Source organism: Aliterella sp. E5.1, from assembly GCF_057473825.1.
In genome coordinates this window covers 1-43233 of record NZ_JBYCCV010000030.1, presented here as the reverse complement: position 1 = coordinate 43233, position 43233 = coordinate 1, and the positions used below count along the sequence as shown (strand labels likewise).

The window sequence follows — 43233 nt, the reverse complement described above, 5'->3', positions numbered from 1 at the left end:
GCAAGTCTTGCCAGTTACAACCATTTTTCAGTTGATAAAAGATGCCATCCAAGATTTCGCGCTTGCTCCAGTTAGAAGGTCTTGTTTGCTTCTTCGGCGGTAGGATCTTAGGTAGTAAAGGTTCTATTATTTTCCACTCTTCGTCGGTGAGGCTGCTCTGGTACGGCATGGCATCTGCATTATGTTTTTGCCTTAACGTTACTTCCTTCCAGGGAAAGATGTCAAATGGGTTCTATAGATAGTTTCTTGCGGCTGTTTGCTCTACGCTGCAAAGCACCACCTACAAATAGACTGCCAAGTGCGACTACACCTAATACAGAAGAAGGTTCGGGGACAGGAACATTAGCAGTAGTTAGATAACTAGGGCTAGATAAACCGCCACTACCAGGGGCAATAAAATTACCCAAAAAGTCTCCTGTTTCACCGTCAAACTCTTTAACACTATTGGTAGAAGAATCGACTACCAAGAGATTACCATCAGCACCAAAAGTTAAGTCTCTCGTACCAAAATTAAGCTCGCTGCTATAGGGAACGAATTCTTGCACAAGTCCAGTTGTTGTTTGCCTGAACACAGCGCCACTTAACTCGCTGGCATAAACGTCACCGTTTGAGCTAATTGCTAAACCAAAAGGTCTAGGACTTGCTGAAAAACCACCTATAGGTTCTCCTGTAGTTGGATTGTACTTGTTTACGCCACCCAAACCTTGACGGAAACCAAAAAAAGTAGCGTACAGGTCGCCGTTTGAGTCAAAGGCTACATCTTCGTAGGGAGACGGAGAACCAAAAGGGTCTTGGATTCCCTCTGCGACTTCACTAATGAAGTTGCCTGTTGTTCCTTCATACTTGATTACAGCACTACTTGCAGAACCATTAATGTTACTTTGAATCGTATTAGCAACGTAGAGGTTATTGTCTGGACCAAAGGTTAAGCCATTTGGGTGGTACAGCGTACCGCTACCAGGAACAACAAAGTCACTAATATAACTCCCCGTAGTGCCATCATATTTTTTGACACTGTTTGTACCTGCACTGCTAACGTACAGATTGCCATCAGGTCCCAAGGTTAAGCCTTGAGGACTCAATAGCCCGCCGCTACTAGAAGTAATAAAATCCCGGATATATGTGCCGCTCGTTTCGTCATACTGTTTGATGGAGTTGTCGTCACTACTACTGACAAGTAAAGCAGCTTCGACAGGTAAAATAGTTGAGCCAATTGCAGCAGAAATAGTCAACGCAATGGAAAATTTACCAAGGTTCCTGAGCATCTAGGGATTCCTAAAATTTGTGGTTAAGGTCTGTATGAACCAAACTAATTTCTGGACTGATGACGATGTACCCCTAGTAGCGACAGTATCACTTGTTGAATAATTTTGTCAATAATCTTGGAGGCAGATACACTTTACTAATTTCAATGGTGTAGCGCTTTGTAAATCATCAATTGTTATCAGCTTTACACCATAGAGATTCTGGCGATCGCAAGTTAAGTTGTAGCGATCGCAAAATTCAAACAATACCTAAAAAAAGCTAATCATCACTCACTGCTTTCTTGTTTCAACTTTGTTAGTCGGGTTTGATGGTTGTGGCTATCAAACATTAAACACAAACCAAAGTTGAATATTACTAAACTTGCTGTACCAATCCAAAACCAGCCGTCACCGCTAATTTTTCGGCTCAAAGCTTCGCCAAACAAGCTCAAACCCAAGCCAACGCAGAGCAAGCCGCCAACACCTTTAACTAACCACAAAAGTTTTTCTTGCTGCATATCCGATTAAAAAGAATACTGTTTAAAAACTTTAGTTTGTCCTTGTTTATCAAAAGATACTATTGCATAAGAGTCTTTTTTATTGCCCATTTCCATCCCTGGGGTACCTACAGGCATACCAGGGACGGCAATCCCTTTAATATCGGGCTTTTGTGCCAATAGCTGCTTAATATCGTCACTGGGAACGTGACCTTCTACAACGTATCCATCAATTATTGCCGTGTGACAAGAGGCTAAGTCATCGGTTACGCCATGTTCGTGCTTAAAAGCTATCATGTCAGCAGTGGGAACATTTTTCACTGAAAAGCCTTGAGCTTGCAAGTGCTTCATCCAACCACCGCAGCAAGTACACGCTGGATCTCGATATACTGTGGCTTCGGACAAGTTGGCAGCTTGCACAGTTGTGGTAGTTGCTAGTAAAGCTATAAAAGTAATCGCTACCCAAGCAACTAGCCGCCGAAAAATCAAATTAATACTCATAAATTAGCCAAAACGTCCTTGTACATAATCGCGAGTGCGGGATTCAGTAGCTTCAGAAAAGATTTGCGTTGTCGAACCAAATTCAACCATCTGTCCAACTCGGCTTTCGTCAGTGCTGAAAAATGCCGTGTAATCGGAGACACGAGTCGCTTGTTGCATATTGTGAGTGACAATGGCGATCGTTACTTCCTTGCGCAAATTCTTAATTAGTTCCTCAATTTTCATTGTAGCGATTGGATCGAGGGCAGAAGCAGGTTCGTCCATTAATAAAATTTTGGGTTTGACAGCCAAAGCACGAGCAATACAAAGGCGCTGTTGTTGTCCACCGGATAGCCCCAATGCTGACTTATTCAATTTATCTTTTACTTCATGCCACAAAGCCGCACTGGCGATCGCAGATTCGACAATTTCATCTAACTTGCTTTTGGTACAACGTCCAGCAATTCGCACTCCATAAGCAACATTGTCATAAATGCTCATCGGAAATGGATTGGGCTTTTGAAATACCATCCCGATTTGCTGCCGCAGACGATTCAAATTAACGCGACTTTCGTAAATATTCTGCCCAAAAAATTCTACTTGACCCTCAACTTTGATGGTACTACTCTCTAATTCGCTAATTCGATTGAGAGACTTGATAAATGTTGATTTGCCACAACCAGAAGGACCAATAATTGCGGTTATATGTCCTTGGTAGATATCCATTGACACAGATTCAAGCGCTTTAAGGTTGCCGTAATAAAAGTCTAAATTTTTGACGCGCAGAGCCGCAATTGTCGGAACGGAAGCGAGATGATTATTCATAAAAGCAAATATTATTAAGGGATACTTTAGCGCTCTCTAAAACGTTGGCGCGTAGACAGCCGAGACAGAATACTAATACACAAAACAAGCCCAACTAAAACGAGCGAAGCTGTCCAAGCAATTTGATTTTGAGTTACATCCGGCGATTGGGCATATTTATAAATTAGAGTTGATAAAGCTGGACTCGGTTCAAACAATCCCTGTGGCCAAATATCGCTAAATAAAGCCGTAAAAATTAAAGGTGCAGTTTCCCCCGCCGCCCGCGCTACTGCAAGCAAAATTCCTGTAGTTATGGCGGGAATTGCCGCCGCTACTGCAATTTTAAATGTAGTTTGCAAGCGGCTACCACCCAAAGCCGCCGAAGCAAGTCGTTGAGAATGCGGCACTAATTTGAGGGCTTGTTCGGTAGTCAAAGCAACAATTGGCAGCATAATTACCGATAGCGCAAAACCTCCAGCTACCGCCGAAAATTGGGTAACATGGTTGAGAATGAGTACGCCATAGGCAAACACCCCCGCAATAATTGAAGGCACGCCAGTTAAAATAGTAGTAACAAACCGGACAAAATTGGCGATCGCCGAAGTTTGACCAAATTCAGCCAAAAATATCCCGGTCATTATCCCCACAGGAATGCTAATTAGCGAAGCAATGCCGACCATTATTAGCGTGCCGACAATCGCATTACCAAAGCCGTTAGGATCTCCAGGTAATATTGGCGGTGGTGCGGGTAAAGCTGTAAATACTTCAGGCTTTAGATTTGGTAATCCTTGACGGAGAATTTCTAATAATATGGCAATTAGTGGGATTAGAGCTATACCAGTGAGGATAAATGCGATCGCGCTCATCCCATAGTTAAACATTGTCCGATAAGCAGACAAAGGTTTTTGTAGTTCTATAGATATATCTAATTTTTCGGGATAACTTGCAGACATATGTATTTTATTAATTACTTATTGTTGCTTGCTACCAATCAAGCGCACCATCAAAACCGCCGCCATATTGACAAGTAAAGTCACCACAAACAAAATTAACGCAAGGTACATGAGTGCGCCGACGTGTAAATCGTCTTGAGCTTCACCAAATTCATTTGCCATTACCGCCGGAATTGTATAACCCAAGTCGAGGATAGAGGCACTAATAACTGGCGAGTTGCCAATCACAAGAGTTACAGCCATTGTTTCCCCTAAAGCCCGTCCAAGGGCCAAAATTGCCGCTCCCACAATTCCCGAAGCCGCCGCCGGAATAATTACGCCAAAAATAGTTTCCCAACGTGTAGCGCCCAAAGACATTGAGCCACTCCGCAACTCTTTAGGAATTGCGAGTAAAACTTCGCGAGAAATTGCCGCCATTGTAGGCAAAATCATAATTGCCAAAATTAAACCCGCAACAAGCATTCCATAGCCCGCAGGTTGAGTGCTAAATAAAGGAAACCACCCAAAGTTTTGGTATAGCCACTGTTGAAAAGGATCGAGAAACGGAATTAAGACAAATATGCCCCAAAGACCAATAATTACACTGGGAATTGCCGCAATTAACTCAATTACAAAAGCTAGGGGGCTTCGGACTACGGGCGGTAAAAAGTTTTCGCTGGTAACTATAGCTACCGCAAGTCCTACTGGAAAAGCTAATAGTAATGCGATCGCGCTGCTTACTACAGTTCCATAAATATAAGGCAACGCGCCAAAAATAAGACCGCCTACGTCCCATTCTTGGCTCCACAAAAACCCTAACCCAAACTTGCCAATAGCAGGCAATGCCTTGTCAAAAATTATCCAACTCATCCAAAACAACAACAAAACCGTACAGCAGGCAAAAATCCACACTAGCCAAGTAAATCCTTTATCTAACCAATGATTTTTGCTGTCTATTGTTGTCAGATTGACGGCTTCATATTCAGAGCTTTGTTGCATAGCTAGTTAAGTAACTTTTATTACTTTACTCTACTAAAATTTACTTAGTGTAAATAATTATTGGGGCATCTCCATTGGAAATACCCCAACAATTATTGTAATCAACCAATGTCCCAAAAACTTAGGAGATTAGGGACCTTTAACACCGCTATTTACGCTCTGAACAACTCGATTTGACACACTTTGAGGAATTCTTGTATAACCAAGATTGTCATTCAATTTTTGACCATCAGTCATGATCCACTGTACCATCCGCTTGACGGCAGCAGCATCACCGGGCTGGGTATAGTTTTTATACACCATCAGCCAAGTTAAACCAGTAATTGGGTATCCATCTCCAGGATTACCTAACTTGCTAAATGTAACTCGGTGGTCGGGATTAAACTGGACCGCATTAAGGGCTTTATTTGCTTCCGCTAGAGTTGGTGCAACATAAGATCCTTTGCTATTTTGGACTAGCGCCGATTGGAGTTGGTTGTTTGCGGCAAAAGAAGCTTCTACATAGCCAATGCTATTTGGAGTTCGTTTGACAATTTGGGCAACACCAGGATTTCCCTTACCACTTACAGGCTTTCCGGGCCATTTTGGTGATTTGTTCTGACCTATTCTACCTTTAAAGTAGCTGTCCATTGAACTGAGGGCGTTGGTAAAAATATAGCTTGTCCCACTGCTATCAGCGCGTACAGCTAATCTAATTTGGCTATTTGGTAATTTTGCTCCAGGGTTATCGGCGGCAATTTTGGGGTCATTCCATTTGGTGATTTGACCGGAAAAAATTGCTGGAAGTACCTTGCGCGATAACTTTAAATTCGATACACCAGGTAAATTGTAAACTACTGCAACGGGACCTCCGGCTGTCGGAACGTACAATACCCCGTTCTTGACTTTGGCGGCTTCCGCGTCAGTCATAGCTGTATCGCTACCTGCAAAGTCAACGCTTCCCGCCGTTAACTGTTTGATTCCACCACCGCTACCAATACCTTGATAGTTGACTTGTACAGGCTGACTGCCTTTACGCAGTTCGCTAAAATAGCGCTGATATAGAGGTTCGGGAAAAGTAGCTCCAGCACCATTTAAAGTTACTGCTTTTTGGGCGAAAGATTCAACTACAGATCCTAATACTACAGCCGCAGCGATCGCTGAAGCTGTAAAAGCAAGCCTAAAAGGGGCTCTAGACAAAACCATATAATACAACCTCTATCAAAAGAATTATTTTTGTCACCCTGAATAAAATTACTACTATATCGGTTAAGCAATGGGGAGAAATAAGTTAATTTATGGTTAATTTTGGCTAAATTTTTGTTTAAATAGCTGCATTTGTTCGCTAGAAAACTTTTCTTATTAAGTTTTATTGATATAGTGAGCAATGAAATAACCCAAGAATGACTATTGTCGAAAAATATTTTTTTGAAGTTTTATCAAACATATTAAAGCGACAAAACGTAGCAAGCTAGATCGACTTATCAACTCCTAACCTTTGATTAATTCAAATTATGAGAATGTCCTATTCTCTCAAAGACCATTCATGGCAGCAACTACTTCGACCGATGCTGTTGCTTTCTATAGGCGTACATGGTTTGCTATTGTTCGCTCCCATGCCGATGCAAAAAGCGGAACTTAGTAAAAAAGAAGTAACTCAAGACCGAGTCAAAATTACCCAACTACCAACGGATTCTACGCCACCGAGTGTTATTAAAAAATCTTCTCAATCAACAATTATTCGCCAATATACTAAACCGATTATTAGTCAAAAACTTGTTAGTAAGCCGATAATTAAACCATCTCCAGAAGTAGAAATAAGCTCCAAAACTGCAAAACCAACTCCTCAAGCTCTAGCTGCTGTTCCTTCTGAATCTAGTGCTTTGCCAAATCCTAGTAACCTTAACGATCCTTTTAGTGATTTTCCCAAATATATAAATTCTCAACCAGGCTCTTTAGGTTTATTTAAAGCACCTATAGATCGAAATAGCCAACAAACTCAAGATGAAATTACCGTAGTAGCTGAATATTTTGACCGAGAACTAAAGGCGCGAGAATACAAAGTTGCCTTTGCCAAAAATGAAGCTGATGCAAAAGCTTTTGAATTAACAAAAGGCAATACAACTAAATTTCTTAACTTAATCGCTCATAAGGGCGGGACAGTTATTGTTTTAGCTTCAGAAATACTTAACCGAGAAAACATCAACGATGTAGCAAAAGTTAGTCCGCAAGAAGAAGCTTTTATTAGTGTTCTTGACCAAATAAATTTTGAAAATATCGATCAACCCGATCTTTATTTATCAGATCCCAGCTTATTTTATTCTAAGTTTGGTGCAGATAAAGATGGGTTTTATGAAGTTGAGCAAAAATCAAATACTGTAGGTACTATTCGGTTAATTCCCGATCAATTACCAGAGCAAGTAGTTAATACAATATTTATTCCTGCATTAAAAAGCAGTGGTTTTGAAGTTAATTCTCAAGGGGAATATGGTGGAGGAGTTGTTTATGAAGTTAAGCAAGAAACTTTTGTTACTTATCTCAATTTAGTACCAACAAGCGATCGCCAAGGCACAGTAGTTGTATCTTGGAGTAGTATGCCCGACTAATTAGAGTCAATTGCAAGGGAAACGCGATCGCCTCCTAAATCCCGCATTTTACCTAATACTTGTACTACTTGCTCGTAAGGCAATTTTTTGTCAGCTTGCAAAACTACTGCACCCTTAGGATTTGTTTGCAAATAAGCTTGCATCTGTTGACTTAGTTGTGCTTCGGTAACGGGAATACTAGCGATCGCAATTTGTCCTTGTCGAGTTAATTCCACAATCAAAGGGTCGGGTGTCTTTAGATCATTTGCTCCCGCCTTTGTACTAGGTAAATCAATATTTACCGAGCGCTGTTGTACTGTCAACGTCATCGAAATAATGATGAAGAAAGTTAAAATTGTCATCAATACGTCCATCATAGGAACCAGATTTATCTCTGGCATTTGGGACTTAGAAGCTCGGAATCTAGAATTTAATGGCATAAAGTGTTAATTACTATCTTGTTCCAACAATCGCTGCGACCTATGGTTAGATTGAGTCGGTTCGTACCATACTTGACGGTAGATTAGTTCTAAATCGCTACCTACTCTAGAAAAATAGTCCATTTGCTGCGACTGCAAGCTAACAAAAATGCGGAAAAAACATAAAGCAATAATGGCTACAATCATTCCCGCCGCCGTAGTTGTTAGTGCTTCACCGATTCCTGCCGCCGCTTGAGTTACATCACTACTACTACCACCACCGCCGATTTGTAGACTGCCAAAAGTAATAATTAAACCCGTTACCGTGCCTAATAGTCCGAGTAGAGGCGCGATCGCAATTACAGTTTCTAGCAGCTTATCTCCTTTTCGCATCTGCACAAATTCCCGATCGGCGGCGGCTTCCATGGCAAGATGGAAAGTTTCTGGGCTAGGTTGATGGAGTTTGAGCGGTGCTAATAGAAACCTGCCAATTGCCAAATTTTGCGATTGTTTAGCAATTTGTGCTGCCGTACCTAAATCTTTGGGAGCAGCTTTTAGGACATCATGCACAACTCGATCTTCTTGGCTAGTTAGCTGAAACCAAAACAGACCCCGCTCGAAAGCACAAGCAAAAGTAGCGATCGATAAACCTAGCAGAGGGTACATCACCGGACCCCCGGCTACAAACAAGTCATATACTCTAGACATAATTTAAGTAAAAACTAGCGCAATGCCAATACCTAGTGCTGATAGCAGATACCAGTTATTTATTACGATAAATTAAAAAGGTAAATTTTTCGTTAAGTCTATTTAAGTTGTGACAATAGAAAAGAACGCTTAAAAGTTATTAATTATTTTAACTATGGCAAGAGATTTACGGGGATTTATCAAACAGCTAGAAGAAAGAGGACAGCTAAAGCGAATTAGTGCTTTGGTCGATCCAGAGCTAGAAGTTGCCGAAATTTCTAACCGGATGTTGCAAAAAGGCGGCCCAGGGCTGTTATTTGAGAACGTTAAAGGTGCAGATTTTCCCGTAGCCATCAACTTGATGGGGACTGTAGAGCGAATTTGCTGGGCGATGAATATGCAACAGCCAGAGGAACTAGAAGACTTAGGCAAAAAGCTAGGAATGCTCCAACAACCCAAACCACCGAAGAAAATCGGACAAGCGGTGGAATTTGGCAAACTATTATTTGATGTACTCAAAGCAAAGCCAGGGCGAGACTTTTTCCCCGCGTGTCAGCAAGTAGTAATTCAAGGCGATGATGTAGATCTAAACCGACTACCGCTAATTCGTCCTTATGTAGGAGATGCGGGCAAAATTATTACTTTAGGTTTGGTAATTACAAAAGATTGCGAAACCGGAACGCCCAATGTAGGAGTTTATCGCCTGCAACTACAATCGCGCAATACAATGACCGTCCACTGGTTATCAGTACGGGGTGGGGCGAGACATTTGCGTAAAGCCGCCGAAAGAGGGAAAAAATTGGAAATTGCGATCGCTCTTGGTGTCGATCCGATGATGATCATGGCAGCCGCTACACCTATACCTGTAGATCTCTCTGAGTGGCTGTTTGCAGGGCTTTACGGTGGTTCTGGCGTAAATTTGGCAAAATGTAAAACTGTAGACTTAGAAGTGCCAGCAGACTCAGAATTTGTCTTAGAAGGGACGATTACACCAGGGGAAGTAATGCCCGATGGGCCTTTTGGCGATCATATGGGTTATTACGGCGGCGTGGAAGATTCGCCCTTAGTACGCTTTCACTGCATGACTCATCGGCAAAACCCAGTTTATTTGACCACTTTTAGCGGTCGTCCGCCCAAAGAAGAAGCAATGATGGCGATCGCACTCAACCGCATATATACGCCTATATTGCGGCAGCAAGTATCAGAAATTGTAGACTTTTTCTTGCCGATGGAAGCTCTTAGCTACAAAGCGGCGATTATTTCTATTGATAAAGCGTATCCTGGTCAAGCACGTCGTGCGGCTTTGGCTTTTTGGAGTGCCTTACCGCAATTTACTTACACTAAGTTTGTGATTGTAGTAGATAAAGATATCAATATCCGCGATCCGCGTCAGGTAGTTTGGGCGATTAGTTCTAAAGTAGATCCTACGCGCGATGTATTTATTCTCCCAAATACTCCTTTTGACACCCTAGACTTTGCCAGCGAAAAAATTGGTTTAGGCGGACGCATGGGGATTGATGCCACAACTAAAATCCCACCAGAAACCGACCACGATTGGGGTGCAGCCTTAGAATCTGACCCTGAGGTAGCAGCGATGGTAGAAAGACGTTGGGCGGAGTACGGTTTAGCCGACTTACAGTTAGGAGAAGTTGACCCCAATTTGTTTGGCTACGATATGCGCTAACGGGTATTACGCCAAGTAAAGATTGTTTGACACAGTTTTTGCCCAATATAGTTTTGACCGGAAGCGTAAGTTTGAGCGCGATCGCTATCCTACACCTATAGTTTTTTAGATAGCGATCGCGCCCATGACATTTGCCAATTAACTGGAATAGCAACTGTCCATACCAGGCGATGCAACATCCAACTGCTACAAAAAATGCCGCGATCACAATTAACAGTCGCTTCTTGCGTGTAGCATCAACAATCAAACCCATAGGAGTTTGAGCGACTAATCTAGCAATACTTGAAGCGGACATTGCCACGCCAATACTAGCTGGATTCCAGTGATGAGTCGCCAATAAATTGCTAGATAAGAACCTACTCCATCACGAACATCAGCCAAAAATACATTCACATAGTCAAGCGCTTGTAAACTTTTTCGCGGCGATGCCGCTAAAGGCCTGGGCATAAATTTGCTCATAATTCTTACTGAATTTGTTGATTTAAGCAGAAGTAATAATTAACGCTCAATGACCTTACTTTTGCATTTATTTCTTTAGCTCCCTCAGCAGCTATATTCCTTCTTTTTCTAATCAATACCAATAAATAATAATTTGCAGCGACGGCGCTTTTTGGACTTTACTATATCATCGCTATCTCTCTTAATACTTAGGTTTGTCCTAAGAAATCACTTTAATTTCTACTAGATATATTCCGTAAATTTCAATAATATTTTGAGCAGCCCATTCGATGAAAGTAAAATTAATTTCAATATATCTAATGCCAGCTTTTCCCTTGCATATAACATGAAACAATAGGTTGTTTGCAGTTAGATTCAACATATTGTAAGGATGTATACTGCGACTCTAAGGATTTTGCTAAATAGTAGCCTACCCTGTTTAAACTTATCTTGTTCGCAATCCAATTTGCAGAATCTAAAATGTTGTAGCTAGTAATATTAAGATATACGCATAGTTATAAGCTTGCGGGGTCTTATAGGCAAGAGTTATTAATGCAGTGTATATTGTGGTGTTGATGTTGTAAGACGACCGATTTGGAGATACTCAACTTCCGTTTGTATTTATCTTTAGTGTCAGTATACCTAAAGTAATAAATAGTATAAGTATTTAATTATACTAAGTTGCGCTCCGACATAGCAGCAGGGTTCCTGGGGTATAGCCACTTTTCCTGAATTAAGGATGATTTTTTAGAACGCAACTTGGTATTAGTTTATTAAATAACTTGATGACTAAATATTAAAGAATCTAAATTAGAGCGAATTTATATGATCGGCAACAGAGATTTTTTATAGCTGTAGCGATATGATTTCAGTTTGATAAGTTAAGTACAAAAGACAGAACCCTGAACCCTAAACCAAAAATTTTAATAGAGGCAATCGTTAATGAAAGTACTGGTTACGGGAGTAGCTGGATTTATTGGCTATCACTTAGCAGAGCGTTTATTAGCAGAGGGGATAAGTGTCTGCGGCATCGACAATCTCAACAATTACTACGATGTTAATTTAAAAAAAAATAGACTAGCTCAACTCTATCCTCACACTGGCTTTAATTTTCAGCTACTCGACTTATTCGATCGCCAAAGTATGGATAGCTTGTTTCAAGAGCAAAAGTTTGATTGTGTTGTCAATTTAGCGGCGCAAGCAGGGGTGCGCTATTCCATTGAAAATCCCTTTGCTTATGTAGATAGCAACCTTGTGGGCTTTGTCAACTTACTAGAAGCTTGCCGTCAGCAACAAACAAAACATTTAGTGTTTGCTTCCTCAAGTTCAGTCTACGGTGCTAATAGCAAAGTCCCCTTTGCTACTAGCGATAACGTCGATCGTCCAGTGTCACTGTATGCTGCAACCAAAAAGGCGAACGAATTGATTGCTCACACCTACAGTCATTTGTATAGTTTGCCCATAACCGGACTGCGCTTTTTTACAGTTTACGGCCCTTGGGGTAGACCGGATATGGCTTACTTTAAATTTGTCAAAGCGATCGCCCAAGGTAAACCAATTGATGTTTACAATTTCGGCAAAATGAAGCGCGATTTTACTTATATTGATGATGTAGTTGAAGGCATAGTGCGAGTTATGTCCAAGCCTCCTCAAGCTAACCTAGAGGCAGCTACAAGCAGTGCTGCCTACAAAATTTACAATATTGGCAACAACAAGCCAGTTGAGTTAATGCACTTTATCGAAGTAATTGAAAAGGCTATTGGTAAAGCAGCGATTAAGAATTTACTACCAATGCAACCTGGTGATGTTCCTTGTACCTATGCCGATGTAGACGATTTAATTAAAGATGTTGGATTTAAGCCTACTACATCAATTGAAGAAGGTCTTGGACGCTTTGTTGAGTGGTATCAGACTTACTATATTTCGTGAACTAAACGACGTAGTAATTTAGACTAAATACTTGCCCTTGTTAGTGATATTGCAGACAAGATTTCAGGTTAAGAGTTGGTTATCATGGGTCTAATCTAATAAACTGTCTGCTAGTATAAACAGAACTCATCGCATTATCTGTATTTATCAAGCCAGCACAGATAGATTTTCAGTCGCTCGTCGCCTGCATATAGTTCCTAATTTAGGAGATCTAGCAAAACAGAATAAAAATTACAAGCTAATAATTTTTGAATTGCTTAATAACTTATATGCCAACATTGCGATCGCTAATTTATATATCTAACGGCAATCTACCATCTAAAATGGCTCACACTATTCAAGTAGCTAAGATGGGGCAAGCTTTGTCTCAAAAACTGAAGCATTTTGAATTAGTGACAGGTGGAGATATCAAGTCAGCTTTTCAGGGGATGAATGCAGAATTTCAAAGTTGGTATGGCTTACATAGTAAATATAAATTGGTACGCATACCACTGCATACCAAAGTAAATTATCCTTTTTCACTAGGTTATCAAAATCAAACTTTTTTTAAGTTAGCTTCTCTATATACCTGCCTAAAAGCTCCTTCCTTGGTGTACACGCGCGATGATAGAAGTGCGGAAATGTTGTTAGATATTGGTATACCTGTGCTTTGGGAACAGCATCACCCGATCAAAAAAGAGTCTCCCTATTGCAAGTTGCTACATGACAAAAACTTAGTTGGATTTGTTACTATATCGCCAAAAATAGCTGAAGCTTATCTCGGACTAGGTCTTAATCCCCAAAAATCTTTAATTGCTCACAGCGCTGTAGATTCTCAAAGTTTTCTTCCATACCAAGCAAAAGAATTTGCTCGCCAAAAACTTTCCCTGCATCAAGACAAAAAGATTATTCTCTATTCAGGACATTTATATGATTACAAAGGAGTGCCAACAATTCTAGAAACTGCTCTTTTGCTGCCAGAATACACATTTGTTTTGGTAGGAGGATGGGAAGATGATATTAAAAGAGTGAGAGAAACTTGTAAGAGTAAAAATATAAATAATGTAAAAATTATTGGTCATGTATCGCAGACCGCGTTAGCTTCATATCTATACGCCGCAGATATTTTACTTCTACCTACTAGCAAATCATGGGAACAAGCTGAAAGTACAAGCCCCCTAAAACTCTTTGAATATATGGTGGTGAAAAGACCAATTGTTGCTTCAGCGTTGTCAAACATAATGACAGTCTTGCGCGATGGGGAAAATGCGCTTTTGGCAGAACCTGACGAACCTCTTGCTTTTAAACAAGCTATAGAGAAGTTACTTGTAAATCCAGCCTTAGTAGATTCTCTTACTGAGCAAGCTTTTCAAGAAGTGCAGCATTTTACTTGGAATAATCGAGCCGAAAAAGTTTTGCAGTTTGCAGCAGAAAGATTACAACAAATGGATAAAGGTACAAATAACCCTGGGGCAAACTTGATTAAATATATTCAAGAAAGCTCCAAAAGATTGACTAAGAAAATATTGTGATAGCGAAGATACATTTGGAAAATTACATACCCTACTAGGTGTTGTACGCAGATGAAAATTGCTTTTGTAACTCATTACGATTTGCTAAAAAAGGGGACTTGGTCTACTAACTTGGTAGGACACTATGGGACAAGTTATTATATGGCTCAAGCTCTAAAAGAGCGATGCGAATCGCTTGATTACGTCGGCCCTCTAGAAGATAAGTATTCATTTATATCTAAACTAGAATTTCATATACATAGAATCTTAAATATAAAAACATATCATGATTGGGCATCTCCATCCATAAACAAAAACTACGCCCAACAAATTGCTAATAAAGTCTCAAAAACCAATCCCGACCTTGTTATCTGTCCGCACATGAATGCGATCGCATATCTAAAATGCAAGCAGCCTGTTGTCCTGTGGACAGACTCTCTTTATGAAGGAACTATGAGTACGTTTCCTGATGGTAAGCCTAGTCAAACCTCTGTTAGACATTTAAAGACGTTAGATAGGCTAGCAATGGAAAATTGCCGCTTAGTCATATTTTCGTCTGAGTGGGCTGCTCAACTAGCAATGAAAACTTATGATGTTGACCCTGCTAAAATCAAAGTCGTCCCCACAGGAGCTAATTTAGAATGTCGTAGAACAAAAAATGATATCGATGACATTATTCGTTCTAAATCATCAAAAGTATGCAAATTGCTGTTCTGCGGTGTTAATTGGGTACGAAAAGGTGGAGATATTGCTCTTGAAGTAGCCAAACAATTAAATGATTCTGGCATAACTGAACTTACAATAGTTGGTTGCCAGCCTGAGACAAGCGAGTCTTTGCCTCATTTTGTTAAAGTGCTTGGGTTTATCAATCGTTCAACTCAGGAGGGAGAAAAGTTGATAGAAAAATTGTTTCAAGAATCGCATTTTCTAATTCTACCTTCGCGGACAGATTTTACGCCAGCAGTTATTAGAGAAGCAAGTTCGTTTGGCTTACCGTGTATCTCAACAAACGTTGGCGGTATTCCTACTCTAATTGAAGATGGTTGCAACGGTAAGGTTTTTGATGTTGATGCTAGTCCTAATGAATATTGCGCTTATATTTCTGAGTTGATTGCTGATTATTCTAAATATGTAGCTTTATCTTTTTCTTCGTTCCAAGAGTATGAATCGCGCTTAAATTGGGCTGCTGCTGGAGAAGCTGCTATGAAGCACTTATCTAAGCTACTCTAGCTGATTTGAATTCAGTTTGGGTTACTGAAAAATTGTCTATTCTCAGGTTAAGCCACTCTAGACATAGGCTCTCCTAAAAAGTGGTTGATACCTATCGCATTAACTTATTAAGACAATACTTGATGTATTTTGACAGTAGGTCTTTACGCAAATTGTTAAACAAAAATGCAACATTAATCAAAATATAATAACTTTTAGCCATGACTAAGCTAATTATTCAAATTCCTTGCTACAACGAGGAAGCAACTCTAGGCATTACACTTACTGCGCTTCCACGTAACCTCCCTGGAATAAGTGATATAGAATGGCTAATTATTAATGATGGTAGTTCTGATAAAACGGTAGAAGTCGCCCTGTCTTTTGGGGTAGACCATATAGTTACTCTCAACTACAATCAAGGTCTAGCCAAAGCTTTTATGGCAGGGTTAGAAGCTAGTTTATTGGCTGGGGCAGATATTATTGTTAATACAGATGCAGATAATCAATATTGTGCTGATGATATTCCGAAACTAATTGAACCAATCTTAGCAGGTAGGGCAGAAATTGTTATTGGTACACGCCCTATTAGTAAAATTAAACATTTTTCACCAATAAAAAAGTTTTTGCAAAAACTAGGAAGTTGGGCGGTGCGCGTTGCTAGTAATACAGATATTCCCGATGCTCCTAGTGGGTTTCGGGCAATTAGCCGAGAAGCTGCAATTCAACTTAATGTATTTAATGAATACACCTATACTTTAGAAACAATTATTCAAGCAGGTCAAAGAGGAATAAAAATTACATCAGTACCAATTAGGACTAATAAATACTTAAGACCTTCACGATTAGTTAAAAGTATTCCTACTTACGTTCAGCGATCGCTATTTACTATTCTACGAATTTTCATGACTTATAAACCTCTCCGGTTTTTTACGATTCTGGGGAGCATACCTTTTACTCTTGGTTTATTCTTGGGAGTCCGTTGGCTGTTAATATTTTTAAGCGGGACTGAACGCACCCATATACCTAGTTTAATTTTGACGGCAATCCTAATTCTGATTGGCGTGCAATTATGGATATTTGGCTTAATTGCCGATTTAATGGCAGTTAACCGCAAAATGTTAGAAGAAATTCAATTAAGAGTGCGGCGACAAGAAATAGAAGCTCAAAGCCAGAAAGAAAAAATACTACTATAATTTGCCATAAAAATAAGCATTGTATTTAGCTAAAACTTCTGAGTAATTTAAATTATCTGAGCTTATCCATGCATGAATAAAGACCTATTTGCTCGCGGGGCGATTTCCCAAATTCCCAAAATTTTAACGTTACTAGATCGAAACGTCCACAGCCCTACTTATGGCTGCTTTGACCGCAATTTTTGGCACTACAAAATCATTGATTTTCCTAGCGGAATGGCGCAAGAGTTTGTCTTGCCCCTGGCATTGGCATACGATACTAATTTGTCAGACAACCCCTTTTATCGCCAACCTGTAATTCCCCAATGGGTAGAAGCTGGTATTTTGTACGCTGCTAGTAGCGCTCACAAAGATGGCTCTTGCGACGATTATTTTCCTTACGAACGTGCTGGGGGAGCGGCAGCTTTTTCTTTACTTGCTTGTATTGATAGCTACAACTTATTAGGATTCAATAGCAAAATTGCTCTACGTTTTTTTGACAAACGAGCAGATTGGTTAGCACATCACAATGAAAGCGGTAGACTTACCAACCACCAAGCTTTAATTGTCCTCTGCTTAGAACTTTTGTCCAACCTCTTGCAGACATCGAAGTGGGATCGAGCCAAAGTGCAGCGCTTAGAACAGGTATTGTCTTGGCAAAATCCTGAAGGTTGGTTTCAAGAGTACGAAGGCTGCGATCCTGGCTATCATACGCTGACTGTTTCTTGTTTAGCGCGAATTTATCAGTTAAAACCGGATATCAGAATTAAAGAAGCACTAATTAAAGCCGTTGACTTGGCTGCTCACTTCGTACATCCTGATGGTTCCTACGGAGGAGAATATACTAGCCGCAATACTTATAACTTTTTTCCTCACGGATTTGAATTAGTTGGGCAGTGGATGCCAAAAGCCCTAGAAATTAACGATCGCTTTTTAGCTGGACTTGCCAAGGGTTTAGCACCATGCTACAGCGACGACCATATTATCGGACATCATACTTGGAATTATCTTTTAGCATGGAGAGACTTTGTTTGCGATCGCCCTTTACCTTTAGCCCGTCCTACTGGTCGAATTTGGCTGAAGGAAGCAAAAATTCTCATCGACCGCCGCGACGATACTGAACTTTATATAGCTTTAAATAAAGGTGGAGTATTTAAACTATTTCGCCACAATCAATTAATAGCTGCTGATACGCAATTTTCCCTAGAAGTGCTTGCTGGGAAGAAACGAAAAAATGCAGTAGGTCACTTGGTTAGCGACTATCAAATCCGCTTAGATAAAGATGAAATTTCGATAGGCGGTCAACTTGGTTGGGCAAAACAAAAGCAAATGACCCCGCTTAACTTGCTAATATTGCGAGTTGTTATGCTAACTGTGGGGCGTTTCTTTCCTAACTTAATTCGCAAGCTATTGCAAAAAGTCTTGATTGTCGGCAAAAGTAGCGCTCCTTACCACTTTCACCGTCAACTGCGCTTTTTAAACGGACAGTGGCAGATTAGCGATCAATTGCAAGCAAGGGATTGGCAAAATATTACTGCGGCTGGAATTGGCTGCGACCAAACTTCTATCTATGTTGTCATGAGTCGGACTTTCCAGCAGGGTCAGTTGCAATCTTGGCTAGATCTTACGCCGGAAATCCGCAAACTCTCGTCGGGTGAATCACTCAAATTGGAGCGCTACTACTAACATGAAGCGACTAATTTCCATCGCTGTTAGCACGATGATTTTGGTAATCATTTATGCAAAAATTGATTTTCCGGGGCTAATAGCAGTCTTTCAAAATAGCGACTTCTGGTGGATGGCGATTAGTTTGGGTATGGTAGTACCCCTAACTTTGCTTACCTCGTGGCGGCTGCAACACCTAATGCCAGCCAAATCGACTTTAGGCTTTGGTGAAGCTAATCGGCTAATCTTGGCTGCTAGTACCCTCAATATGGTGCTGCCCTCGAAGATGGGCGACATTGCTAAAGCTTATTTCATGAAGCAGCGAGGACACTTAGACGGCTCATTATCGCTGTCTTTAGTAGTATTTGAGAAGGCTTGCGATATGCTTTCTCTGCTGTTGTGGTGTGTGTTTGGGTTGATATTTTATCCTGACAAAAACTGGTTGTTTTGGATAATGACAGGCGGTGTAGCTTTTGGGCTGGTTACTGGATTGCTGCTGTTAGGTTCTCGCCAATTTGCTCAAGTATTTTTTGTTATTGGTAATAAGATTGCACAAAAAAAACTTAAACCCAAGGTCAGGAAACTGAGTTCTGCTTGGGAGGAGATGCATAACTATTTCTGGCAAGACAAAGTTCAACTACTAAAAATTACAATTACTTCAATTTTTATTTGGTTCTTGCACTTATTGCAAATTTGGTTTTTTATCCTTGCTCTCAAAGCGTGGACTCCTTTGCTGGCAAATTTGGCATTGTCTCCCCTGGCAATTTTGGCTGGTTTGTTACCATTAACCTTTGCTGGGGTTGGGACTAGGGATGCAGCCTTAATTTTCTTTTATCAACCATACTTTGATACAACTACTGCGGCTGCTTTAGGACTATTGTGTACTTCTCGGTACTTGTTACCAGCCGTGGGAGGTTTGCCTTTTCTAGGCAAGTTTTTAGCAGTTACACGCAAAAGTGAAAACCTAACTCATAGCGCAAGTAAAGAGTAATGAACCTGACTCGCAGTTTACACCAAGTTTTAACTAAGGAAATTCGCCACACATCTAGCGCTCAGGTGCGTTTGTGGTTTAGTCTAAGTTTGCTTGTGACAGTAGGTTACGGTTTACTTACACTTAGGCAAGTCTTTAGCAGTCAGTATATTATTCACGATGACGTGCGATCGCACGTATTTTGGATGCGACGGTTTTTAGACTCAAGCTTATTCCCACAAGACCTAATTTCTGATTATTTTCAATCTGTTGCCCCTGCTGGTTATTTCCACCTTTATCGCTTGGTAGCAGGTTGGGGGATTGACCCACTGTTATTTAACAAAGTTTTACCTTTATTTTTGGCACTCGTTACCAGTGCATACTGTTTTGGCGTTTGTATGGAAATATTTTCAGTACCAGCAGCAGGTTTTATCGCTACAGTATTTCTCAATCAAACAATGTGGCTTACCCCTGAAGTAACTTCAGGTACGCCTAGAGCTTTTTTCTATCCACTATTACTTGCTTTTTTATATTACTTGTTGCGGCGCTCTCTGTTTCCTTGTTTGGTTTCTCTAGTTTTACAAGGTCTTTTTTATCCACACTGTCTGTTAATTTCGGCGGGTGTTTTGATTCTGCAACTATTTCGCCTAGAAAACTGGCGACCTCGCTTTGCTTTGGAAAGGAGCAATCTTTTGTTTTGTACGGCTGGATTAGGAACCATTGTAATTATGCTGCTGCCTTATGCTTTGCAGGTTTCGAAGTATGGCCCAGTAGTCACCGCCGCCCAAGCTAGAGAGATACCAATTTTTCAAAGCACTGGTCGCAAACCATTTTTTTATGCAAACCCGATAAAGTTTTGGTTCTGTGCCGAACGTAGCAGCATCATACCCTACGAATGGTGTACGCATTTTCCACCGTTGCAGGTTTGGATAGCGTTGTTGCTACCAATATTACTAAAATTTGGCGGAGTCTTTCCCTTAACTAAACAAGTCTCCGATAAAATTGCGCTGCTACCGCAAGTTTTATTATCTTCTTTAAGTGTATTTTTTGCTGCCCACATTTTACTATTTAAGCTGCATCTCCCTAGCCGCTATAGCAAGCACAGCATCCGGATTTTGGCAGCCATAGCAGCCGGAATTGCTCTAATAATTATCTTAGATGCGGTATTTGTTTGGGCAAGACAACCATCTAAAATTCCTAGCAAAGTGCGGCAACTGTTGACTCTAGGGTTTGTATCTCTATTAACTGTCTTAGTCTTTTCATTTCCCTCTTTGGTCAAGTTCTCGGACACTGGCTATAAAACAGCTAATGCTCCTGAATTGTACGATTTCTTCGCTCAGCAACCAAAAGATGCTCTAATTGCTTCTTTTTCAGAAGAAGCTAATAACATACCCACATTTTCGCGGCGTTCTGTACTATTTAGTAGTGAAACTGCCGTTCCTTACCACTTAGGTTTTTACCGCCAAATTGAGCAACGTGCAGTTGACTTAATGCAAGCACAGTACAGTCAAGATTTGGCAGTTATGCAAGATTTGATCCAAAAATATGGCGTAGATTTTGTATTATTAGATCGCAGAGCCTTTACTCCTGAATACATTGAACAAGATAGCTGGATGAGAGGCATTGAACCTGCGGCAACAGCAGCAATAACCAAGTTAAAGCAAGGAACTGTACCAGCGCTATCAAAGGTAATAGATAGCTGTTCTGTGTTGCAGACTAAAGGTAGAAATAATAACGATCTGATTGTGTTGTCAGCAGATTGTCTCTTAAGTACAAAGCAAGTTAAAGATGTTCTCAACTAACTCAAGGTGACAGCGCGATTGGTGGTGAGTTAGTTCAATGCACAGGTTTCTAAAAAGTTAAACGCTATAGAATCAATCCAATTGCAGAAACGTTTGCAGCAGTACATTAGCTCCCTCAGTACACTGTTCTGGAGACGTGTATTCGTCTTCAGAATGGCTAAGTCCAGCAAAACTAGGCACAAAAATCATGCCCATATCAGTAAAGCGTCCAATTTCTTGAGCATCGTGTCCGGCGCGGCTGGGCAAGTAGCTGTAGCTTAATCCCAGTTGCTGACAAACTTGGGCGATCGCATCTTGAATTTTGGCGGCTGCTAAAGTAGGCATGACGTGCAAAGCTTGAGTCATGACAATTTCTGTTTGAGTTGCTGTAGCAATTTCGGCAAACTGCTGTCGCATCTGGGCAACTAGATTGTCTAAATGAGTTTGAGATAGATCCCGTAAGTCAATTTTTAGCTCAACTTTGCCAGGGACAACATTTACAGCATTCGGTGAAACGGAGAAATATCCGACTGTTGCTACTTGCTCCCCTGGGGTATTTCCTAGCTGATTTACAGCCAAGACTATTTGAGATGCTGCAACTAGCGCATCTTTATTTAGTCATCCCTACACGCTAGATAACAACGATATGCACTTTGCTACTACTCAAGGGTTCAACTGCGGCGATCAGTTTTTTACATATCTGCGCGATGCTTTTGATGTCTTGTACGCCGAGGGTGAAACTGCGCCTAAGATGATGAGTGTAGGGCTACACTGCCGCCTGACAGGTAGACCAGGACGAATAGCTGCTTTAGCTCGTTTTCTCGATTACGTACAGCAACGCGCTCGCGTTTGGCTTTGTCGCCGAATTGACATTGCCCACCACTGGCACGAACATCATATGCTATGAAAAAGGGAAAAGGTTAAAGGATTGAAAATTTTCTTTAACCTTGCAATTTATCGATAAAAATTTTTATGGCAAGTCAAATTTTGTTTATTGTTAAATTGTTTGTTGTCTCTACAATATTATCTGTTGCAATTAAATTTGCTCCCATAGCTATTCCTCTAACAACAACCAATGTCCTGATTGGAGTTCTATCACCTACTGTAGTGATGGCGATTGCATTTTTGTGGCGTTACGCAACTACTAATCAGCAAAAAATCAGCTAACCTCTTTTCAGATATAGGAGAAATCACCATAATCCGCTAATCTAGCTGCATTAAGATATCAAACCCAACTTATTGATAGGAGTTACAGCAGAGTGAATATCGGTCAATGGATCGGTTTAATCGCCTTAGTTATCTCTCTGTATATACTGTGGCAGATTCGTCAACTGCTTTTATTAGTATTTACTGCGATCGTGATTGCTACGGCTTTAAATAGATTAGCTCGACGCTTGCAAAAATCCGGTGTATCGCGGGGCTTTGCCATCCTACTATCTGTAGGAATTTTGCTCACTGTACTAACTGGCTTTTTTTGGTTGATCGTGCCAGCTTTTACAGGTCAGTTTCAACAATTAGCAGAGTTGTTTCCCAAAGGACTTGCTAGATCGGAATTTTGGGTTGCTCAACTTGAAAGGTTCGTACCGCCGCAATTTACTCCTTATTTGCCGGATGTTGATGGATTAATTAGACAAGTTCAGCCCTTAGCAAACCAGCTTTTCCAAAGATTTTTTACTTTCTTTTCTAGCTCCTTTGGCTTTGTCATTGACTTTTTGCTAGTCCTAATTTTGACTTTAATGTTCCTTAGCGATCCGCAACCTTATCGCCAAGCCTTTATTTGTTTGTTTCCTTCTTTCTATCGGCGACGAGTAAATACAATTTTAGACCGTTGTGAAGTAGCTTTGCGCGGCTGGCTAATCGGTATTTTGTTTAATATGTTTGTCATCGCTTCCTTAAGTGGGATTGGTTTGGTAATTTTGGGCATCCCCTTACCACTGGCTCAAGCCGCGTTAGCAGGAATTTTGACGTTCATACCCAATGTGGGACCAGCTTTGAGTGTAATTCCCCCCATGGCGATCGCCTTATTAGACGCACCTTGGAAATCTTTAGCAGTCTTAGGGTTGTATATTGGCATCCAGCAGCTAGAAACCAACTTTTTGCCTCCCTACGTGATGCCACAAAAATTTTCGTTGCTCCCCGCCGTTACGTTGCTCTCTCAAGTCTTTTTTGCAACTTTCTTCGGGTTTTTGGGTTTATTGTTAGCTTTGCCTTTAACGGTAGTTGCTCAAGTATGGATTCAGGAAGTATTGATTACCGATGTACTAGATAAATGGGGTAAGGATGCCAAGGACGACGTTGGACCTCAACCAAGCCCTGAAACTTTAGAAAATCCCGCAAACCCCCAACCAACCCAGGTACAAACAACGATTATTGTCCAGAAACCAGATGAAGACGATCGCCGAAATCAACGACAAAATTAGCCGCAAATGTGCAGTGGTATGGACGGTAGAGGAATTAAAAGCACAAGTTGCCAATTCTAGTGTTGCTCAAGTGGCTAAAGAGGTAGATGTAATTACTACCGGAACTTTTGAGCCAATGGAGTCTTCCGGCGCAATTATTAATTTGGGACATACCGATCCGCCCATCAAAATTCGTCGTTGCTGGATAGATAACGTCCCTGTCTACTCAGGTTTTGGAGCCGTAGACTTGTATTTGGGGGCTACTCAAGCAATGGAATCTCAAGATGGAGAAGAATTGCGCGATCGCGGCGGCGGTCATGTCATCTCTGACTTGATTGCTGGCTTACCCGTACAAGTAAAAGCTTTGGGACAGGTGACAGATTGCTATCCTCGCGCCTCTTTTGAAACCACGATCACTCGCGAAACTATTAACCAATTTTACTTATTCAATCCGCGCAATCTATACCAAAACTTTATCGTCGGAGTTAATGGCGGCGATCGCCCGTTATTCACTTATTTAGGACCTCTGCAACCACGTTTGAGTAATGCCGTCTACTCTAACCCCGGCGCAATTTCCCCTTTGCTTAACGATCCAGACTTGCAATTAATTGGGATTGGCACAAAAATCTTTTTAGGCGGCGGCGTTGGTTACGTGGCTTGGGAAGGTACGCAGCATTTCCCTTTACAAAAACGCTTGCCCAATCGCACGCCCGTAGGACCTGCGGCTACTTTAGCCTTGATTGGCGATGCCAAACAAATGAACAGTCGTTGGGTACGCGGTTGTTATTTCAAAAGTTACGGACCTTCCTTAATGTTAGGCGTAGGCATACCTTTACCTGCATTGAATGAGGAAGTAGTCGCTCGTTGTGCCGTCCAGGACAAAGATTTGGTAGCGCCAATTGTAGACTTTTCTATTCCCCGGCGCGTCCGTCCTACTTTTGGGCTGGTGAGTTATGCTCAACTAAAATCTGGGCGCATCGTGATTGAGGGTAAGGCAGTGCGTACCGCCCCTCTTGCCAGTATGTTTTTGTCCAGACAAGTCGCCTTAGAGTTGAAACAATGGATTGAAGCAGGACAGTTTACCCTCACTGAACCTGTAGCACCCATTCCTAGCGATCGCGCTTTTTTGCCTCAAGATCGCTGGACAGAGTTTTAGTTAGGTTTTTACTGCGGTGGATTTTGGCGCTTGATTGGCTTCGGCGTAGGCGATCGCGCTGGCTGTTTGATTGGGGGCGCAACGTTGGTTTTTCGTACGGGTTGCGGTGGCTCAAAAGTCCGGCGAGTGCTGCCACTAGGTGCGTCACGTCTCTTTTTCAATTTTGGTTTCGATACTGGCAAAGCCGCGATTACTTCTCCCTTCGCCAATACCAAAGTTTCGGCTTTTCTTTCTACTTGCAAATCCCAAAACTGTCCTACAGCTTTAGTTGCCAAATCGCCGAGAATTTTTAGCTTAAAGTATTTAGGTTTATCTGCTTCTGAACGAGCAACTTGCTTGATTTTGACAATAAAATGTCCCTCGGCAGGAGATTGAAAAATCACTTCGCCGCGCACGGAGAAATAGTTAGCCACGACTTGCTCTTGCACTTCAGAAACGTTAACAGGTGTTTCTGGAGTCAGGCGATCGCCTTCTGGGTGTTTGGTTAATTTTTCTGGCTCCCACACGCCTACAATTTGCAGGTGCAGGTTATCTTCTTTTTGCCCAGTGCGGGGATAAACTACCCATAAATGTTCTTGGGCTAAATCTATGTGATTTTTGAGCAAACTAATAATTCGCCCTAGTAATACGGCACTAACGTTAGTGCCATCTTCTGTTAGCAGGATACCTTGAGTAAATTGTTCGCTACTTGCAATATAACGACCGCGAACTAAGCCAATGGCTCTGTACTGCATTGGTTCGCTAGGAGGTGGAATCGGTTGCAGTCGTTGCCAATCTAATTCGTTGGCATCGGTAGAGGCAGCACCAGAAGACGGATTTTGAACCTCTATTGCTGGCATATTTGTTGGCTGTTGGTATGGAACAGAATTTGATTCGGACGAATTGTGAGAGGAATTCATAAAAACTCCTGGGGGCGGAGACTTATCCCTTTCTAGGATTTGCGTTGGGGGTATTACACTTTAACTAGAAATTGGGACAAGTTAAAGGAATAACCTCATTGTTTGCCCTTTTTCTGGTAACTTTTACTCAGCAACTATAACAAAAACAATTTTGCTATAGTTATACTAATTTCAAGCAACTATTGCTAGTACGGGGCGTAGCTCAGGCTCTCAATAGTAAAACATAGTGTGGGCAGCATAGCATAGCTATAGGGTATAGATCTCGCTAGAGGCACTACAAAATAAAATGCAAAGTTTTATGGAGAAAAGCCCTACTGCTTTGCTTATTGTGGGCAAATGATTCTATTTTGATCGAGGATAATACTATACATTCAAGGCAGTTTTGTGTCTCAACCCCGCAATCGCTGGTTAATTAATATTATTTTGGTGGTAGCAGCTATTGCTTTGGTAGGAGGTTCTATGCTTCCTCTACTAACAAGTACCATTGAGCAAAGTCAGCCGCCGACAAGTGCAGCTTCACCCGCCGGGCAAACTGCGCTCACAGCCCAAAAATCGCAATTGGAAGATCAAGTACGGGGTTTTGAGTTAGTTTTGCAGCGCGAACCAGAAAATCAGACGGCTTTACAGGGATTAGTCGATGCCCGAATTAAGTTAGGGGATGTTAAAGGCGCAATTCCAGCCATTGAAAAATTGGCAGCCTTAAATCCTACTCAACCGCAGTATACGCTTCTACTTGCCCAAGCAAAGGTAAGAGCAGGGGATATTGAAGGAGGTCAAAATGCCTATCGTTCAATTTTGAAAACAAAACCTGGCGATAACTTAGCCTTACAAGGATTAGTGCTAACTCTATTGCAGCAGCAACGCCCGAATGAAGCTATTAGCTTGTTGCAAGATACTTTGACAAAGGTAGATAAAGCCCCTGGAAGCAGCGTGGATGTAACTTCCGTGCAGTTGCTTCTAGGAGAAGTTTACGCCAACCAAAAACGCTACGACGAGGCGATCGCAACTTACGATCGCGCGATCGCCAAAGATCCACAAGATGTCCGTCCTTTCTTAGCTAAAGGTAGCGTCCTCGCCGTCCAAAAACGTTACGATGATGCGATTTCTCTCTACGATCGCGCAATTGGCGTAGATAGCAAAGATTTCCGTCCGGTACTTGCCAAAGCCAGCGTTTTGAGAGAGCAAGGCAAAAATGACCAAGCCAAACCTCTATTTGAAACTGCTACCGCCTTAGCACCTCCAGAATACAAGGCGCAAATTCAGCAACTAGCCCAAGCAAGTCCCACACTTTCGCCTACAGCATCCCCTTCGCCGACTAAAACGCCCTAATTATCTAGGGCGTATTCAAGAATATGCCCTACATTATTTCTAACAAACTCAAGACACCAAATACTAAAAATAGACCGCCACCAGCAAAAGTAAGCGTCCGCTCAGAAATTTGCCCCGCCAGCATTCGCCCGCCAATAACCGCGATCGCCGTACAAATAGCGTGACCGATAATTGCTCCCATCGTCACGCCTAGAGCATTATTTGCCGCCGACAGAGCAATAGTAGCAATTTGGGTGCGATCGCCCCATTCGGCAATAAAAGTTAGGACAAAAGCTTCTGTATAAATTGCTGCGGCTACTTGTTTTTTAGATAATTTCAATTCTGCTTTTTCTACGGCTTCTGTTGCTTCTTTGACGACTTCTACATCGCAAGAATCTGGGGGCATTTGACTTGCTGCGTACAGTAGCTTCACCCCAAAACCAATAAACAAAATAATTTCGCCATAGCGGACGTAATCAGGGGGCAATAACGAGGCAACTTGCCCTACTAGCACAGAAATTATCGTCATTGCAGCTAAAGCGGCAAGTACCCCAGTAAATACTATTTTTCTGGAGTGACGCATAGCCAAAATTACGGCGATAAAAAAGGTTTTATCTCCTAGCTCAGAAACTGTAATTAGAGACAAACCTTTACTAAAAGCAGTTAGCACCTCGCCCTCGCTCCTCAAAAGTTACATTACTTCTTTGAGCTTGATAAAGGCGCACATCGCACTCCACCAAGCCCACATTTTGCTGTGAACTAGGTGAAAGTCTCGCTGCCAAATTGCTGAAATTAGTTACTAATTCCTAACTTGTCATGGGAACCAGGCAGTTATTGCCAGTATGTTGATTTCCATGGACTGGCAAAATAATTACCAGTAGCTACTCCCCTTCATTGTTGTCCAAATTATACCTATGCCGTTGCTCAAAATACAAGATAAATGTTTTGGTGAAAAATTATCTCACCCAAAATTAGAGGTTTTACCGTCAGTATTTGCGTTCTTTTGGCTCAAACATCGTAATAGTGACCGAGCGATATTGAATATCAATGCCTGCGGGGGAGTAGTAAGCCATTGTATGCCTGAGAAAATTCTCATCATCTCGCTCGGTATAATCTTCACGACAATGAGCGCCCCGGCTTTCAGTGCGACTCAAAGCCGAAGTTAAAATTATCTGTCCTACAACGAGTAAACTCTGCAATTCCAACGCTTCCACAAGTTCGGAGTTCCAGCAATCTCCCTTATCGTCTAAATATATTTCTTGGTATTGCTGTTGAATTTGCTGCAACTGTTGCAAGCCTTGACGCATCGATTCGTCGGTACGAAAAACGCCGCAATACTCAGTCATACAATCTTGAAAAGCTTGGCGAACTTGAGCAATGCGATATTTTCCTGGCTGGGCGATTAATTGCTGCATTTGTTGCGCCGCCGCTTGAACATAATGCTGCTCGTCTACAATGGGTAATTTACGATTTTGGACAAACTCGGCGATCGCTTTTCCGGTTCTACGTCCATATACCACACACTCTAATAGCGAATTACTCCCCAATCGATTTGCGCCGTGTACCGATACGCAAGCCGATTCTCCTGCCGCAAAAAAGCGATCGATAAATCCATCTCCACTACTGCGGACTTTGCCATCGGTATTTACCGGAATCCCACCCATAGAATAATGAATTGTCGGACGTACTGGGATAGGTTCGCGCACGGCATCAATGCCGACTAATCTATGGGCTTCTTCCCAACAAAAAGGAATCCGACTCATAATTTTTTCTTCCCCAATGTGCCGCAAATCGAGGTACACAAACTTGCCACCTGCGCTGCCATCTGAGTTAATACCGCGATGAGCGGCAATTTCACGCGCGATCGCCCGCGAAGTAATATCGCGGGGGGCAAGTTCCATGCGACTAGGGGCATAAGTATTCATAAAGCGATCGCCGTGGGCGTTAATTAAATACGCACCTTCGCCCCGCACCGCTTCAGAAATTAGTACGCCCACCGGATAAAGCCCCGTAGGATGAAATTGCACAAATTCCATGTCTTCAAGAGGTAAACCCGCTTGAGCCGTCATTGCCAGCCCGTCACCCGTTGAAGCGTAGTCGTTTGAGGTGGTATTGTAAGCCCGTCCATAGCCCCCAGTGGCAAACATTACTGCTTTGGCGCGGACGACTTCAATATGACCATCTAAAATGCGGTACATAACTACGCCTTTTGCTTCCTCATCTTCTACAATTAGCTTCATTACATACCACTCATCGTAGATATGTACGCCGTAGCGTCTTAGATTGCTGACTAATTCGTGTAAGATAGCGTGACCTGTTTTATCTGCCGCGTAGCAGGTACGGTTGTGGGAATGTCCGCCGAAAGCTCTTTGAGCGATGCGTCCATCGTCAAGGCGGGAAAACATTACTCCCATGTGTTCTAGATCGATTACTACTTCTGGCGCTTCGCGGGTGAGAATTTCTACCGCATCTTGATCGGCTAAGTAGTCAGAACCTTTTACTGTATCGAAAGCGTGGGCTTCCCAACTATCGCCAGCATCTACGTTTTTTAAGGTTGCGGCAATGCCCCCTTGGGCAGCTACAGAGTGGGAGCGAATGGGGTGAGTTTTGGCAACAACTGCGATGTTTAACTTCGGATCTGTACGAGCAATCTCAACGGCTGCACGGCATCCAGCCAATCCACCACCAATAATAATTACGTCGTGTTCTAGCATAAATTAAAACAAATAGTTATTCTTTTATCTTGACGCAATAAAAAATCCTCACCACAAGGCAAGGAAATTTTTAAGCTTTGGAGCGATCGCTTATAGTTTTAAAATCTGTTTTTTGCCATGTATATGCATAAGAGAGGGAGTAGCTCCCAAAAAGCGTCTCTTGTTCCAGTTTACGGTTCTATGACTTGTCGCTACCCGAATTTAGATTCTTTACTTTCGGAAATTTCGCCGATTCAAGAATCTAAAAACTCATAAAGCTGAAATTTTACCAAGCCAAAGGCTCTGTTGGTTGCTGTTGGTTTTTCGCTTCTTTAATATCTAGTAAATCTCTCGCTTGATTTGTAACCGCTAACACTAGGCGCTCAAGTGTTATCACGGTGCAACAGCCGGAAGCTTTACTACTTTTTGGATATTCTTTAAAAGCGTGTCTCTAGTTCCAACAACATCACTAAGTCTTCAAGCAATATAAAAAACTTTCTACAATAATGCATCCAATTTGCGCTCGGTGACGTAATAGGGTTAGTCCAAATCAGTAGAATTATTGCTGACTAATGAGTAGCAGCAATAATTCTACTTAATCAACACTCGGTAATTCCTGCAATGAACCCAACTAAACTTAGTTTAATCGTTACTGCAATAGGTGTATCCGCCCTTAGTGTATTCGCTAGCACCCAGGCTCAAGCTGTTAGTCTACTTGGCTTAACTGAAGATAATACTCTAGTTAGTTTTGACTCGGATTCGCCTAGCTTTACCAGTAGTGTAAGAGTAACTGGTTCCGATCTAGTGGGCACTTTAATAGGCATCGACTATCGTCCAGCGAATGGTCAGCTATACGGTGTTGCCAATGATAATAATCTTTTCACCATTAATCCCCAAACTGGTGTTGCTACTCGTGTAAGTACCCTCAATACTCCATTTACAGCCGGAGGCTTCTCAGGAGTGGATTTCAATCCCGCCGCCGACCGTCTGCGAGTCAATGGCACTAACGATCAAAATTTCCGGATTAATGTGGATAATGGTGCAACTACTGTTGACGGAACCTTAGCCTATATTGCCTCAGATCCTAACGCTGGTACTAGCCCTACTATTACTGCTGCTGCCTACCTTAACAGCTTTGCAGGACCACCCGCAAGTATAGCGCCCCGGACAACTCAATTGTTTGGGATTGACTCTAATCTTGATGTATTGGCTTTACAAAACCCACCCAACGAAGGTGGGTTAGCAACAGTAGGCTCCCTTGGCGTTGATTTCGGCTCCGTTGGAGGATTTGATATTTTTTCTCCACGTGATGGTGTAAATACTGCCTACGCTGCCTTCGGGTCGCTTAGTGACGACACTTTAGCTGCTGCTCTATACTCAATTAATTTGAATACTGGTGCTGCTACCTCACTAGGTCAAATTGGTGAAGGTGCTGGCTCCAATTTAATCGGTCTTGCGGCTAAACCTGTACCTGAACCTTCTTCTATTTTGGGTTCGCTGGCTCTGGGTGCTTTAGGTACATTTTCTCTGTTGAAGCGCAAGCAGCATAATATTAAGGCTTAGTTAACGCTAGTACGGTCAAATAGATAACCAGTATCTGCTATCAACTTTCTGGTGACGGCTATGCCTTTACTAAAAAACATAGCCGTTTTTTGATGTTGCATATTTTTTGGTGGCGTTGCAAAAAGGGATTAAGCCGAGATAGCTGTGAAAAAGTGCCACTTATGTGTAGGGAATAGCTCCACTGTAAAACTACGGACTTGAAATTTAGTTGACTGAACATAAGCAAGTAAAATTACGGATTTCCGAGCCAGTTAACCTAGCTTAGTATGAGACGAACCGTGTACCTTTTTCGAGTTTTGTAGTTTATAAGTTCTGCATAGCAAGCATTTGAGGATAAATACCACCCTTTTAGCTCGACAACGGAGCAACTAGAAAAAAGTGCGATTGGGGTAAGCAAATCCCTTGCACCAGACCAACGATTGGGAAGTACCAACAGGTAACCCAATGAATACGTAATATTTTAGGAGACATCAAAATGAACGAAGGGAAGTTATCTTCCACCTCACGGCGGAATCTGCTCAAATGGGGTCTTGTTAGTCTTGGCACATTAGCATTAACTACCGTACCAACAGTAGTAACAGCGCAGCCCAGAAGCAGGATTAAAACTTTAATGTTTAATGCTGATGACATCGGGATTCTCAACTTTGCTTTATTACTAGAAGAACTAGAAGCCGCATTTTATGCAGGTGTTGTGAAGTCTAGAAAGATTAGTGATAGCAAAGAACTCGAATACATGAGAACTTTAGGCGCTCAAGAAGCTGCTCATGTCAAGTTCTTGCGCGAAGTTTTAGGAAAAGATGCTTTATTTAAGACCTCAGACTTGAGCTTTAATAGTCCTGGGTTAGCTGCCGTAATGACTGACCGCAACACCATACTCAATACGGCTGTCGCCTTAGAAGATGTGGGTGTACACGCTTACAATGGCGCAGGTACAAGCTTAACAAATCCGACTTACCTCCTAGCTGCTGGTTCAATTGTATCTGTGGAAGCTCGTCACACCGCAGGCGTGCGAGCGCTTTTAGGGCGTTCAACTACGGAACTTGATAGTGAGCGCTCGGTGAGTGATGCTGACTTGGTAGCATCACTTAATCCCGTTAAAGGACGTGCTTACGATGAGTTGTACACGCCTAAACAAATTGTGGAGATTGTCGGCTCTTTGAAAATATTAAACAATCCCATCAACGGGGCGCTTGTCGTTTAATTCAAAGAGCAAGTAAACTTGAAAATTTCTTTCAAACTTAGCAGCACAGCGAACAATTTAAAACTATGCACAAACCTCTCTCCAACTTTATCAGACTCCCTTTTGGCGGCTATTTGCAGCGAGTTATCCACCCCTGGAGCAAATTACTGATTTTGCCATTATTGCTACTATTAGTATTTGCTACTTCAATTCCCTCAGCTTATGCTCAAAGCGCGGTACTGACACCCAGGCAAGTTGTAGAATATGCCCTAACTTTAGAAAAGCTAGAGAGTGATTTTTATACGAAAGCGATCGCTGCGGCTCAAAGTGGTGGTTTAGTAAACGCTCCACGAATAGCTAAAGACGTAATCCAAGCCTATGGTGCAGATGAAGCCCAGCACGTAACTGACCTTTCTGCCGTACTATCCTCTCTAGGAGGCGACCCAGAAGCAATTGCTATTCCCGCTAACCCTAATTACAGCGCTATCTTGAAACGAGATCCTTTTGCTAATCCCCAAGATTTTCTCCTAGCAGGGCAATATGTTGAGGATTTAGGAGTAGCTGCTTATAAAGGGCAAGTGCAGAACTTGTTAGCGGCGGGGGAAGCGGGTAAACCTGTCTTGGCTGCTGCTTTAGCAATTCATAGTGTAGAAGCTCGTCATGCTGCGGGCATCCGCAGTTTACGTCAAAGCCTCCTTGGCGCTGATGTGCGACCCTGGATTAGAAACGCAAGTGAAGTAATTTATCAAGAGAACCGCAGTAATTCGCCGATTCCATTCAACTTGGATGCTTTCGATGGTTATGCTACAAGAGACGAGGTACTAGCACTGGTAGCTCCTATTCTAACAACAAGTCAGCCCTCTACTAATAGGGATAATCCAACTCGTCCAGTTAGAGCATTGTGGTAATGCTCAAAATTTAGGTAGTCCTGAACTATCCCCTCCTCGCCCACCAGGGCGGGGTGGTTTATTTATTTTTCTTGCTATTGGAAATGCCTGAAACACGGTAAGAGAGGTATTAATATTTTTTCTTATTTGAAGTGTTTGCTGGTTTCATTTCCCTACGCTTCTTCTCTCCGGTGAATTGTGAACGCCAACAGTATCAGGAACAGAACAGAAACTTACGTTAAGTCTCACAATCTTACGATCAAGATTGGCGCTCCTGCGTGTTTGGCAGGAGCAGCAGCATCTTCCATAGTTACAGCAAGGGCTGTAACTACGTCTTCGGTACGATAAGCTTTAGGAACGGTAATCTGCTTAGAAACATTCCCCTTACCATCAACCTTGAATACTTCTGTCAAAATTGCGTTTTTGTTGTCCGTTGTGAAGGGCGCACCTGGCTTTAACACTGTCCATAGCACGTAAACTTTACCTGATGGCAACGGGGGTAAATTCTCAACCTTTAGTGTAGCTTCTAACTTATTGGGGTTCACTGCTACAGTAGCTGACGAGAGACTTTCATTTTTTGCTCGCAGCGAGTAAGTCAAAAATTCATCCTGTCGGCTTTGGGCTTGGATAACCTGTAAACTTCGCCACAAATGATAGTTGCTAATGCCCAAAGCAACTATCAGCACGGCGGCGGCTGCCCCTATTGTCCAAACAGATAAAAAAGGACGGGCTAACTTCGTGACCGGGCGGGAACTATTTCTTGGAATAGCTTGATGTGCTTCCATAATTGCCGAGCGCAAATGACTTGGCGGACTCACTTCTGGGGGAGCGTAAGATATCTCCAATACTTGTTGCATTTGTGCTACTTCTTGGGCAATTGCCGAATTAGTTGCTAGGAGTTGCTCAAACTCCTCTGCTTCTTTGGAACTAAGATCGCCGAGGACGTACCCAGCAACTAATAACTGTAACTGTTCTGAAAGCATCGACTAAACCATAGGTAGTATTATCCAATGTAATTTCTGAGGATTTGACGCAGTTTGAGCAGACCTCGCCTAGCTCTAGCTTTCACTGTACCGAGAGGAATTTGCAGTTGCTTGGCAATTTCTGATTGGCTCAGACCATCATAATAAGCCATCTGGAGAATTTGCTGCTGATGGTCGGACAATTGGGCGAGGGCATCTCTTACCTCTTGAGACTGTTCGCTGCGGGATACTTGTTCAAAAGGAGCCTCCGTAGCAGTTTGTTGCTGGTTATCTTTCCATTGTCCCAGAACCTTGCGGGTGTTGTTGCGCGAACGCACTCGGTCAATAGCTCGCGAACGGGTCAAAATTGCTAGGAACGTTCTCAGCGACCCTCTAGTTGGTTCGTAGGAGGACGATCTAGCAATACTTAGAAAAACATCCTGGGTCAAGTCTTCTGCCTCTTGAGAATTGCCAAGAATTTTGAGGGCTATCCCATAAACTAATCCAGCATGACGGTCGTAAATAATGCCGAAAGCATCATCCCGACCAGATTTCAGCGCTAGGTATAGTTCAATATCTGTCTGTCCAGATAAAAAGCGATCGCCATTGGTGGGTTGCTCAGAAGGCATTTTACCTAGTAAAGAAAAGTGCTTTAGGAGTTGATTGTATGATTAATCTCCTATAACTCAAGGTAAAGAAATGAAAATTTTTTACTGTTTTTTAACGAGTGCTGATTTTAAGCAACCAATTAACTTTGTAAAACTTGCGATCCGATTTCTAGCTCAGTAGAGAATTGAGCCAGGAGCCGTAAGAGATAATTTCATCTCTTTGGATAAGACCCTCGGCTCAATTTTCTAAAGTATTTTATGCAGTTTCAAATACTAAAGCGAATGCTAGGTACTGTCCCACTGCTATGTTTGACAGGGTTTTTGTTTAGTTCTAAATATGGCTATTTATTGTCAGAAGTAAGAGAAACAGCAACTCCAATTAAATTACCTTCCCGGAAGTTGCCCATCATTTTAGCTGCTCCGGTTGATAAATCTACTGTATACAAAGATTTGCCAGCCGCAATAAATCCAACATTCTCTCCTTGACTATTGGTAACAATATCAAATCCTGCTACTGGAGGTAGGTTGAATCTTAACGCTCCTACCGCAGTCAATCTACCATCATTAGGAGGAGCTTGGCTTACTAAGGTATCGGAATCATAGTCTAGATTAAAAAGCATAGTGGCAGTAGCTCCTTTTCTAGAATTAGTATATGCAGAAGCGGTAACACCTAAATCTTGAGCAGGGTCGTAGTTGAGAAGTGTATCAACAGTAACCATTCCTGTATCAACATTAATTCTATAGTTCTGACCGTTACTTGCTACTACTCGTAGACGATCGACAACTGGGTTAAAATCTATACCCGATTGAAATCCACCACTAAAACTGACTGATAAATTACTAACAAAAGTAGCGACACCGTTGTCGCTATTGACTGTATATATCTTGTCTGTATCTGTAAGGGCATAAAGCATCCCGTTAGCAGGGCGGTAATCTATGCCTAAAACATTTCCATCTAATTTGGTAATGTTTATAGTTTGGTTAGAACGACGCGAACGAGAATTAGAATTAGAACCATACTTTACTAGGGTATTATTGCTAGTTAACCCAACTATTTTGTACACTTCTGCACTCTTAGCTGGAGTACCAATAAAAGTTTGTAGACAAGCCGACAAAGATATTGCTACCGTGATTTTGGTCAACTGATTAAGTTTCATTCGCCCTCCAATGGACTTGTTTTTTAGTGATGAGTGAGTTACTGCTACTGATCAATCAGCGCGTTCAATTGGCTTGAATGACTCTAGTACGTGACTAACTACAAATTGGATGCACTATCTCTAAAAAATCTTTGCTGTTTTTTCCTAGTAGCTTCATGGGCGAAATGAGCAACCGTAGGGTAGCGACAAGTGATGGAACCGTAAACTGAACAAGAGACGCTTTTTGGGAGCTACTACTCTTCTTTTATGTATATACATGGCAAAAAACAGATTTTAAAACTATAACAGTTCTACCGAAGCCCTTATCTCCAATGGCTGAAATTCGCGCTCTGATAAATATTACAGCCTTAATCCAGTTTCTTGTTCCATTGCTTGTTGCTACCCTTAATTAACTCGTTGCTTCTACTGGGCGCTGATTTGATACATTTCCAGGCATCGGCTCGTACTGAGTTTGGGCATCTACAGCAATTAGTTCAATGTGATTGAACAATGTCGTGACAAACGCAAACAGCAAAAAGGGCAGAGACAGCAATATAATTAGTCCCACGGTAGCTAGGGCGTAGTAAGGTCTTCTTGCTCCCATTAGCGCCATTGCTGAAGCTAAACTGAGAGTAATAGTAATCAACCAAACAATAATTTGACCGTAGATATCACCAAAGGTTAGAGTGCAGGCTAGACGATACTTGCGTAATTTATCCATAATATTTCCTCAAGGACTGTCTTAAATTTTTAGATTAAGCATCTACTTGTGTTTTAGACAATTTTTAAGGGTTTTTGAGAATTTCGCAACAGTAATTTACAGTTCTTACTATATTTTTCAGTTTTGGCGCGATCGCACAGTTCTCTTTTGCAAAAGGCAATAAACTACGTTTATCTACTGTTTTGTTCTAAAAAACAAATCGCTCAATAAATGATGCTGATAATTTCTGCACAAAATGTAAGTGTCTAATTACTAATTTTGTATTGAAGTCATATCTATAGGAAAAATCCTAATGGAGAAACAACTTGAATTAGAAATATATAAGCAAGAAATAGCAGACTTATATACTGGTAGGAGTGAAACTTATGATCATGGCAATTGGCATTTGCAGATTGCTCATCGTCTTGTTGAGCATGGACAAGTTAGTTCTGGTCAGTACATTTTAGACATTGCAACAGGAACAGGTCATGTGGCGATTTATGCTGCTCAATTAGTTGGTGCTGAAGGTAAAGTAATTGGTGTAGATATTTCTGCTGGAATGCTAGAACAAGCAAGACATAAAGCTGAACAACTAAATCTTGAAAATATTGAATTTCAGCTATCTGATGGCGAAACAATTAATTTTGCAGATAATAGTTTTGACCAAATTTTCTGTTCGTCTGCGTTTATCTGGATGTCCGATTTAATTGCGGCGCTACGTCTTTGGCATAACTGTCTTAAACCTAGGGGGATTATAGGAATCCATGCTTTTGCTGATACCGCCTTTATAGGTGGAGTTATCACCCAAAAAATTGCTCAAAAGTATGGTATTTCATTTTTAATGAGTAAGCCAACAGGTACAATTGAAAAATGTCAAAAGTTACTTCAACAAGCAGGATTTGAGGCAATTGATATTAAAGTTGAGCAAGAAGGTAGTTATATCAGTTTAGACAAAGCTAAAGGAATGTGGGCGGGAAGTTCTCATCCTGCACCGGGTCAATATCCGCCTCCTTTATCGCAACTTTCATCAGAACAGTTAATCCAAGCTAAGGCTGAATTTGAGGCTGAATTAGCAGCACTTCAAACCAAGCAAGGAATCTGGAATGATATTACTACCTTTTATATATATGGTCGCAAACCAAAGATTCAATAGTGTCACTTCTTTAAAACTGATCGTAGACAACACTACTTTTTTGCATAGAATGTAACTATTTACTTACTTATCTTGTGGTAAATAATCCGCTATTTTCACCTAGTAATGGCGATTATCAAGTGGGAGGAAATCTCCCGATTGATGCTCCTACCTATGTTAAAAGAATTGCTGATATAGAACTGTATAACAAGGTATTAGCAGGAGAATTTTGTTATGTACTCAATTCTCGTCAAATGGGGAAATCTAGCTTGCGAGTGCGGGTTATGCACCAATTGCAAGCTCATAATATTGCTTGCGCGGTAGTCGATTTAACTACTATTGGCATAGAGCAAGTTACAGTCGAGCAATGGTACGCTAGTTTGATTGCTAGTTTAGTTAATAGTTTTAATTTAAACCTAAATTTGTCTGCTTGGTGGCGCGATCGCATTTTACTTTCTCCGGTGCAGCGTTGGAGCGAGTTTATTGAACAAATACTATTAGTTGAAATTAGTCAATCTATTGTTATTTTTATTGATGAAATTGATAGTGTTTTAAGTTTAAAGTTCCCGATTGAAGATTTTTTTGCGGCTATTCGCGCTTGCTACAATCAACGAGCAGAAAAATCAGCCTACAATCGCTTGACTTTTGTTATGCTTGGGGTGGCAAATCCTGCTGACTTAATGCAAGATAAAAGGCGCACTCCTTTTAATATTGGACAAGCTATTGACTTGCGCGGGTTTAAACTCGCCCAAGCGCAGCCATTAGAGAATAATATAATAACTAATTCGGTACTTAAAGCTGTATTAAATTGGACTGGTGGGCAGCCTTTTTTGACTCAAAAACTATGTAAGCTAGTTTTAAATTCTCAGTTAGCAATTAATAAAGGCGAAGAAGAACTAACTATTGAAAAAATAGTGAAGTTGCATTTGCTTAAAAACTGGGAATTTCAAGACGATCCTACCCATTTAAAAACTATACGCGATCGCATTTTAAAATCGTCAAAATCCGGTCAAATGCTCGGTTTGTACCAGCAAATTTTACTCAGTAATGGTGTTGTAGCAGATGATAGTCCCGAACAAATGAAATTACGGCTATCAGGTTTAGTAGTCGAACAACGGTGCAATAACAAGTCTGTAATTAAAGTATATAACCGCATTTACGCAAGTATTTTTAACGAGCAATGGATAGCAAAAGCTTTAGCAAACTTGCGTCCTTACGGAGAAGCAATTACTTCATGGATGACTACAAAAAATGAATCCTGGCTGCTGCGAGGACAAGCTTTACAAACCGCTCAACTTTGGGCAAAAAACAAAAGCTTGAGCGAACAAGATTACTGGTTTCTTGATGCTAGTCGCGAACTAGAAAATCGGGAGTATCAAAAAGCTTTAGAAGTAGAAAAGCAAGCAAATCAAATACTAACTCAAGCGCAAGCAAAAGCTGAACTAGCATTAGTAGCAGAAAAAGAATCCAATCAAAGGCTAATTGAAACTCAAAAACGGATCAGACGCACAATAAAAGTTGGTTTTAGTATTCTAGCAGTAGTTTCCGTAATATCTATAGTTGCTGGTGGAATAAGCTTACTATTGTTAAAGCAAGCAGAAAATCAAAGAAAATTGGCAGAAACTTCTCGATTGATGGCATCGTCGCAGTTCTTATTTTTGAAACACGACCGGATAGGTGCATTAATAGCTGGTGTTAAAGCAGGCATAAATTTGCAAAATACTACTGTAGACGACAGCTTAAAAAATGAAATTGCTGGGACGTTGCAACAAGCTATCTATAGCATTCAAGAAGTCAATCGTTTAGAAGGTCATCTCGATAGCGTTAATGATGTTTTGTTTAGTCCAAACGGTCAAATTATTGCTTCTAGTAGCGCCGATGGCACAATTAGAACTTGGCGACCTAATGGCAGTTTGATTAAAGTTTTAATTGGTCATATTGGGGCAGTAAATAGCATCAGTTTTAGCCCGGATAGTCAAGTTATTGCCTCAGCTAGTGATGATAATACTATTAAACTTTGGCATAGCGATGGAGTAAAAAATAAAACACTGATTGGACACAAGCAACCAGTAGATAGTATTGCTTTTAGTCCTAATGGGCAGTTTGTCGTCTCTGGTAGTTGGGATAATACGATTAAGATTTGGCGTAGCAACGGCGAAGAAATTAAAACAGCAAGTCCATTAAAACATCGAGGTGCGATATATAGCGTCAGTATTAGCCCTGACAGTCAAATTATTGCAAGCACTGGTCAAGCAGGCGATATTAAATTATGGCATCTTGACGGTAAAATTTGGCAAAGCTGGCAAGCACACAAAGATCAAGTTAATCATGTCAGCTTCAGCCGCGATCGCAAATTAATTGCTTCTGCTAGTAATGATGGCACAATCAAATTATGGAAACTTGACGGCACATTAGTCAAAGTGTTGAGCGGTCACAATGGCGCAGTTTATAATGTTATTTTCAGCCCAGATAATCAAACGATAGCCTCGACGGGTAAAGATGGCACGGTTAAAGTTTGGCGGCGCAATGGCTACGCGCAAATTAAAACTTTTCAGGCACAAGGAAGAATTTATAGCGCAAGTTTTAGCCCTAATGGAGAAATCCTTGCCTCCGCAAGTTCTGATAATAGCGTTAAGCTTTGGAAATTAAATAACTTTTTGCGCCAAGACTTAGTAGGACATCGTGCAGAAGTTAATAGCATTAATTTTAGTCCCAATAGTCAAAATATCATCTCTGCAAGTCAAGATGGGACAATCAAACTTTGGCGGCGCAATGGCACTTTTGTCAAGACTATTGCTCAAGATTCCAACTGGTTTACCAGCGCTACTTTTAGTCCCGATGGTCAAGTAATTGCTACCGCTAACCGCAACAAAGCCGTGAAACTATGGGACATTCGAGGCACATTATTAACAACCCTCAACGGACACAACGCACCCGTTTATAGCGTTAGTTTTCACCCTAATAATCAAATATTGGCTTCAGGAAGCTACGATCGCACAATTAAATTGTGGAGTCGTCAAGGTCGGTTAATTCGTACCTTACAGGGGAATACAGGAAGGGTATACAGCGTTGATTTTAGCCCCGATGGTCAATTACTAGCTTCAGGAAGTAGCGATCGCACAGTTAAATTATGGAACCCCAATGGAACGCTAATTCGTACCTTACAGGGACATACAGGAAAAGTATACAGCACTAAATTTAGCCCTGATGGTCAAGTAATCGCTACCGCCAGCCAAGACGGGACTATCAAAATTTGGCATAGCAGCACTGGCAAAGAAATTATTAGTTTGGTAGGACATCGCGGGGCAATTTATAGTGTTAGTTTTAGCCCAGATGGTGAAACCCTTGCTTCGGGTGGCGACGATAGCACGGTTAAGTTGTGGGATTATCGTCAAGGAAAATTGCTAAAAACCTTTAACGGACATCGCGCTGAAGTTAACAGCGTCAGTTTTAGCCCAAACGGGCAAATTTTAGCTTCAGTGGGTAGAGACAATACAGCAATTTTGTGGAATTGGAACATAGAGCTCGAACGCCTTTTAGAGCATAGTTGCAATTGGCTAGAAGACTATTTAAAGCATAATTCTTCTGTAGAAGCGCGCGATCGCGCTGCGTGTAAATAGTAGTTTTTATTAGCGATTGTTATATAATTTCGGACTTACCAATAACTAGGCTACTTACAGATAAGAACCTTTTGCAGGGGATTTGGGGGCAACCCCCCAAACCTTGGTTTTTCTTACAAGATAAAGACGTTTTTACCCTTTATTTTGCGGTTTAGCATCAGCAACACGCAAAGACTCAACTAATTGAGCTAACGCACCTTGTAACTGCACTCCAGGGTCTGCCGCCACCCATCCTTGATTAGTTAGCTGCCTAACTTCAAAATGGAGGTGAGGACCTGTAGAATTGCCTGTACTGCCTACACGCCCGATTACAGTACCTTGTTCCACCACTTGACCAGGCTGAACAAAGATTTCTGACAAGTGAGCGTAAAGCGTCTGTTGACCGAACTTTTGGTGATCTAAAACTACCGCCAAACCATAACCGCCCATCAGATCCGCGATCGCTACATTACCACTATAAGCAGCGACCACAGGCGTACCCGTAGCTGCACCAAAGTCTGTCCCCGCGTGAAAGCGACGATCTCCGCTAATGGGGTGAATCCGCCAGCCAAATAATGAAGTAATTGTTGCAGGCATTGGCAGAGGAAACACCATACTTATATTGTTATTACCCATTAGCCCAGTCGGTCTAAGGGTGCGGTTGTAGTAGTTGCTAACAGGTATTTTGGGTAAAGTTGCCACATTATTTAAAACTTTTTGCCTGTTTATAGGCGATCGCCCTGAATTTGAATAACGGGTTCTATTTGTATTTCCTCGCACGGGAACCATTGCTGTAGTAGCCACGGCGCGACTATTTCTTACCCAACTCGCGTTTGGTTGAGTCTTTTGAGGACTAGATAGCCGGACAGAATTAGCTCTAGTTGCCATTCTTGCTTGACGCTGGGATGTACCGCATAGTTGTTTGGCTGCATTACAACCTGTAGAGCGTTGGGAGAAAATGACTTGACTAGGTGGTTCGTAAGTGCTGGTAGCGCCCGTACTGTAATCAGTAGGATCTATAAATGAACCATTGTAGTCTTGAGTTTTTTGAATAGCAGTTTTGCGTGGTGCTGCTTCTTTTGGCGGTACATAGGTAGATACTCTCGGCTGCGGTGCAGCTTGTTGGCGAACAACTTTTTTAGCTTTGGGTTTGACTAGAGCGCGTTGCAATCTTTGCAATCTATCTGTTGATGGTTGTGTAGTAGTAGCTGGAGGCGGCGCAACTTCGGCGGTGGGTAAGGGGACAAGATTATCTGATGAGGCGCTTTGGGTTTGAGCAAATACTTGATTGCCGCTAAGAATGCTAACAACGCTTATCCAACTAAGACTCCTGATTAACAGAGACTTTTGGTTTGTAGGCTTAAATTTAGAGTCATTATGCTGAGTCATTTTCCCCCTGAAGTAATGCTTAATTACTAAGCCCTCGTAATTTTAATATTTTCTCTTGTAAAGTTCAACAGCAATTTATAAGGGCGTTTTGTAGCAAGTATCTTTGCTGTTTTTCGTTGCTACAGGTAATAAAAGCGGGAATAAGGGGAATAATCGCATTTTAGCTTCTGTATGCTTGACTTACCTAACGTCGGCTACTTAGCATAGTTGTAGGGAAGTCTTGACCTAGAGGCAAGTAACAAACAGTGAAAACCCAACTATCTCAGCAATGGCGGCGGGTAGCAGGGGAAGCACGCACGCGCATTCTGATCTGGTATGCCGTCCTGATGGCTTTATGCACGATTGTCTCGATTCCGGCAATTCGTTGGCTACTCTTTTCCGGTATAGATGCACGGGTAAGAGCGGATCTAGCTTCAGAAGTAAAAACCTTTCAAACTGAACTTACAGCGCAATTTTCTGGCGATCGCCCTGCTGCATTGCCACAGTCTGATGGAGAACAAAAATCTATCGGGGGTTCGTCTCTTAACCAAGAGGGTAGTGCGTCAGATTATTGTGGGATAGGTCACGATATCATTCCAAGTCCATGGTCGAGAGGTTAATCCTGCTCGTTGTGCGGCAGTGGACTTGAACCGACTATGCTGCCAAATCCAATTGAAGT

The 43233-nt window shown here is 41.7% G+C and carries 37 protein-coding genes and 4 pseudogenes; 20 read left to right on the top strand and 21 right to left on the bottom strand.

Annotated elements, in window-relative coordinates:
• The 8 genes from AC2VE5_RS12425 to pstS all read right to left on the bottom strand — a co-directional run.
• On the bottom strand, window positions 1-169 hold a 169-nt coding region (locus tag AC2VE5_RS12425), incomplete at its 3' end, for a transposase (RefSeq protein WP_486887409.1).
• Window positions 170-221: 52 nt separating this feature from the next.
• Window positions 222-1265 carry a Vgb family protein gene (locus tag AC2VE5_RS12420; protein WP_486888055.1) on the bottom strand — a complete coding sequence of 348 codons (1044 nt, stop codon included), beginning with the start codon at window positions 1263-1265 and terminating at the stop codon, window positions 222-224.
• 266 nt (window positions 1266-1531) lie between these two features.
• Complete coding sequence (locus AC2VE5_RS12415; RefSeq protein ID WP_486888054.1) at window positions 1532-1762, bottom strand: hypothetical protein; 231 nt, start codon at window positions 1760-1762, stop codon at window positions 1532-1534.
• Window positions 1763-1768: 6 nt separating this feature from the next.
• Window positions 1769-2242, bottom strand: coding sequence for a DUF411 domain-containing protein (locus AC2VE5_RS12410; protein WP_486888053.1), 474 nt, complete (start codon window positions 2240-2242; stop codon window positions 1769-1771).
• 3 nt (window positions 2243-2245) lie between these two features.
• Window positions 2246-3046, bottom strand: a complete 801-nt coding sequence (pstB, locus tag AC2VE5_RS12405) for a phosphate ABC transporter ATP-binding protein PstB (RefSeq protein ID WP_486888052.1) — start codon at window positions 3044-3046, stop codon at window positions 2246-2248.
• Between the two features lie 26 nt (window positions 3047-3072).
• Complete coding sequence (gene pstA / locus AC2VE5_RS12400; protein WP_486888051.1) at window positions 3073-3978, bottom strand: phosphate ABC transporter permease PstA; 906 nt, start codon at window positions 3976-3978, stop codon at window positions 3073-3075.
• An 18-nt stretch (window positions 3979-3996) separates the two neighbouring features.
• A complete protein-coding gene (gene pstC / locus AC2VE5_RS12395) occupies window positions 3997-4956 on the bottom strand; it encodes a phosphate ABC transporter permease subunit PstC (RefSeq protein ID WP_486888050.1) in 960 nt (319 codons plus the stop codon).
• A gap of 129 nt (window positions 4957-5085) precedes the next feature.
• Entirely contained in the window at window positions 5086-6141 is a 1056-nt protein-coding gene (gene pstS / locus AC2VE5_RS12390) for a phosphate ABC transporter substrate-binding protein PstS (RefSeq protein ID WP_486888048.1), read from the bottom strand.
• Window positions 6142-6449: 308 nt separating this feature from the next.
• Between pstS and AC2VE5_RS12385 the strand changes: the two genes are divergently transcribed.
• A complete protein-coding gene (locus tag AC2VE5_RS12385; protein ID WP_486888047.1) occupies window positions 6450-7541 on the top strand; it encodes a TroA family protein in 1092 nt (363 codons plus the stop codon).
• Here AC2VE5_RS12385 and AC2VE5_RS12380 read toward each other — a convergent pair.
• Entirely contained in the window at window positions 7538-7960 is a 423-nt protein-coding gene (locus AC2VE5_RS12380) for an ExbD/TolR family protein (protein ID WP_486888046.1), read from the bottom strand. The genes AC2VE5_RS12385 and AC2VE5_RS12380 overlap by 4 nt on opposite strands.
• Window positions 7961-7966: 6 nt before the next feature.
• Window positions 7967-8647, bottom strand: a complete 681-nt coding sequence (locus tag AC2VE5_RS12375; RefSeq protein ID WP_486888045.1) for a MotA/TolQ/ExbB proton channel family protein — start codon at window positions 8645-8647, stop codon at window positions 7967-7969.
• A gap of 154 nt (window positions 8648-8801) precedes the next feature.
• Between AC2VE5_RS12375 and AC2VE5_RS12370 the strand changes: the two genes are divergently transcribed.
• A complete protein-coding gene (locus AC2VE5_RS12370; protein WP_486888044.1) occupies window positions 8802-10310 on the top strand; it encodes a UbiD family decarboxylase in 1509 nt (502 codons plus the stop codon).
• A 267-nt stretch (window positions 10311-10577) separates the two neighbouring features.
• Here the strand turns inward: AC2VE5_RS12370 and AC2VE5_RS12365 are convergent, their stop codons facing one another.
• Window positions 10578-10757, bottom strand: coding sequence for a hypothetical protein (locus AC2VE5_RS12365; RefSeq protein ID WP_486888043.1), 180 nt, complete (start codon window positions 10755-10757; stop codon window positions 10578-10580).
• A gap of 933 nt (window positions 10758-11690) precedes the next feature.
• Here AC2VE5_RS12365 and AC2VE5_RS12360 point away from each other — a divergent pair.
• The 7 genes from AC2VE5_RS12360 (at window position 11691) to AC2VE5_RS12330 (ending at window position 20985) form a co-directional block, all read left to right on the top strand.
• Window positions 11691-12677 (top strand): NAD-dependent epimerase, encoded by a 987-nt coding sequence (locus AC2VE5_RS12360; RefSeq protein ID WP_486888042.1) that lies wholly within the window; start codon window positions 11691-11693, stop codon window positions 12675-12677.
• Between the two features lie 248 nt (window positions 12678-12925).
• Entirely contained in the window at window positions 12926-14188 is a 1263-nt protein-coding gene (locus AC2VE5_RS12355; protein ID WP_486888041.1) for a glycosyltransferase, read from the top strand.
• 51 nt (window positions 14189-14239) lie between these two features.
• Window positions 14240-15397 (top strand): glycosyltransferase family 4 protein, encoded by a 1158-nt coding sequence (locus tag AC2VE5_RS12350; protein WP_486888040.1) that lies wholly within the window; start codon window positions 14240-14242, stop codon window positions 15395-15397.
• Between the two features lie 200 nt (window positions 15398-15597).
• On the top strand, window positions 15598-16569 hold the full coding sequence (locus AC2VE5_RS12345; protein WP_486888039.1) for a glycosyltransferase family 2 protein: 972 nt from the start codon (window positions 15598-15600) through the stop codon (window positions 16567-16569).
• A gap of 72 nt (window positions 16570-16641) precedes the next feature.
• Window positions 16642-18234 (top strand): hypothetical protein, encoded by a 1593-nt coding sequence (locus AC2VE5_RS12340; RefSeq protein ID WP_486888038.1) that lies wholly within the window; start codon window positions 16642-16644, stop codon window positions 18232-18234.
• A gap of 1 nt (window position 18235) precedes the next feature.
• Window positions 18236-19204: a lysylphosphatidylglycerol synthase transmembrane domain-containing protein gene (locus AC2VE5_RS12335; RefSeq protein ID WP_486888037.1), complete on the top strand. Its 969-nt coding sequence runs from the start codon at window positions 18236-18238 to the stop codon at window positions 19202-19204.
• Window positions 19204-20985, top strand: coding sequence for a hypothetical protein (locus AC2VE5_RS12330; RefSeq protein ID WP_486888036.1), 1782 nt, complete (start codon window positions 19204-19206; stop codon window positions 20983-20985). Before AC2VE5_RS12335 ends, AC2VE5_RS12330 begins: the two co-directional genes overlap by 1 nt.
• 72 nt (window positions 20986-21057) lie before the next feature.
• Here AC2VE5_RS12330 and AC2VE5_RS12325 read toward each other — a convergent pair.
• Window positions 21058-21582 (bottom strand): annotated as a pseudogene (locus AC2VE5_RS12325) (M20/M25/M40 family metallo-hydrolase); the annotation flags it as partial.
• Between the two features lie 4 nt (window positions 21583-21586).
• On the opposite strand from AC2VE5_RS12325, the pseudogene AC2VE5_RS12320 reads away from it, so the two are divergent.
• The 4 genes and pseudogenes from AC2VE5_RS12320 to AC2VE5_RS12305 form a co-directional block, all read left to right on the top strand.
• Window positions 21587-21871: pseudogene (locus tag AC2VE5_RS12320) on the top strand (allantoinase); the annotation flags it as partial.
• A gap of 65 nt (window positions 21872-21936) precedes the next feature.
• A complete protein-coding gene (locus AC2VE5_RS12315; protein WP_486888035.1) occupies window positions 21937-22131 on the top strand; it encodes a hypothetical protein in 195 nt (64 codons plus the stop codon).
• 92 nt (window positions 22132-22223) lie between these two features.
• Window positions 22224-23384 (top strand): AI-2E family transporter, encoded by a 1161-nt coding sequence (locus AC2VE5_RS12310; RefSeq protein WP_486888034.1) that lies wholly within the window; start codon window positions 22224-22226, stop codon window positions 23382-23384.
• Entirely contained in the window at window positions 23350-24519 is a 1170-nt protein-coding gene (locus AC2VE5_RS12305; RefSeq protein WP_486888056.1) for a homocysteine biosynthesis protein, read from the top strand. Before AC2VE5_RS12310 ends, AC2VE5_RS12305 begins: the two co-directional genes overlap by 35 nt.
• Window positions 24520-24527: 8 nt before the next feature.
• Here AC2VE5_RS12305 and AC2VE5_RS12300 read toward each other — a convergent pair whose 3' ends face one another.
• Complete coding sequence (locus tag AC2VE5_RS12300; RefSeq protein WP_486888033.1) at window positions 24528-25418, bottom strand: hypothetical protein; 891 nt, start codon at window positions 25416-25418, stop codon at window positions 24528-24530.
• A gap of 384 nt (window positions 25419-25802) precedes the next feature.
• Between AC2VE5_RS12300 and AC2VE5_RS12295 the strand changes: the two genes are divergently transcribed.
• The gene (locus AC2VE5_RS12295) at window positions 25803-26747 is read left to right on the top strand and encodes a tetratricopeptide repeat protein (protein WP_486888032.1); all 945 of its coding nucleotides are present in this window, start codon (window positions 25803-25805) and stop codon (window positions 26745-26747) included.
• A gap of 28 nt (window positions 26748-26775) precedes the next feature.
• Here AC2VE5_RS12295 and AC2VE5_RS12290 read toward each other — a convergent pair whose 3' ends face one another.
• Window positions 26776-27396, bottom strand: a complete 621-nt coding sequence (locus AC2VE5_RS12290) for a TMEM165/GDT1 family protein (protein ID WP_486888031.1) — start codon at window positions 27394-27396, stop codon at window positions 26776-26778.
• 316 nt (window positions 27397-27712) lie between these two features.
• Complete coding sequence (locus AC2VE5_RS12285; protein ID WP_486888030.1) at window positions 27713-29440, bottom strand: succinate dehydrogenase/fumarate reductase flavoprotein subunit; 1728 nt, start codon at window positions 29438-29440, stop codon at window positions 27713-27715.
• Between the two features lie 600 nt (window positions 29441-30040).
• On the opposite strand from AC2VE5_RS12285, the gene AC2VE5_RS12280 reads away from it, so the two are divergent.
• The 3 genes from AC2VE5_RS12280 to AC2VE5_RS12270 all read left to right on the top strand — a co-directional run bounded on the left by AC2VE5_RS12280 (window position 30041) and on the right by AC2VE5_RS12270 (window position 33070).
• The gene (locus AC2VE5_RS12280; RefSeq protein ID WP_486888029.1) at window positions 30041-30982 is read left to right on the top strand and encodes a DUF4394 domain-containing protein; all 942 of its coding nucleotides are present in this window, start codon (window positions 30041-30043) and stop codon (window positions 30980-30982) included.
• Between the two features lie 475 nt (window positions 30983-31457).
• Complete coding sequence (locus AC2VE5_RS12275; protein ID WP_486888028.1) at window positions 31458-32183, top strand: ferritin-like domain-containing protein; 726 nt, start codon at window positions 31458-31460, stop codon at window positions 32181-32183.
• Between the two features lie 65 nt (window positions 32184-32248).
• Complete coding sequence (locus AC2VE5_RS12270; RefSeq protein ID WP_486888027.1) at window positions 32249-33070, top strand: ferritin-like domain-containing protein; 822 nt, start codon at window positions 32249-32251, stop codon at window positions 33068-33070.
• Window positions 33071-33294: 224 nt separating this feature from the next.
• Here the strand turns inward: AC2VE5_RS12270 and AC2VE5_RS12265 are convergent, their stop codons facing one another.
• The 4 genes from AC2VE5_RS12265 to AC2VE5_RS12250 all read right to left on the bottom strand — a co-directional run bounded on the left by AC2VE5_RS12265 (window position 33295) and on the right by AC2VE5_RS12250 (window position 36476).
• Window positions 33295-34032, bottom strand: a complete 738-nt coding sequence (locus tag AC2VE5_RS12265; RefSeq protein ID WP_486888026.1) for an anti-sigma factor — start codon at window positions 34030-34032, stop codon at window positions 33295-33297.
• A 20-nt stretch (window positions 34033-34052) separates the two neighbouring features.
• Window positions 34053-34640 (bottom strand): sigma-70 family RNA polymerase sigma factor, encoded by a 588-nt coding sequence (locus AC2VE5_RS12260; protein WP_486888025.1) that lies wholly within the window; start codon window positions 34638-34640, stop codon window positions 34053-34055.
• Window positions 34641-34960: 320 nt separating this feature from the next.
• Window positions 34961-35776: a DUF4394 domain-containing protein gene (locus AC2VE5_RS12255; RefSeq protein WP_486888024.1), complete on the bottom strand. Its 816-nt coding sequence runs from the start codon at window positions 35774-35776 to the stop codon at window positions 34961-34963.
• Between the two features lie 388 nt (window positions 35777-36164).
• Entirely contained in the window at window positions 36165-36476 is a 312-nt protein-coding gene (locus AC2VE5_RS12250) for a hypothetical protein (protein WP_486888023.1), read from the bottom strand.
• A 292-nt stretch (window positions 36477-36768) separates the two neighbouring features.
• Between AC2VE5_RS12250 and AC2VE5_RS12245 the strand changes: the two genes are divergently transcribed.
• Window positions 36769-37608 (top strand): class I SAM-dependent methyltransferase, encoded by an 840-nt coding sequence (locus AC2VE5_RS12245; protein WP_486888022.1) that lies wholly within the window; start codon window positions 36769-36771, stop codon window positions 37606-37608.
• Between the two features lie 74 nt (window positions 37609-37682).
• Window positions 37683-41207: a WD40 domain-containing protein gene (locus AC2VE5_RS12240; RefSeq protein ID WP_486888021.1), complete on the top strand. Its 3525-nt coding sequence runs from the start codon at window positions 37683-37685 to the stop codon at window positions 41205-41207.
• 132 nt (window positions 41208-41339) lie between these two features.
• Here AC2VE5_RS12240 and AC2VE5_RS12235 read toward each other — a convergent pair.
• Window positions 41340-41882, bottom strand: a pseudogene (locus AC2VE5_RS12235) (M23 family metallopeptidase); the annotation flags it as partial.
• A 938-nt stretch (window positions 41883-42820) separates the two neighbouring features.
• Between AC2VE5_RS12235 and AC2VE5_RS12230 the strand changes: the two are divergent.
• Window positions 42821-43174, top strand: a complete 354-nt coding sequence (locus AC2VE5_RS12230) for a hypothetical protein (protein ID WP_486888020.1) — start codon at window positions 42821-42823, stop codon at window positions 43172-43174.
• Here the strand turns inward: AC2VE5_RS12230 and AC2VE5_RS12225 are convergent.
• A pseudogene (locus tag AC2VE5_RS12225) lies at window positions 43118-43233 on the bottom strand (IS1 family transposase); the annotation flags it as partial. The gene AC2VE5_RS12230 and the pseudogene AC2VE5_RS12225 overlap by 57 nt on opposite strands.

Excerpts from the sequence above, each read along its gene's own strand:
- AC2VE5_RS12420 (WP_486888055.1), bottom strand. The coding sequence starts at position 1,265 with ATGCTCAGGAACCTTGGTAAATTTTCCATTGCGTTGACTATTTCTGCT.
- AC2VE5_RS12415 (WP_486888054.1), bottom strand. The coding sequence starts at position 1,762 with ATGCAGCAAGAAAAACTTTTGTGGTTAGTTAAAGGTGTTGGCGGCTTG.
- AC2VE5_RS12410 (WP_486888053.1), bottom strand. The coding sequence starts at position 2,242 with ATGAGTATTAATTTGATTTTTCGGCGGCTAGTTGCTTGGGTAGCGATT.
- pstB (WP_486888052.1), bottom strand. The coding sequence starts at position 3,046 with ATGAATAATCATCTCGCTTCCGTTCCGACAATTGCGGCTCTGCGCGTC.
- pstA (WP_486888051.1), bottom strand. The coding sequence starts at position 3,978 with ATGTCTGCAAGTTATCCCGAAAAATTAGATATATCTATAGAACTACAA.
- pstC (WP_486888050.1), bottom strand. The coding sequence starts at position 4,956 with ATGCAACAAAGCTCTGAATATGAAGCCGTCAATCTGACAACAATAGAC.
- pstS (WP_486888048.1), bottom strand. The coding sequence starts at position 6,141 with ATGGTTTTGTCTAGAGCCCCTTTTAGGCTTGCTTTTACAGCTTCAGCG.
- AC2VE5_RS12385 (WP_486888047.1), top strand. The coding sequence starts at position 6,450 with ATGAGAATGTCCTATTCTCTCAAAGACCATTCATGGCAGCAACTACTT.
- AC2VE5_RS12380 (WP_486888046.1), bottom strand. The coding sequence starts at position 7,960 with ATGCCATTAAATTCTAGATTCCGAGCTTCTAAGTCCCAAATGCCAGAG.
- AC2VE5_RS12375 (WP_486888045.1), bottom strand. The coding sequence starts at position 8,647 with ATGTCTAGAGTATATGACTTGTTTGTAGCCGGGGGTCCGGTGATGTAC.
- AC2VE5_RS12370 (WP_486888044.1), top strand. The coding sequence starts at position 8,802 with ATGGCAAGAGATTTACGGGGATTTATCAAACAGCTAGAAGAAAGAGGA.
- AC2VE5_RS12365 (WP_486888043.1), bottom strand. The coding sequence starts at position 10,757 with ATGCCCAGGCCTTTAGCGGCATCGCCGCGAAAAAGTTTACAAGCGCTT.
- AC2VE5_RS12360 (WP_486888042.1), top strand. The coding sequence starts at position 11,691 with ATGAAAGTACTGGTTACGGGAGTAGCTGGATTTATTGGCTATCACTTA.
- AC2VE5_RS12350 (WP_486888040.1), top strand. The coding sequence starts at position 14,240 with ATGAAAATTGCTTTTGTAACTCATTACGATTTGCTAAAAAAGGGGACT.
- AC2VE5_RS12345 (WP_486888039.1), top strand. The coding sequence starts at position 15,598 with ATGACTAAGCTAATTATTCAAATTCCTTGCTACAACGAGGAAGCAACT.
- AC2VE5_RS12340 (WP_486888038.1), top strand. The coding sequence starts at position 16,642 with ATGAATAAAGACCTATTTGCTCGCGGGGCGATTTCCCAAATTCCCAAA.
- AC2VE5_RS12335 (WP_486888037.1), top strand. The coding sequence starts at position 18,236 with ATGAAGCGACTAATTTCCATCGCTGTTAGCACGATGATTTTGGTAATC.
- AC2VE5_RS12330 (WP_486888036.1), top strand. The coding sequence starts at position 19,204 with ATGAACCTGACTCGCAGTTTACACCAAGTTTTAACTAAGGAAATTCGC.
- AC2VE5_RS12315 (WP_486888035.1), top strand. The coding sequence starts at position 21,937 with ATGGCAAGTCAAATTTTGTTTATTGTTAAATTGTTTGTTGTCTCTACA.
- AC2VE5_RS12305 (WP_486888056.1), top strand. The coding sequence starts at position 23,350 with ATGAAGACGATCGCCGAAATCAACGACAAAATTAGCCGCAAATGTGCA.
- AC2VE5_RS12300 (WP_486888033.1), bottom strand. The coding sequence starts at position 25,418 with ATGAATTCCTCTCACAATTCGTCCGAATCAAATTCTGTTCCATACCAA.
- AC2VE5_RS12285 (WP_486888030.1), bottom strand. The coding sequence starts at position 29,440 with ATGCTAGAACACGACGTAATTATTATTGGTGGTGGATTGGCTGGATGC.
- AC2VE5_RS12280 (WP_486888029.1), top strand. The coding sequence starts at position 30,041 with ATGAACCCAACTAAACTTAGTTTAATCGTTACTGCAATAGGTGTATCC.
- AC2VE5_RS12275 (WP_486888028.1), top strand. The coding sequence starts at position 31,458 with ATGAACGAAGGGAAGTTATCTTCCACCTCACGGCGGAATCTGCTCAAA.
- AC2VE5_RS12270 (WP_486888027.1), top strand. The coding sequence starts at position 32,249 with ATGCACAAACCTCTCTCCAACTTTATCAGACTCCCTTTTGGCGGCTAT.
- AC2VE5_RS12265 (WP_486888026.1), bottom strand. The coding sequence starts at position 34,032 with ATGCTTTCAGAACAGTTACAGTTATTAGTTGCTGGGTACGTCCTCGGC.
- AC2VE5_RS12260 (WP_486888025.1), bottom strand. The coding sequence starts at position 34,640 with ATGCCTTCTGAGCAACCCACCAATGGCGATCGCTTTTTATCTGGACAG.
- AC2VE5_RS12255 (WP_486888024.1), bottom strand. The coding sequence starts at position 35,776 with ATGAAACTTAATCAGTTGACCAAAATCACGGTAGCAATATCTTTGTCG.
- AC2VE5_RS12250 (WP_486888023.1), bottom strand. The coding sequence starts at position 36,476 with ATGGATAAATTACGCAAGTATCGTCTAGCCTGCACTCTAACCTTTGGT.
- AC2VE5_RS12245 (WP_486888022.1), top strand. The coding sequence starts at position 36,769 with ATGGAGAAACAACTTGAATTAGAAATATATAAGCAAGAAATAGCAGAC.